A 57,671-nucleotide genomic window follows, 5' to 3' on the forward strand; every position below is an offset into this window, starting at 1 on the left:
CCTAACAGGCCTACGATTTCACCGCCGCCTTTACGTGTGCGTTCCACTATTGCTTCCAAACGCTCTTTTGGAATTAATTTTTCCAATGGAATCCCGCCAGCATAAGAGTAGCGTACCAGCGGAACCATATCATCACCATGTCCGCCCAGAACGAACCCTGTTATGTCTTTGACTGACAGGTTCAATTCCTGGGCAACAAATGTACGGAAACGAGCGGTATCCAGTACACCCGATTGGCCGATGACTCGATTCTTAGGGAATCCCGATTCTTTGAAAACAGTGTAAGTCATCGCATCGACCGGGTTTGTCAAAACGATGATGATACTCTCAGGAGAATACTTAACAATTTCCTGTGTTACAGATTTCATGATCTTTTGATTTGTCTGCACAAGATCATCACGGCTCATGCCCGGTTTACGGGCAATACCCGCTGTAATCACGACGATATCGGATTCCTTTGTATCTTCATAGTTTGAGGTGCCGGTAATTTTCGCATCGAATCCTTGGACAGGGCTGGCTTCTTCCATATCCAAAGCTTTTCCCTTAGTGGGATCTTCCATTTGCGGAATATCGACAAGCACGACATCGCCCAGTTCTTTCTGTGCTGCCATCAATGCTGTTGTAGCACCTGTGAATCCGCCGCCGATAACTGAAATTTTCTTACGTCTGATTGCCATAAGAATCGCCCCCATTTATTAGTTTTTTAACAGAGCCGGCTTGCATAAATGCAAGCCGGCTCGTTTTCATTCAAATGAATGGAATATGATACTACATGTTTTTAATTAATGCTGTACCGAACTCAGAACATTTAACTTCTGTAGCACCATCCATTAGACGTGCGAAATCATATGTTACGACTTTAGACGCAATTGTTTTTTCCATTGATTTTGTAATCATTGCAGCAGCTTCCGTCCAGCCAAGGTGTTCAAGCATCAGTACACCTGAAAGGATAACAGAAGATGGATTGACTTTATCTTGTCCAGCATATTTAGGTGCTGTCCCATGAGTTGCTTCAAAGATCGCATGTCCAGTATCGTAGTTGATATTTGCTCCAGGAGCGATTCCGATTCCTCCTACTTGTGCAGCAAGAGCATCCGAGATATAGTCTCCGTTCAGGTTCATTGTAGCTACTACATCGAACTCAGCCGGGCGCGTAAGAATTTGTTGTAGGAAAATATCAGCGATGGCATCTTTCACGATGATTTTGCCAGCTGCTTCTGCATCAGATTGAGCTTGGTTTGCTGCATCCAAGCCTTTATCATCTTTGATACGGTCATATTCAGCCCATGTGAATACTTTCTCACCGAATTCTTTTTCAGCAAGCTCGTAACCCCAGTTCTTGAAGGCACCTTCAGTGAATTTCATGATGTTGCCTTTATGTACAAGGGTAACAGACTTGCGGCCTTCTGTGATAGCATAGTTGATTGCCGCACGAACAAGGCGTTGTGTACCTTCTTCAGATACAGGCTTGATTCCGAGACCGGATGTTTCAGGGAAACGGATTTTGTTTACGCCCATTTCATTTTGAAGGAAAGAGATCAACTTTTTCACTTCATCAGAACCTTTGGCATATTCAATACCTGCATAGATGTCTTCTGTATTCTCACGGAAGATAACCATGTCAGTATCCTCAGGACGTTTTACAGGAGAAGGTACACCTTCAAAATAACGTACCGGACGAAGACAAGTGAACAAGTCCAGCTCTTGGCGAAGAGCAACGTTCAATGAACGGATTCCGCCTCCGATAGGTGTTGTAAGAGGTCCTTTGATCGCGATGAAATATTCGCGGACTGCGTCAAGGGTTTCGCTTGGAAGCCATTCGCCAGTTTGATTGTAGGCTTTTTCTCCAGCTAATACTTCTTTCCAGACAAGCTTGCGCTCACCATTGTAAGCTTTTTCAACTGCTGCATCTAATACACGGGAAGCCGCAGCCCAGATATCAGGACCAGTTCCGTCACCTTCGATAAAAGGAACGATTGGATTGTTTGGTACATTCAAGCTGCCATTTTCAACAGAAATTTTTTGACCTTCAGACATAATATTACCTCCATATTCATGATTAAAGGGACTGACAAAAGGCATGAATACCTTTGGAATCAGACCCGCTTTATTGTTGACGGAAAAGGCCCGGCTATATAAAAGCAAAAGCCTTTTCCATTGTCATTACACCAGATATTAAGCTTTTTGTAAAATATTAACCGCGCTGTTCTAAAGGTATATACTCCTGCTTTCCAGGACCAATGTAATCCGCACGAGGACGGATCAGGCGGTTATTGCTGTACTGCTCAAGGATATGTGCAAGCCAGCCTGACACCCGGCTCACCGCAAAGATCGGTGTGAACAGGTCATGGTCGATTCCAAGGCTGTGATAGACAGAAGCTGAATAGAAATCAACATTTGGCGGCAATCCTTTTTCAGATGTCACGATGTCTTCAATCTTCGTGGACATTTCATAGTATTTGCTTTCGCCTCTAAGCTCAGTCAGTTTCTTGGACATCTCTTTCAAGTGTTTTGCTCTTGGGTCACCCTGCTGATAAACGCGGTGGCCGAAGCCCATGATTTTTTCTTTGTTATCCAGCTTTTGGCGGATGACAGATTCTACGTTGTCTACTGAATCAATCTCCGTAAGCATTTTCATCACCTGTTCGTTGGCACCGCCATGAAGAGGTCCTTTCAACGCGCCGATAGCGGCAGTTACGCCAGAATATACATCTGACAGTGTCGCCACACATACACGCGCAGTGAAAGTGGATGCATTCAGTTCATGGTCCGCATGAAGAACGAGCGCCTTGTTGAATGCTTCAACTTCGATATCTGCAGGCTCATTGCCTGTTAGCATGTATAAGAAGTTTGCCGCAAAACCAAGGTCAGTCCTTGGAGCGATTGGTTCTTTTCCACTGCGGATCCGAGCAAAGGATGTAACTATAGTAGGGATTTTAGCTTGAAGGCGAACGGCTTTGCGGAAGTTTGCTCCTTCTTCCATTACATCGGCTTCTTCATCATACAAACCAAGTAATGAAACAGCTGACCTTAAGGCAGCCATAGGATGGACCTCTTTGATTGGATACATTTTGAAGTGCTCGATTACTTCCTTAGGCAGGGCAGCATTCTCTGCCAGCTCCTTTTTCAGCTCGTCAAGCTCGGAAGCCGCAGGCAATTTAAGATTCCATAATAGATAGATGATTTCTTCAAAGCTGGCATTGTTTGTTAAATCATCGATATTGTAGCCTACGTATGTAAGGGTATCATCAATGATCGAACTGATTGATGAAGTAGTAGCTACAACACCTTCTAATCCACGAGTTGTTGTCATTAAAAACCTCTCCTTTATCTGAATTTCGCCAGTTGTCCACTATAAGATGAACTAGTTTCCAAGAGAAATATAATCTCTTAAAAAAAGGCTTGTTCCAAAATATAACGATAATTGGTATAAGACCAGCGCTATCGAGCGCTCGCTCAACAAAGTACCACACACTCATCCCGGGGATTCAGAATTTACTCCGGATTCAAATAATGGGATGCGCTTTCATTTTCTATTATAAACAATTATCTGACTTTTGTGAATGAAAACGGATTAATTTCTACAATAATTATTTTAGTAGAAAAATAAACAACTCTATTTCTATCTCTATCTTAACATAGTATTTCCATTTCTTCTAACCATTATTGATTCTCGCCTGACCTGCCGGAAACCCATGGCCGTATAAGGGTTTAAACCTATCCAACCGAGGAGATTATCTTTCTGGCCACTAGTGATCAGAAGGAAAATGATAGTATATGGGGAAACTAATAAGTTTCCATACTTTCTCAATTTATTTTCCGAGCTGCCAACAAGGAATTGAAAGAATATGCAAGTTTTACTCAAGAATTCCTTTATCCCCCCAGAAGTATCTTTCTTTCATAATAGTGCTCATATAAAATAGAATAGTAATATATTGAAAATATCCTGGGGGGACATGAATGAATGTAGAATTTCTTTACCGCTGCTTGCGTTTTTTATTTGTCACAGCGGTAGTAGTTTTAACGGGGATAGCCATCTTTTACATCTCCAAGGTGACCTATCCATTCATCATCGCTTTAGTAATCGCCCTTCTTATTAACCCATTTGTAAACTTCCTGGAGAAGAAAGCTAAAATGCCGCGGGGGCTGGCTGTCGCACTTGCCTTGATTCTGATCATCGCCTTGTTTGTCGGCCTCATCACTTTGCTGATCACGGAAATAGTATCTGGTGCCAATTATCTGTCAGATGTTGTTCCCAGGCATGTAGATACTCTTGTGGAGTACTTCGAAAACTTTGTAGCTGGACAAGTCATACCTTTTTACCATCAAATCAGCGGTCTGTTCAAAGACCTGGAGGCTGGACAGCAGGGAGCCATTCTGGAAAACATTCAAGCAGCTGGCGAAAAAATCGCCTCCTCAGCAGGTGATTTTTTACAAAACTTCTTTCAGAAACTGCCGAATCTGGTTTCCTGGATTCCAAATGCAGCTACAGTCCTGATTTTTTCTGCATTGGCGACTTTTTTTATCAGCAAAGACTGGTACCACCTTTCAGAAAAATTCGCCAAATATGTTCCTGTCAAAGCTGCAGTGAGCAGCAGGAGAGTCTTCACCGACCTAAAAAAAGCACTGCTTGGATTCATTCGTGCCCAGTTTACCTTAGTTTCGATTACAGCAGTGATTGTGCTCATCGGACTTTTGATTCTGCGTGTTGATTATGCGATTACCATTGCCCTGGTCAGCGGACTGGTGGACATCCTCCCATACCTTGGGACCGGTGCCGTGTTTGTACCATGGATCATTTACGAGTTGATCATGGGGAACATCGGCCTGGCTGTCGGACTGGGTGTACTCTATCTGGTAGTTGTGGTCCAAAGGCAGATCATGGAACCAAAAGTCCTATCTTCCAGCATCGGGCTGGACCCTTTAGCGACTTTGATCGCCCTTTTCGTAGGGTTCAAACTCGTAGGCTTCCTCGGCCTTATTCTCGGCCCTGTTACCCTGGTGATTTTATCTACCCTGCGAAATGCAGGTGTGTTCCATGATTTATGGATGTTCATTAAAGGGAAAACTGATATAAAAGAATAAAATTTTGCAGGCTTTTACAGAGAGGTTTTTCATTCATGTTGGGGATCATTTAAGGCTTTTATGGGAGGTTTGTGATTTCTGGCGGCCAGCACCATGTCGGAGGCAAGAGTTTTTTATTGTTTGGCCCGGCTTTGAACTCCAGCTGCCTCCTGGATCTCCTTCCCACCTGGACTCCTCTCTCTTTTGAACTCCTAAGCCTGGACAGATCTCCCTTTCTCCGTCTCTTCACTCTTTTTTGAGCTCTAGTTTCCCTTCATACAAAAAAGCCCCGTTCAAAGAACGGAGCTTTTGTTTGTTTATCGATATATTATAACGTTGCCGTTGTTGATCCACCTTCTGAATAATCTATAGATGAATGGTTTGACCACTTTTCTTGTCTGTGGGAACAACAGAATAAAACCAATGGCATCCGTTATGAATCCGGGTGTAAGAAGCAATACCCCTCCTACCAGGATACACAGCCCATCGACGATGACATCCCCGGGAAGCTGGCCAGTCCTGATTTCTTCCTGAACGTTCCTTATGGCCTGAAGACCCTGCTTTTTTGCCAAATAAGCGCCAAGGACGCCTGTAGCAATAATTAATAGAATTGTCGCGGGTACTCCGAAGGTCTGCCCGGAAAGGATCAAGAGTCCTATTTCAAGTGCAGGCACTACGATTAAGAATAACATCATATATCTCATTATTTTGATTCCCCCATTTTTGTTGGACAACCTGTATTTATTATATCATATGACGTCAAAATGAACTGATGCCAGGATACGGCAATTTTCCAACAATTCGATACTCCCAAAAAAAGAAAAGTGACGTCCCTCTACGGAGACATCACTATCTTCATAAGACCTATTAATTACAGTACACTTGCATGTCCGTCATAAATGACCCCTCTAGAGGAATCCACTGTGATTTCCTGGCCATCTTTCAATAGGGACATTGCATTTTCCACCCCGACAATGACAGGGATTCCGATATTGATTCCAACAACTGCAGCATGGCTTGTCAGCCCGCCTTCTTCTGTAATCAGGGCGGAACATTTCTCAAGTGCCGGTACCATATCTTTGTCGCTTCCCACAGTAACAAGAATGGAACCTGGCTGTACTTTTTCATTGGCTTCGGCAGCATTCTTGGCAATTACCGCTTTTCCGTATGCTGTTTTACGTCCGATTCCCTGCCCTTTTGCAAGGATATCGCCGACAACATGAATCTTCATAAGATTTGTAGTTCCAGACTCGCCAATCGGCACACCAGCAGTGATAATGATTCGGTCACCGTGTGTGATGATACCTGAGTTTACGCTTTCCTCAACGGCCATTTCCAGCATTTCATCTGTAGTGGAAACCTTTCGGCCGCTTTGGGAATACACACCCCAAACCAACGCAAGCTTGCGAGAGACAGAATCACTGGCTGTTACCGCAATGATAGGCGCTTTAGGGCGGTACTTGGAAATCATTCTTGCTGTATGGCCGCTTTCTGTCGGAGCCACAATGGCATTGACAGATAAGTTGATGGCTGTATGGGCAACAGATTGCCCAATGGCATCCGTCATATTATGTCCAGTGTCTTTGCTGCGATTGGAAAGGACCTCTTTATAGTCAAGCGCTGTTTCTGCACGAGAAGCAATATTATGCATCGTTTGAACAGCCTCTGTCGGGTAGGCACCAGCTGCGGTTTCACCTGAAAGCATAATGGCGTCCGTCCCATCAAAGATTGCGTTTGCCACGTCACTCGCTTCCGCCCTTGTCGGACGTGGGTTGCGCTGCATGGAGTCAAGCATTTGCGTTGCCGTGATGACCGGCTTGCCTAATGCATTACATTTTTTAATCAACGCTTTTTGTACAAGAGGCACTTCTTCGGCCGGGATTTCTACTCCCAGATCGCCTCGGGCTACCATCAAACCATCGGAAACTTCCAGTACTTCATCGATATTATCGACACCTTCCTGGTTTTCGATTTTAGGCACGATTTGGATAGTTGCAGCATTATTATCCTCTAGCAGCTGACGGATTTCCAATACATCGGAAGCACGTCGAACGAAAGAGGCTGCGATAAAGTCCACACCCTGTTCGATACCAAAGAGAATATCACTGGCATCCTTATCAGTGATACCAGGCAGGTTCACAGATACACCAGGAACATTGACACCCTTCTTGTTTTTCAGTGTCCCGGAGTTAAGTACTTTCGTCTTAATTTCCCCTGCACCTTTATCAAGGGAGATGACCTCAAGACCAATTAAGCCGTCATCCAAAAGGATTTTGGATCCAACTTCTACATCATCAATCAGACTATCGTAAGTAATGGAGAACTTTTCAGGAGTTCCAAGGACTTCCTGCATGGATACAATGGCTTCAGATCCTCTTTCAAGCTCGATTGCACCATTTTCCATGTTGTTCGTCCGGATTTCCGGCCCTTTCGTATCTAGAAGGATACCAACTGTCTTTCCTGTCTTTTCAGCAGCTGTCCTAATGTTTTGGATCCTCGCTCCATGCTCTTCATGATCTCCATGAGAGAAGTTCAAACGAGCTACATTCATTCCAGCTTCAATTAGTTCTGTTAACTTTTCTACCGATTCACTCGCCGGTCCTATGGTACATACAATTTTTGTTTTTCTCATTCCTACATGCCTCCTGGATATTTCCTGTCATTTTCAATCTTTCTGCAAGTTCTTTTAGATGGACAACTCTTTAGATAGTTTGTACATGTTCAAATCTAGTACATGTTCTTTAGCCAATGCTTCTATGATATCATAATCAATCAGCTGATTTTTCTCGATTCCTACTGCTCTTCCACCTTTACCCTCTGCAAGCAAGTCGACTGCATGGGAACCTAAACGGCTTGCAAGCACACGATCTGATGCTGTCGGTGAGCCCCCACGCTGGATATGCCCCAGTACGGAAACACGGGTTTCCAGATTTGTCGCTTCTTCAAGTCTGGCAGCAAATTCATTCCCGCTCATCACCCCTTCAGCTACAATGATAATACTATGCTTCTTACCGCGCTCCTGGCCTTTTTTCAAGCGGCTCGCAATATCGTCCATATCATGATTGTCTTCAGGGATTAAGATTGTCTCTGCACCACCTGCAAGCCCTGCCCAAAGAGCAAGGTCCCCGGCATTTCGACCCATGACTTCAACAATGAATGTCCTTTCATGCGAAGTAGCTGTATCGCGGATCTTGTCAATTGCATCGATGACTGTATTCAATGCCGTATCAAACCCGATTGTATACTCTGTTCCAGGTATGTCATTGTCGATTGTCCCTGGTACACCTACACAAGGATAACCAAGTTCAGTCAGTGCTTTCGCCCCGCGATAAGAACCGTCTCCTCCGATGACAACCAAGCCTTCAATTCCATGCTTTTTGAGCTGCTCGATGCCCTTCTGCTGCCCTTCTTTTGTCTTGAATTCTTCACAGCGCGCAGTATAGAGCATCGTGCCTCCGCGATGGATGATATCACCAACAGATCCGAGCTCAAGCTTTTTGATGTTTCCGTTGATCAAACCGTTGTAACCTTGGTAAATTCCGTACACTTCGATGCCTTGATAAATAGCCTGTCTGACGACTGCCCGCACAGCTGCGTTCATACCCGGCGAGTCTCCGCCGCTTGTCAATACACCTATTCTTTTCATAGTAAACCACCTCTTAATATGTCTTTATGTATAGTAAATTTGTTATTGAACTTTTTGGAGAGCTGCAAGAAGAGTTTCGGGGATACAATACAACACTTATTATTATAGGCAATACACCTATGGATTATTTCTAAAATAACATGAAGATTGACTGCTAACAACGAATATAGAACCTTTAGACTAAAAGACGGAATGTTCTAATAAATGAAAGCGTTTAACTGTAAAATAATGCGTTTTCAACTACCTGTTCGCTCTCCATCACTGATAAAAAAGCAAAAAAGCGTGGAAAAGGTCCCACGCTTAAGAATTTACCCCCGTATACTCATCTAAAACAGTATATTCACCCATTAATTTATATTTTTCATAACGGCCTTGGATTAACTGTTCTGAGGTCTGAGGCACCAATTGCTCCAGAGAAGCCTTGATGATTTCATCGATGTTTCCGGCTTGCTCCTTGACATCCTTGTGGGCACCGCCTTTTACTTCCGGAATGATTTCATCAATGATTCCCAGTTCCTTTAGATCAGGGGCTGTAATCTTCATTGATTCTGCAGCCCTTTTAGCTTGGGACGAATCCTTCCAAAGAAGCGCTGCTGCACCTTCCGGGGAAATGACAGAGTAGGTGGAGTTCTCAAGCATATGAATATGATTTCCCACACCCAATGCAAGGGCTCCCCCGCTTCCTCCTTCTCCGATTACAATACAGATCACCGGTACACTTAACCCGGCCATTTCAAACAGGTTCCGTGCAATGGCTTCACTCTGCCCGCGTTCTTCGGCAGCTTTTCCAGGATAAGCACCCTTTGTATCAATAAAACAGATGATCGGCCTGCCGAACTTATCGGCCTGTTTCATCAGTCTTAGTGCTTTACGGTATCCTTCCGGGTGAGGCATACCAAAATTGCGCCGGATATTTTCTTTTGTATCCTTTCCCCGCTGGTGGCCGATGACTGTCACAGGAAGACCTTTAAATTTCGCTATCCCTGACACCAGGGCTTCATCGTCCCCATAAAGGCGGTCACCATGCATTTCATGGAAATCAGTAAACAAATGGCTGATATAGTCAAGGGTGGTCGGCCTATTCGGGTGTCTGGCTACTTGCACCCTGTCCCAAGGTTTCATATTTTCATAAAGATCATTTTCCAGTTTATGCAAACGGGCTTCCAGCTTTTCAATCTCTGAGGAGAGATCCACATCGGAATTCTTTGTGAAATCCTTCAACTCTGTAATCTTATTTCTAAGCTGTATCACCGGTTTTTCAAATTCCATTTCATTTACCATGTCAATTCACCGTCCCACTGATGGATCTCCAGGATGTTCGAGATCTTCTCTTTTAAGTCCAATCGTGAAATAACATCATCCAACTGCCCGTGTTTCAGAAGGAATTCAGCAGTTTGGAAGTCTTCAGGGAGATCTTCCCTTATCGTCTGTTCAATAATCCTTCTTCCTGCGAATCCTATCAGCGCCCCAGGTTCAGCAAAATTGTAATCACCAAGTGAAGCGAAGCTCGCTGAAACTCCGCCTGTAGTCGGATGGGTCATGATGGAGATGAACAATCCTCCGTTATCACTGAATCTCCTTAGTGCTACAGACGTTTTTGCCATTTGCATCAGGGATAATACCCCTTCCTGCATACGGGCCCCGCCGGAAGCAGTGAAAATGATGAATGGGCAGTTTCTTCTGTCTGCTTCTTCGACTGCCCGTGTGATTTTTTCACCAACAACCGAACCCATGCTTCCCATACGGAAACGTGAATCCATAATGGCGGTAACAGCATCAAAGCCATTCACTTTTCCGGCACCCGTTACGACGGCTTCGTTAATACTTGTTTTTTCACGGTCCTTTTCCAGTTTTTCTATGTAATCAGGAAAATCAAGCGGGTTTTCTGATATCAAGTCAGCATCCAGCTCTTGAAATGTTCCTTCGTCAAAGAAACTGTCCAAGCGTTCGAATGCGTTCATTTTATGATGATAATCACAATGAAGACAGACGTTCAGATTTTTTTGAAGTTCTTTAGTATACATGATTTTTTTACAATTCGGGCACTTCGTCATGATTCCTTCCGGTACGTCTTGTTTAGCCGCATCGGAGGGGATGGTTGCGTATTTCTTCTTTTTCGTTTTAACAAAAAGATCCTTAAGCAAAAGTGAAACCTCCTTATTTACACTAGTGTCGGTACCTGTCCTTAAGGAAAGGACGAATTCTATTTTCTGATGATAGTAATGTTTGATTACAGGACATGCTCTTATTCACTCTATCTTACTTCAAGCAAAAAGGATGTAGGAACATGTCGGTATTTTCTCGACAAGTTTTGCTATAGGGATGCATCAAGCTTACCCTTTCAATATATAATAAGATTCCCACATTCTATCTTCATCTTTTGCATGAAGAGATTCGATCAGGCACTTGCCGGCATCTTTGTACTTTTTATCCATCGGCACTGCTTTTTCCACCATAGATCCATATTGAGAAAGGATATACCAAATCTTTTCTCCTAACAGATTATTTGATTGATGGATAATTTCCCTTAAGAAACTGTCAACGGTATGAAAGTCTTCTGTAACAAGGCAGCTTTGAAGAGTTGTCAAGCGGATATCCGAATGGAAAATGGTTCTTAAGCTTTCTTTTTCCAGCCATTCCTTTGTCAGCAGGACATCGCCTCTTGCCTTGTCGTCCTTTAAAATAAACGTTCCCAGCAGTTCCACTAGATGGTGGTTTCTGAAATCCTTCAGGAACGTGCCTTCCCCGCGCCTTGTTTCAATCAGCCCCAACAGCTCCAGGGCCCGTAAAGCCTCTCTAATTGAAGAACGCCCTGCTTTCAGGCGTTCTGACAACTCTCTTTCGGAAGGAATCTTGTCACCAGGCTGCAAATCATCATTAGAGATCATATCCCTTATTCTATTAACGATTTCAATAAAAACTTTTGAACTAGGTTTTGTTGGATCCATCGGCCGGATTATTCACCCTTTCCAATGACAGCCAGCTGTTCAGTCTTCTTGCGCACCTCTTCAGGATCGACCTTCTGCCTTGCGACACCTGTCTCCATGGCAGCCTGAGCTACTGCCGCAGCCACTGCAGGTGCTACACGGGCATCAAATGGTGCCGGTATAACATAATCGGCATTCAAATCCTTCTCATCCACCAGCGAAGCAATTGCTTCAACGGCAGCCTGCTTCATCTTTTCGTTGATATGCGTGGCCCTGACGTCCAGTGCCCCTCTGAAGATACCCGGGAACGCCAGTACATTGTTTACCTGGTTTGGGAAATCAGATCGGCCGGTCCCCACCACTTTTGCTCCTGCAGCTTTAGCGTTTTCGGGCATGATTTCCGGAACAGGGTTAGCCATTGCAAATATGACCGGATTTTCTTTCATGGATCGAACCATATCTTCCGTCAATGCTCCTGCAGCTGAAACACCGATGAAAACATCCGCGTCTTTGATGACATCTTCAAGCCCACCTGCGACGCGGTCACGATTGGTATATCTGGCTACTTCGTTCTTGATATCATTCATTCCGTTCGGACGTCCCTCATAAATGGCACCTCTGGTATCGCACATGACGATATCCCTGACTCCGTAATTGTGAAGAAGCTTGATGATGGCAATTCCAGCTGCTCCTGCCCCGTTCGCCACTACTTTGATTTCTGACATCTTTTTTTCGACGATTTTCAGGGCATTTACGAGACCAGCCACAGTGACGATCGCCGTGCCATGCTGATCATCATGGAATATCGGGATATTGGTTTCTTTCTTTAGCCGTTCTTCTATGACAAAACAGTTCGGTGCAGCGATATCTTCTAAGTTCACGCCGCCGAATGTCGGTTCCATCAATTTAACCGTTTCAACAATCTTGTCCACATCCGTAGTGTCGAGACAAATTGGAAATGCGTCTACTCCTGCAAAGCTTTTGAAAAGAACAGCTTTTCCCTCCATAACAGGGAGAGCCGCAGCCGGTCCGATATTGCCGAGTCCAAGTACAGCAGTCCCATCTGATACCACTGCTACCATATTGCCTTTCATCGTATATTCATAGACCGTCTCAGGTTTGTCGTAGATCACTTTACATGGTTCGGCTACACCTGGAGAATAAGCCAGACTAAGGTCTTTGGCATTCTTGACTTCTACCTTTGATTTCGATTCCAGTTTCCCCCGGTTTATTCTATGCATGTGCAACGCTTCTTCACGTAATGACAAGCTTGTTCACTCCTTAAAGTATCTGCAATAGTGCTGTTTTTTTAAATAAAGATCATAATGACTTAAGTGGTCAGACCACCCTTTTCCCTTTAAACAATATAATAAATGGTTAAGTAAGTAAAGGAATTATTATTAATTTTCTTCTTGGGATCGTGTGGTCCAATCATTTTAAAACTGTATTCTTCTCCCCTAGTGTCCCCTTCAGTTCACGGAGGCATTCAGCCGTCGGATTCACCCATTGATTATTCTGAAGCTGTACTGTACGGCGTTCATCTTCAAAGTGGATGATCACCGGAGTCGTTCCTTTATACCTTTGTAAAGTCTGTTTTACTTTGGCAAAAGACTCTCCCGCAGAAGTATCTACCTTCAGATAAAGCCTTCTGTTGATTTCATTTGAAAGATTTTTCACTTCATCTATAGTGAACACTTTATTGACCAAGAGCTGCAGCTTGTCATTCCTCTCCTCCACCGAACCTTCCAGCATAAGGATATTCCCTTCTTTGAGTGAAGCGGAATACTGGCGGAATGCATTTGGGAAAACGACACCTTCCATTTCTCCGCTCGAGTCACTTATTACTATAAAAGCCATTACTTCTCCTTTTTTGGTCCTGATGGTCTTCAGAGCCGCAATATAGACGCCGACCCTGATATGCTTGTTTCCAGGTTCCAACTCAAAAAGGTCTATTGCCGAAATATCTTTAAACAATTCTTCATATGGGGAAACGGGGTGATTGGAAAGGTACAATCCGAGCACCTGTTTCTCGTATTCAAGTTTTTTTTCAAGGGGCATATCTTCCACTTCCGTGTACTTCGGTTTCAAAAAGAAGGCCTCCTCTTCCTCAAACAGATCATAGTCCTGATCCTGCGGGCGCACCAATTCAGAATGCTCCAGTGCGACATCCAGGCTCGCCAGCAGGGTGGCACGGTCCTGGCCGAAATCATCCAGTGCCCCTGAAAAAACCAGGGATTCCAACGTCTTTCTATTCACCGCTTTCAATGATATCCTCAAGCAAAAATCAAATAAGTCGGCAAATGGTTTTTCCTGACGTTCCTGATAGATTTCCTTAAGGGCTGCAGCTCCAACACCCCTGATGGCTCCCAGACTATAACGGATCCCGCCTCTTTCCACTTTAAAGGGAAACTGGCTAAGATTTATGGAAGGAGGAAGGATGTTAATATCATTCTGCTTGGCTTCACGGATGTATTGGGATACCTTTGTATCATTCCCGATCACCGATGTCAGCAGCGCAGCTAGAAAGTAAGTTGGATAATTGGCTTTCAGATAAGCAAGCTGGTAGGCAATCATACTGTAAGCTACGGCATGGGAACGGTTAAAACCGTAATTCGCAAACCGCACAATCAAATCATAAATTTCCTGAGCTGTTTCAAAAGAGTACCCTTTCTTCAAGGCCCCATCGATGAAGTGCTTTCGTTCACTGTCCAGAACATCCCGCTTTTTCTTACTGACTGCCCTCCTCAGCAAATCGGCTTCTCCCAAAGTGAACCCGGCCATCTTAGAGGCTATCTGCATGATTTGTTCTTGATAGACAATGACCCCGTATGTAATTCCGAGGATTTCTTTTAAATCTGGATGAGGAAAATCGATTGTTTCGTCTTCATGCTTCCTTGCGATAAATAACGGAATATTTTCCATAGGACCCGGTCTGAACAAAGCATTTACAGCTACGATATCCTCAAAAGATCCCGGCTTTAATTTCACAAGAACATTTTTCATTCCCTCCGACTCCAGCTGAAAAACTCCATCTGTCCTGCCCTGGCTTAAAAGCTCAAAGGTCTTTTGATCGTTCTGTGGAAGGTCATCCAAAGCGAGCCTTCTGCCTGTCCCTTTCTTTATTGAAGAGACGATCCGGTCAAGAATCGTTAAGTTCCGCAAACCAAGGAAGTCCATCTTCAACAGGCCAATTTCTTCCAGGGTTTCCATAGGATATTGAGTCAGATGAACACTTCCCTGCCCAGACTGAATTGGGATCAAATCAACGAGCGGCCTTTCACTGATGATGACCCCTGCAGCATGTGTGGAAGCATGCCGCGGCAGCCCCTCCAATTTCAGGGCTGTTTGGAATAACCTTTGTTTATGCTGTGATTCATTCATAAAGTTTCTAAATTCAGCTGATTCATCGTAGGCCGCTTTCAAGGACCTGCCATGCCTTGAGGAAACAAACCTTGAAAGCTGCTCCAGTTCTTTGGAATTGAATCCAAAGACTCTTGCCGTATCCCTGAGGGCTGCTTTGGCGGCCAGGGTCCCAAACGTGATGATTTGGGCTACATGCAATTCTCCGTATTTCCGATGTACATATTCAATGACTTCCTCCCGTCGGTAATCAGGAAAATCAATATCGATATCCGGCATGGAAATTCTTTCAGGGTTGAGGAATCGCTCAAATAACAGTCCGTGGCGAATCGGATCAACATCAGTGATCCTGAGTACATACGCGACAAGAGAACCTGCAGCCGATCCCCTTCCCGGTCCGGTCAGGATATGCTGGTCCCTGGCATATTTCATAAAGTCCCAGACTATTAGGAAATAATCACTGAAATTCATTTTTTGAATAACTGATAATTCATATTTCAGCCTGTCGATATATTCTTGCTTATTCTCCAGCCCTCTCTCCTTAAGCCCGTCCATGCAGACCCCCTGAAGGTAATCGTCTGCGGATTCACCGGAAGCAAGAGGATATTTAGGCAGGAGGTTTTGGTTAAAAGCAATCTCTACACTGCATTGCTCCGCGATAATCAACGCATTTTCGAGGGCATCCACATGGCGGCCGAACAAATCGAGCATCTCTTCTCTGCTCTTTAAGTAGTACTGGTCATTCGGCAGTATCTCCCGTTCATCATCAGCCAGCTTCACTCCATCACGGATGGCGAGGAGACACTCATGAGCGAACGCATCTTCTTTTTCTACAAATTGGACATCATTTGTCACAACGTGTTTAACAGAAAAATGCCTGTTCAGCTCTTGAAAACCCTCCTCTATCTTTCTCTCCTCTTGCAGATCATGGTCTTGAAGCGAAAGATAAAAGGAGTCCTCCCCAAAGATTTGCTGCAGCCTGCGGAGGACGTTTCCCGCTTTTTCCAAATTGTCTGCCAGCAAATGTTGTTCTATTTCACCCTTAACCCCAGGGCTGATGCCAATAAGGCCTTCCCCATAGCCTTTCAGCCATTTATAGGGAATGCCTTCCGGAGATTTCGTTCCAATCACGCTTGAAATCTTCAACAGGTTTCGATAACCTGCATTATTTTTGGCAAGCAGAACAAGCGGAAAGCTCTTTTCTTCACTTTCACTTATTACATCTGCGGTCATCCCGATAATGGGCTTTATATTATTTTTAAGGCATTCCTGATAAAACGGAATGACTCCATACATCACATTTCGATCCGTGATCGCCATCGCACGGTAGTTATTCTGTACAGCCTTATGTACAAGCGTTTTGATCGAAGCTGTGCTCGATAATAAACTATAAGCGCTTGACACCTGCAAGTGGACAAACGACATGAGCACCCACACTCCTTTTCTCATACTCCTTCCTTCCATTATAAGAAACTATAAGTAAAAAAGAAAATATGTTCGCTTTTTTCTCAACTTGTATTCCTCATATGTCAACGGCCAGTCCCATATATATAACTAAGAGGATTTGGAGGACAAACGCATACGTTCATGCAGAAAGCGAAGTGTCAAAAAGATTATTAATTTCGGAGTTGATGAGAATGACTGAAGCTTTCTTTCCGGAGCTTTTCAAAAGTTACTTTATTGCAATGGGCGTTCTCCTCGGCGGATGCTTGCTTGGAGGTCTCGCCGCCTTCATGACCGGACAGCCGCTGCTGACAGAAATCTCCCGCTTGTCCAGCATTCTGAGGATCTGGGCGATCATCGCGGCAATCGGCGGGACCTTTGATACGCTTTATAGCTTTGAAAAAGGATTTCTGAACGGTGAAACCAAAGAAGTGTTCAAGCAGTTCCTTCTGATTCTTTCTGCCATGGGAGGAGCCCAGACTGCCGCTCTCTTCATCTACTGGCTGACACAGGAGCATATATCCCCATGAGGATCCCGCCCTACTACAGGCAGCCCGCATGGCAGAGATTCTTTGCCGGAGCACTCATCGGCGGTGTCATCAGCTGGATGATCTTTCTATTTATGTTCGGGGTCCTTCAAGAGGAACAAACGTCATTGATTGAAGAACAGCAAAAAACGATTAAGGACTTAGAACTTGATATCTCGCATTGGCAGGAGGATTTCAAAGAACTGAACAAAGAGAACAGCAAGCTGCTGACCATCCAGGACATCAAACTTGAAATCGTCAATGCCAAAGAATATGGGATCAATGACTCACTCAGTATCTTCCAGGCAGAAGAAGATATCAAAAGCGACCTCAGTCCGCTGCTGGCAAAAGACCTGGACTCTGTTTACAAAAATAAGGACCTTGTAAAAAAAACAATTGAAAATAAGACACTTAAAATCAATGACAAGAGATACAAAGTTATAATTAAAGAAATCTATTTTTATACGGTGATCAAGATCATTCTCGAATTGGAGTATGATGGGTAGTTTTCGGGGCACTCAGGGGGACGGGATGTTTCTCTGGGTGTTTTTATTATGAACTTTGGTGTTATGAATCCTCCATGGGACACCCTGACTTTGAAAGCAGCTCACCTTTGGTCTTATAAACCCTTCATGGAACACTCTAATCTTTGAAAACAGCTCTCTCTTGGTCTTATGAACCTCCCATGAGACACCCTAACCTTTGAAAGCAGCTCTCTTTTAGTCACATGAACCCTTCATGGAACACCCTGACCTTTGAAAGCAGCTCTCTTTTGGGCTCATGAACCCTTTATGGAACACCCTGACCTTTGAAAGCAGCTCTCTTTTGGGCTCATGAACCTCCCATGAGACATCCCACACCAAACGGATCTTATAAAAAAGAGGCAATCCGCCAGGCGAATCCCTCTTTTCCAGTACGCTTACTATTCATTTGCACAAATCTCGATAAGAGCTTTTACTATCTCCTCTTTTTGCTTCCAGTCAAAGATGGAAGCACCGGCTGCAAGCGGATGTCCGCCTCCATTATATTTTTTGGCAAGTGTGTTGATCACCGGTCCTTTTGAACGGAAACGAACACGAATCTGGTCGGGTTCTTCTATGAAAAACACCCACGCTTTGATTCCTTTTACATTTCCGAGTGTACTTACAAGGAGGGAAGCTTCTGCAGGGACGAGGTTGAACTGCTTCAATATCTCATTGGTAATGGTCATGCATCCTGCATTGTTTTCGAGCATTTCAAAGTTTTGAAGTACATACCCTTGAAGCTTAAGGACTTGTGGATCAGATTCATACATCTTGTTGTAAAGCTCATTGCGGTCAAAGTCATAGCGGATGAGTTCTCCCGCCACATCAAATGTTCGCTGGGAGGTGCTTGGATACAAGAAACGCCCGGTATCGCCGACAATTCCGCCGTACAGCAGCCTTGCTGCCTCATCTGTCATTTTCAACCCTTGTTCTTTGCCGTTCTTATAAAGCAGGTAAATCATTTCACTGACTGAGCTGGCATCCGTATCCACCCAAAGCAGATCACCGTATGGGTCCTCATTTGGATGGTGATCGATTTTGATCAGTTTGTCACCGAGCTCGTAGCGTTCGTCGCAAATACGTGCTGAGTTCGCTGTATCACAAACGATGATCAAAGCCCCTTTAAACACACTATCATCAATATGATCCAGCCTTCTTAAATAATGGAGTGTCGGTTCTTCTTTCCCAACTGCATATATATCCTTCTCCGGGAAAGAAGCTTTCAAAATCTCCACGAGACCGCCCTGTGACCCGTATGCATCCGGATCAGGACGGACATGCCGGTGAACAATGATGGTTTGATACTCTTTAATTGTCTCAATAATTTTATCGATCATGACAAACTCCTTTAGACATAAAACGTTCATTTGGAATCCTGCGAAAATACCGTTAAACTATAAGGAGGTTTACAAACGACATTTTTGGAGGATTTAAGATATGCCTGTTCTAGTATTTTTGATCATTCTTTCATTTTCTTTTTATTTTTACTATAAAGTGAAATCGGTAAGAAGCAAACGGTTCATTGAAAAAAAATGGCTTTCCGGTAAATCCAGTATCGCCTTAGGGTTATTTGTCGCCATGTTTGGAATCAATCAGCTGTTTCTTTTTCAAAGCACTTTCACTTACATCATTGCCGCTATTTTTATCATCATCGGTGTTGGGAGTGCCTGGATGGGATGGAAAGTGTACAAGCACTTCCTGCCGCAGGTAATAAAAGAAGCAGAGGAACTGGATAACCGTTAAGATTCTCAAAACCTGCATCCAAAATTGGATGCAGGTTTTTATTAATGTTTATCGATCAGCTGGCAGATCATCATCGCTTTTCCAACAAGCACTGATTCATGAAAAACCTCAACATCGACCTTTCCGAATTTACGCCCTACATCCAGCACATTGGGGCGGATGTCAATAACGCTTTCCATCTGAACCGGCCTGATGAAATAAACCGTCATATTCTCGACTACCAGATCGCCTTTTTTATAGTATTTCAAAGCTCTGTTGGCAGCTTCAGTCACCAGTGTCGTAAAAACCCCGTAGGACATGGTCCCGAGGCCATTCGTCATTTGCGGGGTGACTGGAAATTGATAACTTATTTCACTGGCATCCGTTGTATCCGATGACGTCATATTGCTTGTAATGTTGTCATCTATTGTTTCGCCGACCTGAGGCTGGCGCTGGATCATTTGCATCGCTTTAAGGACATCCTGACGGCTGATGATCCCCTGAAGCTTGTTTTGCTCATCAACTACAGGCAAAACTTCAATCCCTTCCCAAATCATCATGTGTGCTGCCGAGGCTACACTTGTATTCGATCGTACCGCAATCGGCTTTTTGGTCATGATCTTGTCTATTAAAACACTCTTTTCCTGCCCCATTACATCCTTTGAGGTCACCATGCCCTGGACTTTTCTATTTCGGTCGATGACGGGGAAGCGGCTGTGAAAGGTTGATTGATTTTTTTCATACCAATCCTCAAGCGTGTCACCTACATGTAAGTAAACAGTCTGGTCTTCAGTAGTTAGAATATCCTCAACCAGGACAATATCCTTCTTAATGAGTTGATCATAAATGGCACGGTTGATCATAGCCGCCACGGTAAACGTATCATAGCTGGTTGAAATGACCGGAAGCTCCAGTTCATCAGCAATCCTCTTAACACTTTCATCCGTATCGAAGCCGCCTGTTATCAATACAGCCGCTCCCGCTTTCAAAGCCAGTTCATGGGCCTGTGTCCGGTTACCGACAATCAGCAGATTGCCCGCTTCCGTGTAGCGCATCATTGCTTCCAGCTTCATTGCACCGATTACAAACTTATTCAGCATTTTATGTAAACCTGATCTTCCACCGAGCACTTGTCCATCAATAATGTTTACCACTTCTGCAAAAGTCAGCTTTTCAATATTTTCCTTTTTCTTTCGTTCAATTCTGATGGTCCCGACTCTCTCAATTGTACTGACATATCCTTTAGTCTCTGCATCCTTGATGGCTCTGTAAGCCGTTCCTTCACTTACATTGAGAGCCTTCGCAATCTGCCTGACGGATATCTTTTCCCCAATCGGGAGTGTATCGATATATTCAATTATTTGCTCATGTTTGGTCGCCAAGCTTTTCACCCTTCTTTATGCTGCCTAAATATACCTATCATTATAAAGTGAAAAGCCTGGTGTTTCAATTTTCTCCTCAGTGTTCAGCCAAAAGAACGCAGCTTTCTGACCTTTTTCTTCGGTTTCAAACGGCCGCCCTTTGCTTTGACAGTGCGGGGGGTAAAGAGCAGTCCCGTTAAATTGCCAGCGATGACGATGGCCGCAAAGCCAAGCCAGCTGAGGGCAAAAATCTCCTGCAAGCCTCCGGCAAAAATATTCAGGCGGGGAACAGCGTAATAAAGCATCATCCCGGCAAGCAATAAGCAAATTAAATACCTCTGTTTTTTCATATCCTTTCCTCCTTTTTCCTGCTTGTTTTAAATGTATGCGGGACAAACCTATCTCATTAATTATTTCTTTTTAGGGAGATACCGTGGTCTGGAGGGATGAGTGAAGCCTGCCTTAGATCTAGCATGGAATAAAAGCTTTATTCGCACATGAACACTTGATAAAAGAAGAAACAGGCTGAAATAAAGCTTCCGCCCATTTACCAGAATAAAAAAACACTGACCCTTTAACGGATCAGTGTTTCACGGCATCTTTTAAAGCTCGATGACATCTCCTGGATGCATCACTTTTCCTTCCTGGCCTTTCAACATGGATACAAACTTTTCCGGGTCCTGTTTGATCGGCGGGAAGGTGTTATAGTGGACAGGCACCACTGTTTTGGCATTTACAAACTCTGCTGCCAATGCTGCATCATCCGGTCCCATTGTGAAGTTATCACCGATTGGAAGGAATGCCAGGTCAATTGAATGGCGCATACCGATCAGCTTCATATCAGAGAAAAGTCCGGTATCCCCTGCATGGTAGATGGTTTTCCCTTCAACTGTCAGGAGGATTCCTGCAGGCATCCCTGTGTAGATGATTTGTTGATCCTCTGTTTCATACGATGAGCCATGGAACGCCTGCGTCAGCTTCACTCTTCCAAATTCAAAATCGTACCCTCCGCCAATATGCAATGGGTGGGTGTTCACTCCCTGCCAGCTTAAGTATGTAGCCAATTCAAAAGGAGCTACCACCAGGGCATCATTCCGTTTAGCCAGTTCAACCGTATCCCCGACGTGATCATTGTGACCGTGCGTCAACAGTATGACGTCCGGCTTTTCATTTTCGGCTTTCAGGTCAGTAAGCTCGTTCCCGCTGATAAAAGGATCAATCAAAATCGTATGCTTGTCTGTCATAACTTTGACGACTGAATGTCCATGATAAGAAACTTTCATTTTATATGCCCTCCTAAAAAATACTTTTCACTCCTACTTACTTCTTGATTGACAGGAGATATCCTCCCTCAATCAAGCATCCCCTTCTTTTTTACCCCAAAAAGATTCTCTTCAAAAGCCCTAAATGAAGTATCTCTAATCAAACAAAAAGGCTGTTTTCGCATATATTGTTGCTTTCGGAAAAATCCCAGGTGCCGGATTTTTCCCCTGGATTCAGAGGTTTTACTCTCGAAAAAGAACGAGTAGCTCTTTTCTTTCCTGCTCACAGGGGTTTTTAAGACGATTTACCAGGATATATTTGAAATTTATATTGAATAGCAACAAAGTTTACGAAAAGAGCCAACAAAAAAGACTGTTCCACTTCTCCGTGAGGAACAGTCTTTTAAAATTATGCTTGTGCAAGCAGTGTCTTTGTATCAGAGTAATCCAAATCATGCGCTTCAGCTACTGCTTTATACGTCACATAACCGTTCAGTGTGTTGATACCTTTAAGCAAGGCTTCATTATCAAGGCAAGCATCTTTGTAGCCTTTGTTGGCAATCTGGATTGCGTATGGCACCGTTACATTTGTCAATGCAATTGTTGATGTACGCGGAACAGCTCCGGGCATGTTCGCAACGGCATAGTGAACAACACCGTGTTTCACATAAGTTGGGTCATCATGAGTTGTGATGCGGTCTGTTGTTTCGAAAATTCCGCCTTGGTCGATGGCAATGTCCACTACCACTGATCCAGGCATCATGGATTTGATCATATCTTCTGTCACAAGCTTCGGTGCTTTCGCTCCTGGAATCAGTACTGCACCAATCACCAGGTCAGATTCTGCGACAGCTTTCTCGATATTAAGCGGATTGGACATCAATGTTTGTACATCTCCACCGAAAATATCATCAAGCTGGCGGAGGCGTTCAGGGCTCAAGTCCAGGATCGTTACCTGTGCACCCATCCCTACAGCAATCTTAGCTGCATTCGTTCCAGCAACACCGCCTCCGATGATGGTCACGCGGCTGCGGGAAACTCCTGGTACGCCAGATAACAAAATCCCTTTTCCTCCATGGATCTTTTCAAGGAACTGGGCTCCGATTTGAGTCGACATCCTTCCTGCCACTTCACTCATTGGCGTCAGCAGCGGCAATGTACGATTCACTTCTACTGTTTCATAAGCAATGGCTACTACTTTATTCTCTATAAGAGCTTTTGTCAGTTCAGGTTCAGGAGCCAGATGTAAATATGTAAATAGGATTAATCCTTCACGGAAATACTCGTATTCGCTTGGCAGCGGTTCTTTTACTTTCATGACCATGTCCATGGACCATGCTTCAGCTGCGCTTCCAACAATATGTCCTCCGGCAGCGGTATAATCTTCATCTGTAAAACCAGAGCCGAGGCCGGCACCGGATTCAATATATACTTCATGACCAAACAGGGTAAGGTTCACCACTCCTGCCGGTGTCATTGCCACACGGTTTTCATTGTTTTTTATTTCTGTCGGTACTCCGATACGCATTAAAAAAACCTCCTTAGATCATCCATATGTAAAACTTCTTAATCAAATATAACACTATCATTATTAAAATGCTAAACAATTTTCATAAAAATGTAAGCATTTACATTTAGACAGAAAAGCGTGAATTTTCCCTATCAAACAAGGCTTGAAGCTCCTGAAATTTTTCATCTTCTCTTCACTTTTGGCAAACTTCCTATACAATAGGAATAGAATTACTTCGAAGATAGAAATAAGGAGTCCTCCAAATGAAAAATCCAGCAATAGAAAGATTAGGGTTAGAATCAGTTCCGCAAGAATTAAAAACCACTACTTGGTTTGAGTATTTCACCATACAACTTGCCTTCTCAGTCAATGCCGGGAACTTCCTTGTTCCTGCTCTAGCAGTATTGGAAGGCGGACTGCCAATGGGCTGGGCCATCCTCAGCACATTGCTTGGAGCAAGCCTTGCCTTCTTCTTTGTGTCAGTCCTCTCGTTGCCGGGGGCCCGCTACGGACTTCCTGCTCAGTATGTCATCAGATCGATGATCGGAACGAAGCTTTCACGGCTTGTTGCCTCCCCTGTCAGGTCGCTGACGTCCCTCTATTGGTTCAGTGTACAGACGATTGGAGGGACTTTGGTTGTTTTGTCTCTTGTGAATAAAGCTTCAAGAATAGACCTGCCTCTTATCCCGATTGCCGTGTCACTGGCATTGATCATGACCATTTTGGCGCTGATTGGTTTTGAAGCAGTAAAAAAAGCCACTAAGATGTTCATGCCGTTCCTTTTGATTGGGCAGGCTGCCATCCTTTTCATTTTTATAAGCACGGCGGCTGATCGCATGGGAAGCAGTATCTTGTTCTCAGGTGGGGAATTCTCTATAGGTCCCTTTGTGTTTTTTGCCAGCCTTGCATTCGTACAATATGTGTCCGGGGTTAGTGCCTCATCTGATGTAACCCGTTATGCTAGTACAGGGAAGCAGGGGTTCTGGGGACTGTTCGCCGGGAACGTTTTCGGCTTCTTCATGACCGCTCTTCTCGGGACCTTCAGTGCTGCATTATTCCAGAATTCAAATCCCTTTGTGGCAGCAACGGAGCAGACCGGTTCTGTACTTCTGACTATATTGATTGGAATCTGCGCGATGGTTTCGATGATATCGATCAATCTCAGCAACGCCTACACGGGAGGCTTCAGTTTGCTTAATGCAATTCCTGCCCTGGGAAGAGTCAAAAGTGCCCTTGTGTTCGGGGGGACAGGTATTTTCTTAAGCTGCTTTCCTGCACTCGTGGACAATGCCAAGGATTATATCTCACTGCTTGGAGCCTTTGTCATCCCCTTATCCGCCGTGATTGTGGCCGACTATACGTATATTAAGAAAGCGAGAATTTCCGAGGAAGACCTGGCAAGGCTTGCCTCAGGAACATTCAAATATAACCATAAAGCCATTTATGTTATAACCGCTTCTCTTGTAGTCTATTTCCTGATCCCAGAGGGCTGGTCCCCAGGGTTCATCAGCTTTTTGCTGACCTTTATGGTGTATAGTTTTGTTTCGAAACAGGCTGCAAACACAATAAACGATTATAATAAAAGCCGTCATGTTCTTTAGTAACCCATTCGGATGAGGAGGAGAAAAAAGTATTACACATCTAAACTACAATCCTTTTTAACACATCAAATAACATAAAGAACAGCAGACCAAATTATGAAATAGGGGGTCTGCTGTTTTTTATCATTGTAGAGGCCATATCCACAGAAATGTTTTCCCGACGTCTCCATGAGAATATAACTTATGATAAACTTTTGTTATCAGAATTTTCCGAATGAAGCATATTGGATGTTCGATTAAAGGAGCAGGTGAATGGAATATCGGGAAACAAATCCTTAATAGCTTCGTCTAACTATTAAGTGGTTATAAAGATGCTAGTTTTGAACATCAAGGAGGGGATTTTTAATTGGGACTAATAAAATATAACATTCATCTTTTTGTCTTTTTTTTCGCTTTAAGTTTCTTGATATATGGACATAGCTGGACACTCCCGGATCTTTTAAGGCCGATTCTTTTCATAGTGATGATATTTGGTTTTATCTTTTCTTCTGTCGCAGGTGGGCGGTTTAAAAAAGCGATAAGCATTAAAAAAGCTGAAATATGGAAATCTGCTTGGACTGCTGCTTTTAATGCTATCAATTACTATTTCGACTATATTTTATGAACTGATAGAACCATCTCAAATGGTAATTATATTGACGATAGGAGGCTTGTATCTACTCTCATCAATCTTTTCTATACTGAAGAAAGAAGAGGCTTCTTATTCTTAACAATTATTAAGGTGACTCCGAAAATAAAATTCGCTCTAATTCTCTTACCGTTTGCATTCTTAACATTTAGTTTACTGGAACACTCAGGAAACCTGAAAGAGAACACAGGGGTACTAGTTGTTTTACTATCAGCCCTCATTGGAATAGTGTTTGATATAATTAATAAAAAAAATAAAGAAGATTAAATGACTTAATGACGATTCACTTTATCCTTGTTTTTCAATCAGGCGTTTGCTGAATAAGCAGCCGTTTTTTATTCAAGTGAAAGGTGCTTTAATGTAATACCAAAGGACCACCCTAATTGGATGGTCCTGCTTTTATCTTTAGCATTGACTGTTTTTTAAAATTCTGTGGTTTTCCGCCTTTATTTCCCCCTGTATGATTGGAGCGGAAAGCGTTTGACCTCCAGGGAGGCTAGCGTGACGCATCTAGTTCAGCGGCTAGCGACTAGTGGATTTCAGTCTCTCTACTTGCTAATCCAGTTCCATGGCTCCAACGGCTATAGAATTTCAGTCTTTCTCCTTGCGATAAGTCATCATCCGAGAGACCTCCAATCCGTATGTCGCTAAACGGTCACCTAATCTTTAAGTAGGTGTGAGCCCTCCAAAATCGAATGATTTTTCCCAAGACTTAGAGAAAAAAGTCAAACTCATCGTATGTGTACGAAATAATCATTTTAAGGTGTAACCTTTTCGGTCCTCAAGCGATTAATAAATGAAAGGAAAAAGGGGGAAGGCCATGAGGATAGATAATATAGAGAAAATTTATTCTGAATATCATCAAGATGTTTATAAGTTTCTAATCTGCTTTATAGGAAACAAAAGTGATGCAGAAGATTTAACACAAGAGGTTTTTATCCGTGTAATAAAATCGGCTTCAACTTATAACGGCAGCTGCACCTTTACCACCTGGATCTTCTCTATAGCAAAACACACAGCCATTGACCACATCCGAAGAAAAAGGTTCTATTCTATTGTGAAAGATTCTTTCTTTAGAAACATTCCCTCAATCAATTCAGACCCGCAGCACTTATTAATTCATGAAGAAAATAAAAACCGGATTCACCAGGCCATACTCCAACTTAAACCTTCTTACAGAACAGTCATCATTCTTCGAAGCATCAATGAATTCACCGTTGCAGAAACTGCTGATATCTTGAACTGCAGTGCCTCCAAGGTAAAAGTGACTTATCACCGGGCTCTCAAGAAATTGAAAGCCGATATTGAGCTATCTGACATGAAGGAGGTATTAGAGAATGCATAAGGAACAAGAACTTCTAAGTCAGCTAAAACATTCAAAGGAATTCCTGCCTTCAAGTAATTTCACACAAGAGACCATTTCTATGCTGGTGGATGAAGAAAAGGGATATTTAAAAAAGAAAAAAGTCCAGCTGCATTCCTACCTTTCATTTTCACTTTTGACGAGCATAGCTATCATTTTTTGGTTGAGTATGGGGAACGGGGCTTCCAATCTGCAACACTTGATGAATACACTGCCTTCTGCGATTCCTTCAGCTGATAAAGAAACAGAAGTCTACATTTATCACACACATAGCAGAGAATCTTTCATTCCCGAATTGGATGTTGAAAATGCTGAACAGGCACACAGCAAGAAAAAGAACATCCAATTGGTCGGTGAACACCTTGCGAAAGCCTTGAAGGGTAGCGGCATGAAAGTGGAACATGAAAATAAGGATTTTATTTTAGAGCTTGCGGATAAGAACCTGGACTATCAAAGCTCATATGATATGTCACGTCCCTATGTAACCGAGACTGTAAAGCAGAACAGTGACACCTTAGAAATGGTTCTTGATATTCATCGGGACAGCCAGCCAAGAAATGTTACCACTTTGGAGTACAAAGGGGAAAGTTTAGGAAGAGTCGCATTCTTTATTTCTTCAAACATAATGAACTTTGAGGAAGTAAAACAATTTGCTGAAACTGTTCACCAAAAGTTAGAAAGGTACGTTCCCGGACTGTCGAGAGGAATCTTTATTAAAAACAACAGCCCTGTTCAATCAACCTACAATCAGGATTTGTTCGACCGTTCTATATCCATAAATATTGGCGGCGCTGAGAATACGCTGGAAGAGGAATATCGAACCGCAGATATATTGGCAGAAGTCCTTCATGACCTTCACTTAGAAAACTAGATGTGATCCATCAAAAAGCTGTCCGAGCAAAATTTACCGGACAGCTTTCTTCGTTACATCTTCCCGTCCTGATCCGCCAATTCTGACCTAACAGGTCCTGCCTCTCCATCATGCAGGCCTGATTCATAGGAATCCATGATTTGGGACGAAGTCTGTTCTGCTGCTCGTTCATCATAAAAGCTCTGCTGCTTCAATCGATTCTTTTTATCCATGGTTTAATCACCTCCATTTCAGGAAAAATAAATAATAATTAATACTATCTTTTGAAATTCTGTAACAGTTATTATAGGAAATATATAGTAAACTAAAGCTAAGGAGGGATGAGACATGACTTTGAAGTATAAGAATATACTCGTAGCAGTTGATGGATCTAAGGAAGCAGAATGGGCATTTAAGAAATCGATTGATATCGCCTTGCGTAATGATGCAACACTCTCAATCATCCATGTCATTGATTCAAGGTCATTTGCAACCGTTGAATCGTATGACCAATCCGTCGGCGAAAGGGCCAGCCAGTATGCGGATGAAATCATGACATCTTACAAAGAGCAGGCACAGCGTGCAGGAGTTATCGATGTTCACACGTTGATTGAGTATGGATCCCCTAAAGTCGTCATTCCGAAAGATGGAGCGAAAAAAGTAAGTGCAGACCTTATCGTCTGCGGTGCAACCGGGTTGAGTGCAATGGAAAGATTCCTGATTGGAAGTGTGTCAGAACACATCACCCGCTCTGCCGAATGCGATGTCCTAGTGGTTAGGACAGACGATCAGGATTAATTGAAAATGGTTTATCAACTTGCAGAGTTTTCCTCTGCAAGCTTTTTTAGTTATTTCATTTAAACACTTTCAAAATAATAGTAAAATATTTTTTCTGAATACTATCTATACAATCCAAGCGATAACATGCTAGAATATTCAATAAATTTCTCGAGAGGAAGTGTATCTTTGAAAATTGCTTACTTAGGACCTCTGGCTTCTTTTACAGATCTGGCTGTGAAAAGAGCTTTTCCGAAATGCACAGCAATACCCTGCGTAACAATTCCGGATTGTATTGAAGCTGCCATCAAAGAAGAAGTGGACTATGCCGTTGTTCCTATGGAAAATTCCCTTGAGGGGTCTGTACATATTACCGTTGATTACTTATTTCACAAATCCAACTTGAACATCGCGGCAGAACTCACCTCACCCATCCACCAGCATCTCATGATTCATCCAAGCAACAACAGCAATGTTACAGCGTTGGAGAAAATCCTGTCACATTCCCATGCATTGGCACAATGCCATAAGTTCCTAAACAGTGTATATAGGGGCACCGCTTTGGAGCAGACGACTTCAACAGCTGCGGCAGCTAAATATCTGAGTGAACATCCAGAGGAAAAGCTTGGAGCAATAGGAAATGAATTAGCTGCAAACGTATATGGCCTTGAGATTACACATAAAAACATTCATGATTTCGCCTACAACCATACCCGATTCATCGTCCTGCATAAGGACCCTGTCAGACTCGAGCTTCCCAATAAGAAAGTCACAGAAAAAACAACTTTGATGGTGACACTGCCAAAAGACCGCTCCGGGGCGCTTCATCAAGTTCTTTCTGCCTTTGCTTGGCGACAGTTGAACCTCAGCAAAATTGAATCAAGACCGTTGAAAACAGGGTTAGGGGATTATTTTTTCCTGATCGATGTAGAGCAGGAGATGGATGAAGTCCTTCTTCCTGGAGCGATCAGCGAAATGGAGGCCCTCGGATGTAAAGTGAAGGTCATCGGTTCCTATTCATCTTATTTATTAGGTGATTAATCGAAAAGAAGCTGCCGGGTATTCAACGCCCGGCAGCCTTCTTTTTATTCAGTCTCACTTTGCTTACTGGATAAGTATCGGTACTGATAGTATTTCTCAGCGAAATCATTGATTTTTTTCGTGAATTGGTAATTGAAGCCCGCTCCGACTGCCATGCTGATCAAAGGCATGCCCGACATCCGTTTTTTCCGAAACATGGTGATGACCAGCCCTTTCAGCATATGCTTCAGAGGTCCTTCCAGCCATGTATAGTCCGTCAGCTTTTCAGTGCCATTATAGAAATAGTCGTTCTCTTTTCGGTCAAGATCGTCCATCAACTCTCCCCATGCTTCAGCTTTCAAACGAGACGGAAGGGTGGCAGCATGAAACACCTTCAGTGAGGTCATCATTTCAAAAGGGGACTGAACATCAAAACCGTACGAAATCGCGACCAGCTGCACAGAACGCAAATTAATGACACCCAACGCCGGCAAGTCTGCACTTAGAACAGCAGCCCCTCCGCTCCCAGTCATTCCGCCTTGGATGAACGAGTAAAGCTGATGCCTGCCTGTATGCTGTACCGCAATGTAATGAAGCTGGTCGATCGTTAATAAGTGAAGGTCTTGTATAGTGTCGATATCCTGGTTGAATGCACGTGCAGTTTTTAATATACGTTCCCGTGCATCATTCTGAAGCTGCGAACCCTGCAGAAGCGAATGCAGGTGAAACAACCACCCGTCAAGTCTTTGGAAAAACTGTTCCTGTAGTTCTATAGGCAATTTTGAAAAAGCAATGTCCAACCATTTTACATATGTATTCTCAAGGTCATTCGCCTCATAATCATATAAGGCATCCTGCCACTGCCGGATTTCCTCCAGAACCTGTTCATCTCTATTAGACCAATCCATCGATTTCAACCCCTTATCAAGACGTGATTATCTATAATATATCATAACAGCTGGGTTCATCCTATATGATTAATAAGGTTGCCAATTTATTTAATAGAAAAAAACAAAGAAGAGTGAATAGCTTCTTCTGGGGTTGGTTGGAGCGGAAGCTGGTAGACCTCCTGCGGGATTTGCGGGACAGGTGAGACCCCGCAGGCAACGCCGGGGAGGCCAATCCAGCTCCAGCAGCCAGCGACTTGCAGATTTCGATCTCTCTCCTTGCAATAAGTCATCATCGAATCACTCCGTTCTTCGTGATTCCTTTATCACATGCGAAAGCCCTCCAATCTGTACGTCGCTAAACGGCCGCTTCCGCTTTTTATTCACCGCCCGCCACGCGGAGTCGTAAAGCTGGAGGGGAAATCAACTATACTTTTTGTTGAACAACAACCTTAAAGAAAGGAAAACCTCTGGAAAATAAAAAGCCCCCACCGAAGTCAGGTCTCAGACCGTAGACAAACCCCGCTCCAACCAAAAGGTTGGAGCGGGGTTTGCTGATTTTTCCGTAAAAATGGTTGATAATTAGACTGGACAAGGCCCTCGCCATGTCCAGCTTGCTAACGTTTTAAGGTTCATGGCAGCAGACGTAAGCATCGCCTGCAGTGAAACTTTTTTTGACCTCTCAAGGTCGTCCAACGGCATGCCATGCTTCTCGTTCGCATCAGCAAAAACTCTTTCGATTGTTTCTTTTCGCTGTGCGTAAAGTGTTTTATTCAAATCAGTATTCCTCAGATGTTCAACCTCATCCAGGTAATCCTGCCAAAGGTGTCGATGAATCATTTTGGTGTGGTTACAACTTTGGGTGCACTTTTTTAATAACGGGCAGTCTTTACACTTTAAAGGATTAGAAGAACAGATTTTTAGAGTTTAATTGTTGGAAGCTGCATAGTTTACAAAGGGTTGATTGGAGCGGAAGGCGTACGATCTCCTGCGGGATTAGCGGGACAGGTGAGACCCCGCAAGCACAGCGAGGAGGCTCACCGCCCGCCCCGCGGAGTCGTGCGCCTGTAGCGGAAATCAACTTTTCGCTTCCAATCACCCAATTTGAAAGTATTTAACTTAATTAAACAAAAAAAGCTTGTAGACATGGTCCATAAATTGGACTTTGTCTACAAGCTGAGACCCCACCGAAGTGAGGTCTTTCTGATAAAAAATATTATACAGTCAAACGCTGAACGTCACGGGCAATCATGACTTCTTCATTTGTCGGAATGATCATGACTTTGACAGGAGAATGAGGATGATTAAGGAATGTTTCTTCCCCTCTTACTTTGTTTCGTGCCGGATCCCAATAAATCCCCATGAACTCAAGGCCATTCAGGACTTTTTCACGGACGATCTGGGAGTTTTCACCGATACCGGCTGTGAAGATGATTGCATCTACACCATACATGCGGGATGCATAAGATCCGATGTATTTATGAATGCGGTTTGCGAATACTTCCAATGCCAATTCAGCACGTTCGTTACCTTCAGCCGCCTGGCTTTCGATATCGCGCAAATCACTGGATAGGCCGGACACACCGAGCATACCGGATTTTTTGTTGAGTACGTTCAGTACTTCATCCGCTGTCTGGCCTGTTTTTTCCATGATGAACGGAATGAGGGCAGGGTCGATGTTACCAGATCTTGTTCCCATCGCTACACCTGCAAGCGGTGTGAAGCCCATTGATGTATCGATGGATTTTCCGCCTTCAATGGCTGCGATACTTGCACCGTTACCAAGGTGGCAGGAAATCAGGCGCAGCTGCTCTTTTGGACGTCCAAGCATTTCTGCTGCTCTTTCTGATACATATTTATGGGAAGTTCCGTGGAAACCATATTTACGGATGCCATATTTTTCATAGTAATCGTAAGGCAGGCTGTAAAGGAATGAACTTTCCGGCATCGTCTGGTGGAAAGCTGTATCGAACACTGCTACTGCCGGTACATTTGGCAGGACACTTTGGAAAGATTTAATTCCTGTCACATTGGCAGGGTTGTGAAGTGGCGCAAGTTCAGATAGCTCCTCAATCTTTTCAAGCACTTCATCATTGATAACAACAGAGTCATTGAACACTTCACCGCCATGTACCACGCGGTGTCCAATCCCTTCGATTTCATCCAAGGACTTGATGATTCCTGTAGAAGTCAATTTATCCAAAAGCATTTTCACTGCTACTTCGTGGTCAGGGATATCTGTAACTTCTTCCTGCTTCTCACCATTTACAGAAATACTGAAAATAGAATCATTTAAACCGATACGTTCAATTAGACCTTTCGTAATAACCTCTTCTTGAGGCATTTCAAAAAGCTGGAATTTCAACGAAGAACTGCCAGCGTTGATCGCAATCATTTTTGCCATTTCTTTTACCGCTCCTTTTTCAATAACGTTCTATTATAGTTTGTTCATTTAAGCACTTTATATCTCTCAATTTTTCATTTAATCACTGCTTGTATGCCATTTCAAGGGTAAGCTTCCCGCGTAATCGTTTACATGATAAAATAAGTGTTTTCAGAAAAGTAACAAGAAAGCGAAAGCGGGTTTTCACACCTTTGGTCTAAGTAATGTTCATGAGGTAAAGGAATCCGAGGAAATAAGAAAGGCCTCTTTACGTTTTCCATATAAGGTTGATTGGAGCGGAAGATGTGCGGACCCCTGCCGAAGCGGCGGGACTAGTCCGGCTATAGCCGCCTGGCGGATTTCAGCCTCTCTCTCCTGCTATTCCAGCTCCAAGGTCCAATTGCTAGCGGACTCCCCTGCTCTTTCTAGCGATGAGTCAAACATCAACTCACTACGTTCATTATTTCGTTTATCTCATGCAGAGCTGGTCCAGTCCGTACACAGCTGAACGGGCTGGGCTTTCCACTTTTAAAAGATCAGTCATCATCCAATCGCTGTCGCTCTTCGTGATTCCTTTACCTCATGCGAGACCCTTCCATCCATACGGCACTGATCTGCCGCTCTCGCTTTTGGTTGGTGAACTCGACGAGGCTCAACGCCATCCCCGCGGAGTCCCGCACCTGAAGCCGAAATCAATTTTTAACGAAAGGCTGTTTTCGCAAAGTTTGTTGTTTTTAAAGGTGATTGATTAAATTGTGAGAAAGGATTTATAATATTCATATAAACCGGAAATGAAGGAAGAAAATGAAAAATAGTTCATCAATAATTATTGGTTTAGCAATTATAATAGGTTTCACAATATTAGGTTCATTTTTAATGTCTGCATTTGGTAAGGAATCTTCAAATGTGGATAGTAATAGTAATAATAACGAATATAGATATGAATTGGTTCCTGCAAATGAGCATAATATCATCATTCTCGATAAGAAGACTGGTGAATATTGGAACAAATTTGTGCCAAGTGATGAAGGTCCCACAAATTGGGAAAAGGTGATTCTCCAATAAAAAATAGCGGTAAATAGATTAAGAGCATTAACCACCTTTAAGTATTTTGAGGTGGTTTTTATATTGCTTTCAACATCTCCACTGTTATGTCGTTCGATTTTTGACACGCTGAAACAAGCATTTGCTCTACTCGTTTTTCAAATGCTAAGTTCTTTCCCTTATCAAGCCATCGGAACCAATAGAGGTAGTTGTCCAAATATTTTGTTGCAACTCCTTGAAAACGCTCCATCCTCTTTTTCAGGCGATTATGAAAGTTATTAACGTGTTGAATGTGGTAAATTCCCTTCTTTACACGCTGTTTTTGTCGTTCATTAACTGTTTCGTGTTGTAATCCTTTTATCTTGGCGTACTTTTTATAATTCGTTGCTGTATCGGTGCATAGCAAAGCAGACGGGTGAATATACTCGCCTATCACAGTGTTAATTTCTTCGGCTTTAACACGACCTGTTCCTGCTTTTCGAGCAATTACACTGCTATTGCGGTCTTGTGCTACGACAACAGCAATTTTAAGGTTAGAAATACCTCTCTTTTTGTCTTTTTCTCCACGCTTTTTGGCTTTTCTATGGGTGATGTCTCGCCCCTTCATAGACTCACGAAAGAAAGTTTCGTCACTTTCAACGATACCTTGCAATTGATTAAATCCGAGACTGCCTAATGCGTTCAAGATTTTGTGTCTCCAATAAAATGCGGTGGAAATGTGTATTTTAAGGAGTTCAGCGATTTTTGGTAGTGTATAACCCTCAACCATTAGTTCAATGTATTTCACCCATTTTTCAGGGTAACGAGAGCCTGAGAATGGTGTATTGGTCATATCATTGAAGGATTTTCCACAATCAATACATAGATAGCGTTGTCTTGAACGATATTCACCGTTCCGTTTAACAGATGTACTACCGCAATGAACACACCCCAAACCAGAAGCAAATCGGGCTTCACGAATGCTTTGGAATAGTTTCGTAATTTTATCTGGTTCGTCTGGAAACAAGTCCTGTTTCATTGCGTTAAACAAGGCTAATTGTTCTGATTTGGTTAAATCACTGAACTCTTCATAATCATTTTCCCACATACTTGAACGCCTCCTAAACCCCATTATATCGACCTGACAGTATGGTCAAGAAAGCAACAGTCTATACGAAAACAGCCTAACGAAAAAAGGGCAAAGCCCCAAAACCTTTGTGACTTTACCCTAATCGTTGCTTTCCCTTATTTGTTTTGTTTAAACCACTGCTCCATCTTCGCAAGCAAATTTTCCATTGCTTTCTGATTCGACAGTGACGGCATATTCGCCATGAGCACTTCTTTAGGCGGTTTCACATCCGCTTTTTTCTTTTGCAGGACCAGGATGCTTTTCGCTGAATTCTCATTTTTGAAAAGAGACATCGGCAGCTGAAGCAGACCCTGGATGTACACTTGCTCTTTAAAAAAGGCATGCAGCTTCTTCGCCTCATCCGATTCGAACAAATGGTTCGGCACAAGGAAGAACAGATAGCCGCCCGGCTTAGTATGTTTAAGGCTCTGTTCAATGAAAAGATGATGAGAATAAGAATGGCCTTCATCACTTTTCAGTTGATAGTCCGCAGCTCTCAAATCGTTTGGATAATAACCGACAGGCAGATCACTGATGACAACATCAACTGGATCAATGAATAGCGGCTCAAGGGCATCCTGGTTGAACAATTGCAGGGGATGCTTTTGCAGATTGGCTCCAATATACGAAAGCTTGATCAAAAGATCATCTATATCGACTCCAACTGATTCCACTTTTTTATCACCAAGGCCATTCAAGACCGTGGTCAGCAAGTTCCCTGTCCCTACGGCCGGGTCCAATACCCGCAGTTCCTGGCTGCCTTTCGTGAATTTACCTGCCAAATAACTGATGAACATTCCGATTGCATCGGGTGTCATCTGATGGTTTGGCTGCGAGCTTTGCTTCATGCCTTTTAGAATGGCCAGCTGCAGGGCTTTCCGGATATGTTCTTTGCTGATCTGGTCCAAACCGGCATCAGCGTATTTCTTCTTCAGCCTTTTCTTGGTCAGTTCATTCAATTCATCTTGCAGGACATCTTGGTGAAAAAGATTTTCCCCCGTCTCGGCAACTGCTTCTAAATATGTACAAGATAATTCTTCTTGCAGAATTAAGGCTGTATCATCTAAAACGTTAAACAAATTTTCCGTTGGAGAAACCGTCATGTGTTCTCTATCTCCTTTACTATTGATTCTTTTCTCTATTTTACCCTTGTCAGAACAAGTGTCAAAGAAGTTGTGCTTCAAATAAAAACTGACCCTGTCGGATTGCTCCCGGGTCAGCCTCATCATGCTGTTCAAGAATTCACTTTACTTTGCGTTTTTCACCGCATCGATTGCTGCATCATAATCAGGGTGGTTGGTTGCTTCGCTGACATATTCAGCATATGTCACTTTATCGCTGCTGTCGACAACAAATACGGCGCGGGTAAGCAGACGAAGTTCTTTAATGTACACACCAAACGCTTCGCCGAAAGACAGGTCGCGATGGTCGGATAACGTTTGGACGTTTTCAATTCCGTTCGCCCCGCACCAACGTTTTTGAGCAAATGGCAGGTCCACGGAAATAGTAAGAACTTGCACATTATCAAGCTTTCCGGCTTCTTCGTTGAATTTGCGTGTCTGTGCGTCACATACTCCTGTATCAAGAGATGGTACAACACTGATCAACCGGACTTTTCCTTTTGTGTCGCTAAGTGATACTTCCGAAAGGTCGTTAGCCAAAACTGTAAAATCAGGAGCTGTGTCCCCGGGTCTTACTTCGTTTCCTACAAGTGTTACAGGATTATTTTTAAAAGTGATCTCAGCCATATTGATTTACCTCCTCTATAAGTATCAATCTCTGTAATCGTACCTAAGGGCATCACCGGAAAGCAACTAATTTGATTGTATAAGCCTCCCGGAGCAGAAGAAATCTTTTGTACTCAAAAAGAATAAGGACTGACCAGTTCCTGATCAGTCCCCAGCTTATCAGTATTAGAAATCAAATGATTGGTTATTTTGACCTTGGTTTTGGCTCTGCTGTTGACCCTGCCCACTGTTTTGGGTGTTCTTTTTCATCATGCCCTGTATCTTCTCCATGACGCCTGGTGCTAAATCAACAATCTTTTCTAATAGATGCGTATTTTCATCAAGATGGAGCATTTTGATTCCTTTAGATCCCACAATCAGAAAGGCAATCGGCGTAATGGAGACACCGCCTCCGCTACCTCCGCCAAAGGGCTGCTTTTTCTCACCTTGCTTGTCATCCTGGCCGTCTTTACTGCCTTTGCCTTTTATGACAAACTCGCTTCCTCCGGCCGCAAATCCGAAACCGACCTTTGAAACCGTTAGGATCACACTTCCATCAGGCGTTTCAACTGGATCTCCGATAATCGTATTCACATCGATCATTTCTTTAAGATTTTCCATTGCTGTCGTCATAAGTCCTTCGATAGGATGATCAGACATTAGATTACCTCCTAAAATGTTATGTACAGACCCTTTAACACTCTAAAGCGGTGAGGGACAGTCCCCCGGTGCGTTAGTGCGGTAAAGTGTTGTCTTTGACTGTTTGATTCTTTTCTGACACCGAGGAAAGAGGCTTTGATTGAAAGTTCGGCTTGCCGCCTTTCCAGAGTTTGATCATTTTGATTCCTGCTAATATAGCATGCCCGACCCGAAAAGTTATAATACATGAAAAATCTGTTTGAATGATTGCTTTTTGGAATGAAGGCACCACCATCATTTGCGGCATTGTTTGCAGATTCATATAGCTGCTCAAGACTCCCATCATGCTTCCCTTTGCCCCCCAGATCAGCCCAGTCATCGTCCCCGTGGAGGAGGCATCCCCAGTTCCAAAAAGAGTCTGCCATTGTATATCGAAAATCTTCACTTTGCTTAAAAAATGGCTGATTATACTATGAAGCCCTGCTACATGCTGCAGCAGCTCCCGGAAATCCTTTATAGAGGTAAGGATATCTTCAGGGGTTTCCTTTTTCAGCTTATCTTTTTCCTCTCCTTTTCCTTCCTTGCCTTTCTCGGTTTTTTCTTCGAAAACAATATTCGGTCCCTCATCACCCAGCTTTACCATCGGCACTTCTACCTTGTATTTGATCAAGCCGAACCATGCCCTGAATCTGATTAAGAAATGGTCATTATCATTTCCATGATAAAGTGAAATCGTTATCGTCAGCTTTGTAATGATGATGAGTAATAATAAGAATACTATAAGGCCTAAAATCACGATCAGTGTTATGATCCACCCATTCACTTTGTTCACAACCCTTCAATTAGAAAGTATTGGCTATTTCCTTTCTAAATAAACCCTTTAAGGAATGAAGGAAATGCTTTTTTAGCGAAAAAAAGAAGCAGCTATTTTCAAGCTGCTTCCTTATCCGATAAATTACACACTTGCTGTCTTGAACACCGCAGCGCGTTTTTCGCGCACCACAGTAGTATCGGCAAACAAATCGTGAATTCCCTGCTTCTTATTTGTAAATGCGGCAACGATATATAACACCAAAATCGTGGCAGAAATGAACCTGCCTACCAATTCCCTGAAGAGGACTGTGCTCCAATCCAAAGGCTTTCCACTCATTCTTATAACTTTTAATCCGAACGCCATTTTTCCAAGTGTCTGTCCCATATATTTTGTCATCAAAACAAAATACCCGTAAAAGATGATCGCACTCAAGATGGAGATCGGGGCGAACATATTATCTTTTATTAGTGAGAGGTCCATTGCTCTGAAGATCGGATAGACAATGAGCCTGCCTATGCTGGAAATGACGATCAGGTCCAGGAGATAGGCCCAAAATCTCATCCAGAAGCCTCCAAGTTCAAATATTTTCTCTGCCTTCACTTGTTCAGTTGCCGTAAGTTCTTCTTGATTATTGACTTCACTCATGAACGGTACCCCCTTCTAAATTATTCTGCATAGAGATACATCAGCCTCGGCGAATTAGGCTGGGATAATATTTTCATCAGTGCAGCCGCCTCGATGTCGCCGCCGGCCAGCCTTTTTGCACCCATATTCAATAGAGAGGCAAAGCCGCCATCATTTGTATACTCGATGACTTGGGCATCCCCAAGTTTAAGGTCTTTCTTCATTTGCGCGATAACATCCTCAACATAACCGAAATCGTCAATCAGGTTATTTTCCTTAGCCTGGATACCATCGTATACCCGTCCATCTGCTATCTTCTTCACTTGTTCCTCTGACATTCCACGGCCTTCCGCAATGACATCGACAAACCCTTCATAAGAGTTATTGACCATGGTTTGAAGGATTTGTCTTTCTTCTTCCGTCATTTCCCTTGTAGGGCTCATGATGTCTTTATGAGGACCGCTTTTGATGGTGACAAAATCAACGCCGTATTTATCCGCCAGCTCAGAGTAATTGATGCTTTGCATGATGACACCCAAAGAACCGGTGAGTGTTTCCTTGCTTGCGAAGATTTTCTTTGCCGGTGCTGAAATATAGTAACCGCCGGAAGCCGCCATTGACCCCATTGAGACATAGATCGGCTTCTTGGACTTTTCTTGTATTTCCACAAGCTTTTCATGAATCTGGGCACTCTCCACTACACCGCCGCCTGGTGAATTCACCTTTAAAACAACCGCTTTAATGCTGTCATCTTCTTGAACAGCCTTCAGCTGTTCCATGAACACTTCATGATTATACCCTGGACTTTCAAATATAGATGCAGCTGTGTTCACATCCTGGATGACACCATCCACTTCCAAAACAGCAATTCTTTTCGCTGCACTTCCATCTTCAAGGACTTCTTCCGTAAAAGGATTTTCAGTAGTTGCGAACATCTCTTCAAACGCCTGGTTAAAATCGCCTGACATAGCTGAGCTCGCAAAGTTTGCCACAACGGAAAAGATGAATAAGCCTGCAGCAATCCCGAGTGCTGTCCAACGTTTTCCACTCATTAATTTATTCCTCCTCTTTTTCTCTTCATGATGAATACGTACATCGCTATCATAAAGTTTCATTATCATGATAAAATAATGGTGCATGCAAATTGCCATGACCTCTCTCAGAATATACCTCATGAAACTCACCAAGAGCAGCTGCAGATTGCATATAATCATTATTCTAGCAAAATCTAACGTGATTGGAAAAATTTCATCCTATTTTTTGAGGAGGCATAACCATGAATGAAAGACGCAACCTGTATTTCTACACACTAAAAGACAATAAAACCCTTGAACAAGCAGAAGAACTGGCACACCTTGCGGATCAGTACGGCTTCAATGTAATCAAAAATGCAAAAGAGGCAAATATCATTGTAAGTATCGGAGGAGATGGAGCATTCCTTCAAGCTGTCCGAAATACGGGCTTTCGCCAGGATTGCCTCTATGCAGGAATCTCAACCACCGGAAGCTTGAGTATGTATTGCGATTTCCATATTGATGATAAGGAAAAGATGATCAAAGCCATGACAGAAGAACAAATAGAAGTCAGGCGCTACCCGACCATCAATGTAACAGTCGATGATCAAACAACCTTTAAGTGCTTAAACGAATTCAGCATCCGCTCCGGTATCATCAAGACATTTGTAATCGAGGTTCATATCGACGACCTGCACTTCGAGACATTCCGTGGAGACGGCATGGTGATCGCCACCCCGACAGGAAGCACAGCCTACAATAAATCAGTCAACGGGGCAGTCGTCGACCCGATGCTTCCATGCCTGCAGGTAAGCGAACTCGCTTCATTGAACAATAACCGTTACCGCACCCTCGGCTCCTCCTTTATCCTGAGCGGAGAACGCAAATTGAAACTCGAGGTGGTACAGGATGGCAATGACTACCCATCCATGGGAATGGATAACGAAGCCTTGGGCATTCAACATGTTAAGCAAGTGGTCATTGGATTGAGCGGGGAGAAAATCAAAACAGTCAAACTAAAAGATAACTCCTTCTGGGAGAAAGTGAAGAGGACATTTTTATAAAAAAGAAGAAGAGAAGCCTTAGAGTACGGGCTTCTCTTTGCTTGTTTTAATTATATTATCGGCGATTCGCGGCGGGTTTTCGGCGGTTTTTCGATTTTATCGGCGGTTCCAGGTAAGTTATCGGCGATTCAGAGCGGTTTATCGGCGAATTCCCCATTTTATCGACCTTACGACACAATACGACAAATCACTCACAGAAAAAGCGGGTCACCTGACTAAGGGACCCGCTCCTTTAATTCACTTCTATGCACATTTTTCCTCTGTCTTCGTTTTCCATTTTACTCTTTTCATTCTTGAAACGGAGAAAATCGTCAACGCTGACCAAATGAACGTAAAGGCAACCAAATGTGTATGTGTGAATGGTTCTCCATACAAAAAGACACCCAGAATCAATGTCAGTGTCGGAGCGATGTATTGCAGGAATCCTACCATATAAAGCGGGATCCTCTGAGCTCCTTTTGCAAAGTAAAGCAGCGGCACAGCCGTTACGGCACCTGCTGCAATCAATAATAAATCAGTGCCGGCTGATAGATGAAACAGCGAAATGTCTCCTTTAGTAGACAAATAGATTAGGTAGATAAGAGCAAATGGGGCTGTTGTCATGGTTTCCAATGTCAATCCTACATCTGAATCCACTTTGATCAGTTTTTTTGCCAATCCATACAGACCAAAGGAAACGGCCAGACCAATGGCAATCCAAGGAAACCTTCCATAGGAAGCAGTCAATAGGATGACACCGATGGCTGCCAAGATGAACGACACCACCTGAGCCTTCGTCATTGTTTCTCGTAAAATAAATACGCCAAGCAGAACACTGACGAGTGGATTAATATAATAACCAAGACTGGCTTCGACCATCTGATCGGTATTGACTGCCCAGATGTAAATGAACCAGTTTGCACTGACTAACAGCGAGGCCACCGCTAATGCAGCCAGCTTCTTCTTTGTATTCATCATTCCTTTTATCATACCCCAGAAGGCTGGGAACTTCTTAATGGCGATCAAAAAGACAATCATGAACCAGAATGACCAGAATATCCTATTTGCTAATATTTCATCCGCCGAGACATGATTCAGCCATTTCCAGTAAATCGGCAGGAGCCCCCAAAGAAAATAGGAAAATGCCGTATATAGAATACCAGTTTGTTCTTCTGTTTTAATATCGGCCACCCCTTTCAAAAATTATTTCCATTCTCGAAATATTATCATTATATATCGGTTAATCCTAAAGGGCAATCTGAAAGTTTGATCATGGAATAAAATAGGCCAGAGGATACGGCAGGTGATCGTTGGTTCGGGGGATTGTAGATTTATAACTTAAATGAAAAGGGAGACAATAGTACGGATTCCCGCAGCTTTTTTTGTAATATGTTCTGTTTATCCTATACCGCTGTTCTCACGACTCGAGTCCTCTTTTACTCACTACTCCTGTCCGATTCCTACCCTTTCGCGACTCTTTTTCCCGACCATACAGGCTTTCTGTCCCATTTCTGCTGTTTTCGAATCTCGAGTCCTCTATTACGTTCTGCTACTGTCCCAATTCCTACCTTTTCGCGACTCTTTTTTCCGACCACACAGGCTTTCTGTCCCGTTTCTGCCGTTTTCGAGACTCGAGTCCTCTATTACGTTCTGCTCCTGTCCTGATTCCTACCTTTTCGCGACTCCAAGTCCATACACCAGGCTGCTCCAATCCTGATTCCAACCGTTTGTGACTCCAGACCAGAAGAATATACAATTTGTGTCCCTGAGTCACCCCTCATAACCTGAACAAAAAACCCCCTGCTTAATCCAGATAACCCGTTCAGTTCAGAGGGAGAAACCAATAAATTGAAAGGTAATTTGCGGTACAATTTGCATAGCATTTTGTATCGGCTTTTTTATCGGCATACCAATGGTTTTGAAGTTTTTTCGCTTATTGTTGCATACTGACTTGCAGGCCAATTTGCACTACCGCAAAAATTTATGTGGTGTTGCAAACTGGTCTGCATTTTATGTTACAAATTTTTCCGCGATTCGTTATTGCCAGATACAATAGATGGGAAGATGAAGGGGAATAACTCAGTGGGAGAAAAATAAGGGGAGATTTTACCGTTAGATGTAGAGTAGACGTGGTTTTTGCGGAAAATAAGGGGAGTTTTTCCCTTTATTCAAAGCAAAGCTGCCTATTTTCACGTTTTTTGAGTCAAATAAGGGGAATTTCTCCCTCTATTTAAGCTGTTTTCAATACTATTTGCTAATTAAGGGGAATTTTTCCCTCTATAAACCTCAATTAGCAGAGAACCTGGTTTCATTGCTGAAGAATGCAAAGTTTAACGGGAGACCCGCTGTTCAACCGATCTGGGGCTTAATTGAATAACGCATAATAGAAGTGAGGAGCTGCAAGGTCGTTGGCAGCTCCTCTTTTTGTGCAATTTTCATTCATAATACACTTCAAAACAGCCTGCAAAAGTCTTTGTATTTTAACCGGCAAAACCACCAGCAAATAGGCATTTTCTCTCTCTCATCCGAACGGGTTATTAATCCAGACAGGGAGTGTTCATAAGAGGTTATGCTTTTTTTCTATAAACAACCGTCTCATCCACAATTGTCATATCTACTTCCATATCAAGCAGTTCATCTGCTTCAATTTGGAATAGGTCTTTGGGAAGGACAGTGAAATCCGCCCTGTACCCTTCTTTGATCATCCCGTGGTCATGTTCATGGTGACAGGCATAGGCACTTCCTTTGGTGAACAATGAAACAGCTTCATACATCGATAGTTTCTGTTCTTCCATATAGACCGTTCTTTCCACGTCTGACGGATTCGTTCTCGTAACAGCCGCATGAATGCCAAGCAGTGGATCGACAGGCTCGATCGGAGCATCAGATCCCCCTGCACAAGGGATTCCTTCGTCCAGTAAAGTCTTCCATGCATAATTGTATTCCATATTTTCTTCTCCGACACGGTCGATCACCCACGGAAAATCGGATGGAACGAATCTGGGCTGGATATCAAGTATCAGCGGAAGGCCCTTGATTCTGTCGATCAGTTCTCTCCGCAGTAGCTGTGCATGGATGAAGCGGTCCCTTCGGCCATTGTACGTTGGATTTGCCTCTACCACTTCCAACACATTTTCAAATGCCTGATCACCGATGGTATGGACGGCGATCGGCAGTTTATATTCTCTGGCTTTCTTGACAAGCGCAGTCAGATTCTCCTGTGTATGTATGGCAACTCCGTTCGTGGAAGGATCATCATTATATGGATGGCTCAATAATGCGGTCCTTCCTCCAAGGGCACCATCGGCAAAAATTTTCATGGCTCCGAATTCAACCAGTTCTGTTCCTCCCATAAAAGTGAACCCTGCTTCCTTCCAGTCATCAATGACCGCTTGATGGACAAGCAAGTGAGAACGAAACTTCCTGCCGCCCTCTTCTATGACATTCAGGAACGTTTGATAGGTTTTGTTAAAATTCCCGTAGTAACTCAGGTCCTCTGTGTGGCCTCCGACAAGTCCAAGTCTCCAGCAGTTTTCAATGGCTTTTGACAAAGCGTCTTCCAGATACTCCCCGGTTGGTGATGGAAGGGCATCAACAAGCAGATCCTGGGCTGTGTCTTTTAAAACCCCATTTAATTTGCCTGTCTCCGCTCTTTCAATGACACCGCCAGCTGGATTTTCGGAATCCTCGTCAATCCCTGCGAGCTCCAAAGCCTTTGAATTGGCGACCATTGCATGGCGGCAAATCCGTTTCAGCAGAACCGGCTGGTCAAGAACCACTTCATCAATTTCCTGCCTTGTTACGACTTCACTATTTTCCCACAGGTTTTCATTAAAGCCTTCCCCGATCACCCAGTTTCCTGCCGGTGTGTTTTGAGCTTTTTCTTTTACTGCTTGCAAAACCTGTTCCTTCGTAGTCATTTTTGAAAGATCCAAGCGAATCAATGTCTCTCCATGACCGATAAGATGCATATGACTGTCGACAAATCCTGGAAAAGCTATTTTTCCCTGTAGATCGATCCTCTCAGAAATCGAATCGGCAAAGCTTGATTCCATTTCCTGCAGAGCTCCTGCCCCTCTGATAAATCCATCCTTTGTAAAAACAGCCTCCACCGCTGCTCCTTCTTCAGTCATTGTATAAAATGTTCCGTTATGCCATAAAGTCCCCATGTTAAAACTCCTTGTCCTGATCTTTATCTATACAAAAAAAGGACTGGCTCACTGCCCTGATAGAGGTAGTTCTTTGAATGAGCATCAAATGCAGCATCTCTGTCAGGACGGGAGCCACTCCCGTCATTTTTTGTCTATTTTATTTTACTACATCGCTTTACTACTTTAAAGCGTTTCGTATTCTGAAATGTCAGGCAACACTATTCGTTTTGAAACGCCTTTCTTTCATTTTGCCTAAGCTCGATCCTTCTGATCTTACCTGAAGTGGTCTTCGGCAGTTCTTCAAGAAATTCGACCTTCCTTGGATATTTATAAGGGGCTGTCAGCTCTTTTACATGCTCCTGTAGATTTTTGATCAATTCAGGGTCTTCTGGATTCACACCGTCTCGGAGGACGATGAACGCCTTGACGATATTTCCTCTGACTTCATCAGGGCTTGCCACAACTGCACACTCTTTCACTGACGGATGCTTGACGAGTGCATCTTCCACTTCAAACGGTCCAATCGTGTAACCGGAACTGATGATGATATCATCTCCCCTGCCTTCAAACCAGAAATAACCTTCCTCATCCTTTTTCGCTTTATCCCCGGTGATATAATACTCTCCACGGAACTGCATTGCTGTTCTTTCAGGATCTTTATAATAATTCTTGAACAAAGCCGGCGTCTCGGTATGGACGGCAATATCCCCGACTTCTCCAGGAGCGCACGGCCTGCCCTCTTCATCAATGATTTCCACCCGGTTTCCAGGTGTAGGTTTCCCCATTGAGCCCGGTTTCAACTCCATTCCTTTCATGATACCGACAAGAAGTGTGTTCTCCGTCTGCCCATATCCGTCCCTGACTTCTACATTGAAATTCTTCTGGAATGCATCGATGACTTCCCTGTTCAATGGTTCTCCAGCGGACACAGCACTATGAAGGTGTTCCAGATTATATTCGCCTAAATCATCGACTTTGGCCATCAAACGGTACTCGGTCGGTGTGCAGCATAAAACGTTGACCTGATAGTCCTGCAGCATTTGCAGGTAGGTATCGGGTTCAAACTTCCCTTGATAAACCAGGCCTGCAGCCCCTGAACCCAGGACAGAGAGGAATGGACTCCAGATCCACTTCTGCCATCCCGGACCCGCGGTTGCCCATACTGTGTCTCCTTCTTCAATGCTGAGCCATTTTTTTGCCGCAGTGCGCAAATGGGCAAAAGCCCAGCCATGGGTATGGACGACACCCTTAGGATTTCCTGTCGTTCCGGAAGTGTACGAAAGGAATGCCATGTCTTCGCGGCTTGTATCGGCAAGCTCAAGCTCATCGGATAACTCATTTTTCAATTGGTCCAAAGAAAGCCAGCCTTCCTTTTCTGCCCCAATCACAAACTTCTTCAACCCTGAACTTTCTTCCACCTGATCGAATTGATCCGTATATGGTGCATAGGAAACAATCGCCTTAACGTCTCCATGTTCAATCCGGTATTTAAGATCTTTGGAACGAAGCATTTCTGAACTTGGGATGACAACCATCCCAGCCTTCAATGCAGCCACATAGGTTTCATACGCTTCGATGAGGCGCGGAATCATGACGAGGATGACATCGCCTTTCTCCAAGCCATTTTCCAGGAATGCGTTCCCAATTTTGTTCGCATTTTTCATTAAATTGCGATATGTAATTTCTTTTTCTTCCCCTTGTTCACTTTTCCACAAAATCGCCTTATTGGCAGGGTCAGCAGCAAATTTCTCGACTTCACTGATCAGGTTGTACCTTTCTGGCGAAAGTAAATCTTCTCTTCTCATTCATTCTCCCCCTTTGATGTAGTCATTCTATTATACAAAATTTTTATAATATTTTAAATTATTTAGCAAAGGGTATTTAGTCTTGATTACAGAATAATGTTCAATGTGTTTATAAACATTAAAAAGGAGCGGGGTGTCCCGCTCCTTGTAGCCATTGTATTTAGTTGATTACTGTTGGTAGCCTCCGCCGATTTGTTGTTCAGCCATTTGAACTAAACGTTTAGTGATTTCACCACCGACAGAACCGTTAGCGCGTGCAGTTGTATCTGCACCAAGTTGTACACCGAATTCAGAAGCGATTTCGTATTTCATTTGGTCGATCGCTTGTTGAGCTCCAGGAGCTACTAGTTGGTTTGAGTTATTGTTGTTTGCCATGTGTTTTCACCTCCTTGTGAGTATAGAATGTGCGAAAACACATGACTTCATTCTGTTTATCTATTGGTAATTCTTCCTAAAAAATTTCACAGCAGATCATCAAGATCATCTGCTTTTGTTTGAAGAGCCCCACCTTCAATAATAAGCATTTCCGTTTCAGCAACTGCCTTATTGACTAAGGCCTCGAAATCCACAAAGCTTTCATAGTATTGGATTTTTTCCCTCTTGGGCTTTGTTTTCGGTGCCGGCGGAGTGAAAATTGTACAGCAGTCTTCATATGGAAGAATCGATATGTCATGTGTGCCGATTTTTTTGGCAATATCAATGATTTCAAGCTTGTCCATGGAGATCAAAGGTCTGAGTACAGGCGTATTGGTTACTTCATTAATGGCCAGCATACTTTCTAATGTCTGGCTGGCAACCTGTCCCAGGCTTTCACCAGTGACAATTCCCAAGCCGTTTTGTTTTTCCCTAAGCTTTTCGGTAATCCTCAGCATCATTCTTCTTGTTGAAGTCATCGTATAGTTTTCCGGAACCTGATTATGGACGGTCTGCTGGACTTCAGTAAACGGCACTATATGAAGATTGATCCGTCCACTGAAAACGGATAATTCTTTTGCGAGATCAATGACTTTCTGCTTTGCTCTTTCGCTTGTAAATGGAGGGCTGTGAAAGTGCACTGCCTCTATTTCAACACCTCGCTTCATGATCATGTATCCGGCAACAGGGCTATCGAGACCTCCGGATAGCATCAGCATCGCTTTCCCGCTTGCACCAGCTGGCATTCCGCCGGCTCCCTGATAAATTTCACTTGAAAGATAAGCGCCTTCTTTCCTGATTTCTACATTCAGCTTAATATCCGGTTTTTTAACATTCACCGTCAAGCCTTCTGTGTTTTTCAGGACATGTGATCCTACAGCATAATTGATTTCATTCGTATCAAGTTCAAATGTTTTATCAGCTCTTCTCGCTGATACTTTAAACGTTTGTCCATCTGTGTTCGTTTTTTGAACAAGATGAAGGGAAGCCTCTTTTATTTGTTCGATTTCCTTTTCGGTCTTCATAACCGGGCTGTAGGACTGGATTCCAAATACATTTTCCAGTTTCTTCAATGCCTCTTCCCCATTTTCTCCATTAAGATAGATATGGAGCCTGTCACGGGTAGCACTGATTTTGATAGCCGGAAAGTCTTTGAGTACCATGAGGATATTCTCTCTCAGTTTTTTCGTAAAAGCCTTCCGGTTGCGCCCTTTAGTTGAGATTTCACCATAACGGACTAATATTTGATCATAAATCATTTTCTTCTCCTCGTCGTTTCTTCTAAATTTTTCTTCACTTGCAGTATCGCCTTACAAAATTGATCTGCTTCCTCTTTCGTATTTTCAAATGAAAAACTGACCCTGATGGAGGTATCAAGGAGGTTTTCATTCACACCCATCCCAAGAAGTGTCCTTGAAGGGACATTCTTCTTGGATGAACATGCGCTCGTGGTCGAGACAACTATTCCAAATCCTTCCAAAGCGTGAACGAAAATTTCACCGCGGATATCATGGACTGAGAAATTGAGAATATGAGGGGCAGATCCATAGGCAGGAGAATGGATGGTGATGCCTTCAATTTCGTCCAGCCTTTCGCGCAGGTAACGATTCAGTTCCTTAATACCTTCAAGTTCTTCCCGGCTTTTTTCAAAATGCATCCGCAGTGCTCTCGCAAAGGAGACGATCCCGCCCGTGTTTTCTGTTCCGCTCCGGATTTTTCTTTCTTGTTCCCCACCTGAAAGCAGAGGTGAAATTTCCAATCCTTCCTTAATATACAGCAGGCCTGTGCCTTTCAATCCGTGTACTTTATGTCCGGAAATGGAACAAAGATCGATTCCCGATTCATGAAAGGACAGTGGCACCTTCCCGATACCCTGGATGTGATCGACATGAAAGATGATTTTGGAATAAGGCTGAAGCGCCTTTCCAATCTCTTCAACCGGCTGAATGGTTCCTACTTCGTTATTCACATGCATGATCGACACCAGAATCGTTTCATCTGTTATAGCACTTACTACATCCTTTACATGGACCCGTCCCTCGTTATCGACAGGGAGGTATGTGATGTCAAAACCAAATGTCTTTAATTGTTCACATGTTTCAATGATGGATGGATGCTCAACCCCGGAAGTGATGATATGCCTTCCCCGCTTACGGTATTGAAGTGCCGTACCTTTTAAAGCAAGGTTATTTGATTCAGTCCCTCCAGAAGTAAAGAAAACTTCTGTTTCCTTTACCCCAAGGAGACCGGCGACTTGTTTCCTTGATTTTCCGATCAGTGTCTCGACTCTGCCACCAAGGGCATGAATCGAGGATGGATTGGCAAAATACTCTTGATTCACCTTCAAATAGGTATCCAGTACTTCTTTATATGGTTTTGTTGTTGCACTGTTATCAAAATAAATCATTACATTTTACACCTTCTGATTACTTCAGTTTAAAATCGCTTATCACTAGTGTTTACAAAAGATTATACTATCACAAATCCGTTATTAAAAAAATTCCGCCTGGCAGGATCGGATTTCAATTGTCACTTTCCATTACAATCTTTACATTCCTTCCTAAGCTCTTGACTTGAAGGGAAATTTCTATTAATTTGGTTAAGCGTTAAACGAAAAGGACGAGTACTTTTCGTTTAATATACAGAATTTTTTAACTTTTAATTATTTCGACAATTTTTGCGATTTCTGTGTTACTATAAAACCGCTTCGTTCACCTTAGCCTTTTAGGAGGTATTATCCATGAGAGAGAAAGCGCTATCATATAATTTAATTTTTACTGTCGGACTCATGCTGTTCGCATTGTTTCTGGGAGCAGGCAACATGATTTTCCCTCCTTTTCTTGGCCAGCAGGCCGGGGAAAATATCTGGACCGGGATCTTTGGTTTCCTTATAACGGGTGTCGGCTTGCCTTTACTTGGAATCATTGCCATCGCCAAAACAGGCGGAGACCTTCAAACCTTGGCAAACCGAGTCCACCCCGTATATGGGGTCATTTTTACAGTCATCATGTATCTCGCCATCGGGCCGTTCTTTGGGATTCCAAGAACAGGGACGGTCGCTTATGAAATTGGAGTCACCCCTTTTCTTGGAGAAGGGATGACTAAGTACGGCCTTCCATTATTCATTTATACGATCATCTTTTTTGGACTGACCACCTGGCTGGCTATGAACCCGGCTAAGCTTGTTGACCGGATTGGAAAAGTCCTTACTCCTGCACTACTGGTGATTCTAACAGTACTCGTGATTAAAAGCATCCTTTCACCGATGGGCAGTTTTCATGAACCGTCGGGGGCTTATATTAACGGGCCTTTTTTCAAGGGATTCCTTGAGGGTTATCTGACCATGGATACCATTGCAGCTCTGGTCTTTGGAATTGTTGTCATTAATTCTGTCCGCGAGAAAGGAATTACGTCCAAGGCAGCCATTACAAAAGCTTGCATTTTGGCTGGAATCATTGCAGCCGCCGGCTTGGCACTTGTCTATCTTTCCTTGGGATTCATCGGAGCGACCAGTACAGAAGCCATCGGCTTGAAAGATAACGGAGGAGCTGTCCTGGCTGGATCAGCCAATTATCTGTATGGTCAGATTGGAACGGTAATTTTAGGGCTGGCGATCACCTTTGCCTGCCTGACGACTTCCATTGGGCTGGTTTCGGCCTGCGCCCAATATTTCGCCAAACTTTTGCCGGTATCTTATCGCGCTTTGGTCATTATCATCAGTATATTCAGTATGATTATTGCCAATATTGGATTGACACAGCTTATTTCCGTTTCGCTGCCTGTCCTGATCGTGATTTATCCGTTGGCGATTGTTCTGATTATGCTCTCATTCATGCATAACTGGTTCCATGGCTATTCAGGAGTATATATCGGGGCATTGATTCCGACATTCCTCATTAGTTTCGTTGACGGCATAAAAACAGCCGGCATGGAATTTAGTAGCTTGAACGATCTATTAAGTGTTTTACCTTTATTCAATGAAGGAATCGGCTGGCTGCTGCCGGCACTACTCGGCGCCATCATCGGTTTCCTGCTCTCCGTGGGTATGGGAGCTTCCAAGAAACCAGCTTAAAAGAAAATCCCGGTCTGGAAATTACCAGCCGGGATTTTTCTTATTCCGCATTTAATTCTTCATTAACAATGTTTTCAATTCTCTGGATGGCGCCGGGTTCAACTTCCTCAATGGCCGTTGCTGCTTGTTCGAGTGCCTCTCTGTAATCAAAACTTCTAAAGGCAGATTCTGCTCTTTGCAACTTTTGAGATACCTCACCATTTCGGCTTCTGTACCGGTTTCCGTATTGAATGACCTTTTCTGCCAGCATGACCGTTTCAATCAAATCTGTTGTCTTCTTATGGAAATGTTCGACTGTGTCTACTGCTTTTTCAAGGTATTTCTGAACAACAGGCATATTGAGCGGCTTTTCTTCAAGAGCCCGAACAACATCAGTGATATTTTTATATGCTTCTTCGAGAAGAGCATTATAATCAGTAGGCAACCCCGGGATATTGCTCTTGGAAATCATCCGGCTTGCTTCACCGATTTTTTTCTTTAGCTCGGATACCTTTTCCTTTGCTTCAATTTCCTCTTTCCTTAAGGTATGAAGCTGCTCGGAAAAAGTATTCTGCTCACTCCTGATTGCATCAAGCTGCTGGTTGATATCCTGCAATTCTTCACTCAGGAATGAATAAGCGGATTCATTTTCCTGAACTTTTTCCTGTAGCTGCTGGAAACGCTTGAAAAGTGTGTTGATTTTCTTTTCCAGCTGAACGGGGATCTCCAGGTCCTCATCATTCAGGTGATACCCCTGCTGAACAAACTCGGTTTCCTGTTTGATTTCCTTGTTGGCGGACTTGATCATTTCAAGCAGTGCTGATGACTTTTCTTCATTATGAAGGACGAAATGTTTGGCAAGTACTTCTTTTTCAAGTAAGTCGTACAGATGCTCAACGCTTTCCTTTAATCCTTTAACATCCTCTGCCGCTTTACTTGTTTCCAATTTTTCCAGCGACACAAGGCATGCAGCCAGTTCTTCCCGGAGTCTGGAGAGTTCCGTGCTGATACCAAGGTGCTTCAGGACATACCCTTGAGCCTCCATTTCATTAAAACCGGCTTCCACTTCATTCAGTTGATTAGGAAGGGAATTCTGGCATTCTGTAAGCAATTCCGGAATCACTTCCATCTTTTCCATAATGTCCTGGGTGTCTTGTGTCAATCCCAAAACAATTTCCCTCGCCTCCAGGTAATTTCCTTCTTCCGTAAGTTTAGTGAAGTCTTCGATTTCCTCCGACATTTCATCCAATTTCGCTTCAAGGCCGTATGCTGCTTTACCATAGGTATGTCGGTGGGCAAGCAGGGTCTTTTTGCTTTTGCGGAAGTCTTCTTTCAATTCTTCAATCTCCAGCCGGTTCTTCTCTTCGCTTCCGACCAGTTCTTCCACCTCAGAATGAATCCTCTCCATCTTATCTTCTGTTTTATTCAGGATTTCCTCTATTCTTGCCTGAACATCCTTGGCGGAACCAAAACGGAACTTATCAATATATTCTTCAGCGGTGAATAACAGCTCTTCCACTTCAGGAAGGTCAGCGGTGACAATGTCATCCCACTCTTTACGCCACTTTTCGAAAAGTTCCTCTGTCTGGCCGGTCATGTTAAGCTGCTTGACTCTGGAAAGCTCATCCAAAATGGGCCTGTTCATGATATCGACCTTCCACGATTCAAGACGGTCGATATGGTGGTAGTATTTTCTTCTTATAAAAAAACCGATAATAAATAGGATAATTAAAAGTATAATTCCTCCGATGATAAATTCCATCGTAAGCCCCCTGCTTCTATAACTTGATCTGTTCTATGTAAAAACTGTAAAATCTCATATCATAGCTTTTATTATGATACCATGATAACGACATTTTTTGACGATTTATTTGCAATTTTTCCTCTATAAATAGAAGATTTGTTATAAATGTATACCTCTCCAGCTAAAATATTGATATTTTACTATTATAGATGAATATGACAGTAAAAGGAAACGAGGGATTGGATGAAAATCGACGGCCACATTCACAGCCCTTATTGCCCCCACGGGACTAAGGACTCATTTCATGAATATATCGAGCGAGCCATAATTCTTGGGTATGAAGAAATCACTTTCACGGAACACGCCCCCTTGCCGGCAGGATTTGACGACCCTGTGCCCGATTCAGACAGCGGCATGAATCCAGATTTTCTTGAAGCGTATATTAGGGATTTGGAAATACTCAAAAAGGAATATAAAGGAAACATCATCATTAAAACAGGCTTGGAAGTTGATTATATAGAAGGATATGAAGAGGGGACGACACAGTTCCTGGACACATTCGGCCCTCACCTCGAGGACAGCGTGCTTTCCGTTCATTTTTTATTTAAAAAGGGGAGGTACGACTGCCTGGATTTCAGCAAAGAAAATTTCGGAAGGATGATTGATTTCTACGGATCGGTGGACACTATCCATCACTCCTATTACCAAACCGTCTTAAAATCAGTAACAGCCAACCTCGGTAAATACAAACCGAATCGAATCGGCCACATCACCCTTGCGGATAAATTCAAGAAGGATTTCCCACCTGCAGGCTTATTCAGGCAAGAAATAGAAACGGTACTGGAAGAAGTGGCAAAGCGGAATATGGAGCTTGATTATAATGGAGCGGGCTATTTTAAAAAAGGCTGCGGTGTTTCGTATCCGCCGCCTGAGATTGCAATGATGGCCATTGAACTGGGAATCCCGCTTGTGTATGGATCAGATGCGCATCAAGCAAAAGACCTGAATCAAGGCAGAGACCGCATGATCCTGTAAAACTACTGAGGGATTGCAGCCTGTCTCGTTAACAGGCATTGGTCGACCCACTGTTCCAGGGAAGTAAAATAGCGATCGACAAAAAATGGTTCTTGCGGGTACACATGCCACACTTCCCTTAAGTATTGGCTGTTAAGGAACGGCATTGACAGCATGGACTTCAATTGGATGATAAAAATACTCACCGGCATGGAAGTGAAGCGATTTTGCTCTTCTCCCCTCTCAAAAAAACGCTTAAACAAGTAACGCTCCTTCATCAGATAAGAGGAAATGATCTCACGGACAATTTGCGAGTCAATCGATATCTCCCTCCAGACAAAACGGGCAAGGAGATGATTCTCACTCTGATACTGAAGGATGTTCAAGACAGCTCTTTTTAAGCATTCATCCGCAGGAGTGAATGCTAATTTATCTGCTTCAGCCTCAAGGCACTCTAAATAAGCTTCAAAGAAACGGGTGAAACAGGATTCAAGGAGTCCCTGCTTTCCGTGAAAATGATAAGAGATATTTGCGGCGTTCACCGACGCTTTTTTGGCAATATCCCTAACAGAAGTTCCGTCATAGCCTTTCGTATTGAAAAGTGAAACAGCCGATAAGAGAATATTTTCTTTTGTCATACCTGGTGCAGCAGCTGGTTTAGCCATGATCTCACTACCTTCAAATTTTATTAGTTGAATCACCCAAGGAAATGTGCTAAAAATGGTTCATTAGGATTGCCGTTAATCATAGAGCTGTCAATGAGGAATAAATCCGATTACTACATAAAATTCGGGGGATCACCTGAGATTCCTTTATGTATTTCTCGACAGTTTCCGGCCGAACTTGTTGGAAACCGATGAATCTATGGTTTTGACATCATATCCTGTAGAAATGGGGGAGTTCGATGTTTCAATCAGCCATGTACCAAGGTACACGCGAAGAAAATTATGACTTGGTCATCAAGCAATTGCACGCTCTTTTGGAAGGAGAAAGCAATCGCATTGCCAATTTAAGTAATGCTTCTGCATTGCTCAATCAATTCTTAGACCGCATTAACTGGGTCGGATTTTATCTTATGGAAGATGAAGAGCTTGTGCTCGGCCCGTTCCAAGGACTTCCTGCCTGTGTACGAATTTCAGTCGGAAGAGGCGTATGCGGCTCTGCTGTAAAAGAGAAGAAAACCTATCTTGTAGAAGATGTCCATGCCTTTCCCGGCCATATCGCCTGTGATGCAGCATCTCAATCCGAGATTGTCGTTCCGATGGTCAAGGACGGCGAGGTCATTGGCGTTTTGGATATCGACAGCCCTGAGAAGAGCAGATTCGATGAAACCGATAGAGAAAAACTTGAATTATTTGTTCAAGCGTTACTTCAATATGTTTGATTTTAAAGCCGGGGTGGTTATCCCGGCTTTTTTTGTTGCACTGGATGTGAAGACCGGGCATGAAGCTGGGGTGAATGCATGCACTGATCGGTTTCACGTTTTAATGCCTCCAATGCGCTGGCCTGAGGACATGTTACTGACTGTTATCCCGAATGGATGTCCCCAGATTTTCGATTGAACGGCATCGATTAGGAAACCAACGAATCCCCTTCCGCGATAATATTTCATCCGGGCAAATCCCTAAACCACAAGTTTACCCCTGCTGTGACAAGGGAAATCCTACTCATATAAAAACAAAGGAGGATGTAACATGCAAAGCAATGATGTGAAGTCTCTGTACTTTGAGGAGAGTGCTTCAATTCCCAATAATCCTGACTTGCCAGTTCTTTTATATGAGGGGATTTTTAAAGACAAACCAGATCAGGCGGAGAGTATTTTTAACAAGCACAATTGGAGTAACAGCTGGCAGGGCGGCGTTTTTGATTACCATCACTTCCATAGCAATACCCACGAGGTTCTCGGAGTGGTGAGTGGAACCGCTGAGTTAATCATTGGCGGCGAAAGCGGAAAGAAAATGAAGGTCCATCCAGGAGATGTAGTGGTGCTGCCTGCCGGGACCGGGCATAAAAGATTAACGGCCAGCCAAGATTTCAAAGTAGCCGGCGCATATCCTGATGGGAAGGATCACAACTTAAAAACAGATGAGGGCAGCGAACGCACCCAGCTGTTGATTGAAATCAAGGAAGTCGCCCTCCCTGCTCAGGATCCAGTGTACGGGGCAGACGGCCCTTTACTTTCTCTTTGGGAAAAAGAAGAGTAAAAAAAAACAAGCCCGGGAAGGATCCTTCCCGGGGTTGGGTTATTCATAAATTTTTTTCAAAGGTTTGACTGCCGGGCCTTCAATGACATCCCCAGATGTTGAGAAGCGGCTTCCATGACATGGACAATCCCATGATTTTTCAGCATTGTTCCAGCCGAGTTCACAGCCCATGTGGGTACAGGTTGTATCAACCACTGTTACCTCTCCGCTTTCGTTACGGTAAGCACCAGCCCGTTTTCCATCCACCGTCACTACAGCTCCCTCACCGTTTTCCAGTTCCTCCAGCTTCCTGTCATGCTTATCGAGTTTGCCTTTGACAAATTCCTTGGCTACATCCGCATTTTCTTTGACAAAGTTTTTGATGCCCGGATTCGCATTGAAACGGGAAGGTGAAAACAGATTCGTGAACTGATTTTCTTTTCCAAGCACTCGATCTGTTAATAATAATGCCGCAGCAGTACCGTTGGTCATCCCCCATTTTGCATAGCCTGTGGCAACCAAAATATTTGGCTGGTCATCGGTGGCTGTTCCTATATATGGGACTTTATCCAATGTTGTCAGATCTTGCGCAGACCAGCGATATGGATAATTTTTTATGGAATAATGTTTTTCAGCAAAGTGTCTGAGATTTTGATAGTGCTCTTCGGTATCTCCGCCTTGTCCTGTTTTGTGGCTGTCCCCGCCAACTAGAATCATTTTATCGCCGTTGGAATCGGTACTGTAGCGGACGGATCTTTTAGGCTGATCCGCACTCAGGTACATTCCATCCGGGATCTGGTTCTCTGTTCTAGCAGCAAGGGTATACGACCGTTCAATATCCAATCTGGAAAAATACAGTCCCTTGAAATCATTGATTGGAAAATGGGTGCTGACAATCACTTTAGGAGAAAAAAGTTTGCCTCCATCTTCCGTGAACACTTCAACAGGATCTTCCCCACTTAGCTTTGTTATCCTCGTATTTTCGTAAACGGTTCCGCCATTGGCTTTGATTTCATCCAAAAGTGGAATGAGGAATTTCACCGGATGGAATTGTGCCTGATCCGGCATTTTCAGGGCGGAGGCTACTTGGAATGGCAGGTCCGTATCTGTAGTAAGTTCTCCCGGTATATTCAATTTAGCATAGGCTTGGGCTTCTTTTTCTAGTTCCTTGGTACCTTTATCGGTTTCAGTGTAAATATAAGATGGCAGTTTTGTAAATTCACAATCTATGTTTAATTCACCGATTATTTTTTCTATGAATTGTAATGCTGCCGTGTTTGCCTGGTAATATAGAGACGCTTTTTCTGCCCCATGATGCCCCATCAACTGGTCATAAATCACCCCGTGCTGAGCAGAAACCTTCGCAGTAGTATAACCGGTGGTTCCATTTATGACTCTTCCTGCTTCCACAAGGGCAATTTTTTTCCCTTCGCGTGAAAGCA

At 43.4% G+C, this 57,671-nt stretch carries 51 protein-coding genes and 1 pseudogene (2 of these 52 running past the window's edge); 15 read left to right on the forward strand and 37 right to left on the reverse strand.

The genetic code is table 11. The annotated features are described in order from the left end of the window. From mdh to citZ, 3 genes are all read right to left on the reverse strand, one after another. A protein-coding gene (gene mdh / locus AC4E8A_RS17800; protein ID WP_490194934.1) for a malate dehydrogenase crosses the window boundary here: on the reverse strand, positions 1–677 show its 5' portion. 262 nt of this gene lie to the left of the window's left edge; the window shows 677 of its 939 coding nt (coding positions 1–677); the start codon lies at positions 675–677; its stop codon lies beyond the left edge, outside the window. Between the two features lie 91 nt (positions 678–768). Beyond that, entirely contained in the window at positions 769–2,037 is a 1,269-nt protein-coding gene (icd, locus tag AC4E8A_RS17805; protein ID WP_490194936.1) for an NADP-dependent isocitrate dehydrogenase, read from the reverse strand. Positions 2,038–2,194: 157 nt separating this feature from the next. Further along, positions 2,195–3,313 carry a citrate synthase gene (gene citZ / locus AC4E8A_RS17810; RefSeq protein ID WP_490194938.1) on the reverse strand — a complete coding sequence of 373 codons (1,119 nt, stop codon included), beginning with the start codon at positions 3,311–3,313 and terminating at the stop codon, positions 2,195–2,197. Positions 3,314–3,960: 647 nt separating this feature from the next. Here citZ and ytvI point away from each other — a divergent pair. Next, on the forward strand, positions 3,961–5,085 hold the full coding sequence (ytvI, locus tag AC4E8A_RS17815) for a sporulation integral membrane protein YtvI (RefSeq protein WP_490194940.1): 1,125 nt from the start codon (positions 3,961–3,963) through the stop codon (positions 5,083–5,085). Between the two features lie 296 nt (positions 5,086–5,381). Here the strand turns inward: ytvI and AC4E8A_RS17820 are convergent, their stop codons facing one another. From AC4E8A_RS17820 to dnaE, 8 genes are all read right to left on the reverse strand, one after another. Next, the gene (locus AC4E8A_RS17820; RefSeq protein WP_490194941.1) at positions 5,382–5,768 is read right to left on the reverse strand and encodes an FxsA family protein; all 387 of its coding nucleotides are present in this window, start codon (positions 5,766–5,768) and stop codon (positions 5,382–5,384) included. A gap of 167 nt (positions 5,769–5,935) precedes the next feature. Next, positions 5,936–7,696 carry a pyruvate kinase gene (gene pyk, locus AC4E8A_RS17825; protein WP_490194943.1) on the reverse strand — a complete coding sequence of 587 codons (1,761 nt, stop codon included), beginning with the start codon at positions 7,694–7,696 and terminating at the stop codon, positions 5,936–5,938. Positions 7,697–7,750: 54 nt separating this feature from the next. Continuing rightward, positions 7,751–8,710: a 6-phosphofructokinase gene (gene pfkA, locus AC4E8A_RS17830; protein WP_490194945.1), complete on the reverse strand. Its 960-nt coding sequence runs from the start codon at positions 8,708–8,710 to the stop codon at positions 7,751–7,753. A gap of 300 nt (positions 8,711–9,010) precedes the next feature. Continuing rightward, entirely contained in the window at positions 9,011–9,991 is a 981-nt protein-coding gene (accA, locus tag AC4E8A_RS17835; protein ID WP_490194947.1) for an acetyl-CoA carboxylase carboxyl transferase subunit alpha, read from the reverse strand. Then, the gene (gene accD, locus AC4E8A_RS17840; protein ID WP_490194949.1) at positions 9,985–10,854 is read right to left on the reverse strand and encodes an acetyl-CoA carboxylase, carboxyltransferase subunit beta; all 870 of its coding nucleotides are present in this window, start codon (positions 10,852–10,854) and stop codon (positions 9,985–9,987) included. Before accD ends, accA begins: the two co-directional genes overlap by 7 nt. 189 nt (positions 10,855–11,043) lie before the next feature. Continuing rightward, the gene (locus tag AC4E8A_RS17845; protein WP_490194951.1) at positions 11,044–11,658 is read right to left on the reverse strand and encodes a FadR/GntR family transcriptional regulator; all 615 of its coding nucleotides are present in this window, start codon (positions 11,656–11,658) and stop codon (positions 11,044–11,046) included. 8 nt (positions 11,659–11,666) lie between these two features. After that, positions 11,667–12,905, reverse strand: coding sequence for an NADP-dependent malic enzyme (gene ystJ / locus AC4E8A_RS17850; RefSeq protein ID WP_490194953.1), 1,239 nt, complete (start codon positions 12,903–12,905; stop codon positions 11,667–11,669). A 163-nt stretch (positions 12,906–13,068) separates the two neighbouring features. Then, a complete protein-coding gene (gene dnaE, locus AC4E8A_RS17855; RefSeq protein WP_490198928.1) occupies positions 13,069–16,422 on the reverse strand; it encodes a DNA polymerase III subunit alpha in 3,354 nt (1,117 codons plus the stop codon). A gap of 212 nt (positions 16,423–16,634) precedes the next feature. Here dnaE and ytrH point away from each other — a divergent pair, with 212 nt between their 5' ends. Continuing rightward, a complete protein-coding gene (gene ytrH, locus AC4E8A_RS17860; protein ID WP_490194955.1) occupies positions 16,635–16,970 on the forward strand; it encodes a sporulation membrane protein YtrH in 336 nt (111 codons plus the stop codon). After that, the gene (ytrI, locus tag AC4E8A_RS17865; RefSeq protein ID WP_490194956.1) at positions 16,967–17,473 is read left to right on the forward strand and encodes a sporulation membrane protein YtrI; all 507 of its coding nucleotides are present in this window, start codon (positions 16,967–16,969) and stop codon (positions 17,471–17,473) included. The genes ytrH and ytrI overlap by 4 nt, the downstream gene beginning before the upstream one ends. 416 nt (positions 17,474–17,889) lie before the next feature. Here ytrI and AC4E8A_RS17870 read toward each other — a convergent pair whose 3' ends face one another. Next, positions 17,890–18,828: a DHH family phosphoesterase gene (locus tag AC4E8A_RS17870; RefSeq protein ID WP_490194958.1), complete on the reverse strand. Its 939-nt coding sequence runs from the start codon at positions 18,826–18,828 to the stop codon at positions 17,890–17,892. A gap of 100 nt (positions 18,829–18,928) precedes the next feature. Here AC4E8A_RS17870 and AC4E8A_RS17875 point away from each other — a divergent pair, with 100 nt between their 5' ends. Continuing rightward, positions 18,929–19,234: a YtpI family protein gene (locus AC4E8A_RS17875; RefSeq protein WP_490194960.1), complete on the forward strand. Its 306-nt coding sequence runs from the start codon at positions 18,929–18,931 to the stop codon at positions 19,232–19,234. Between the two features lie 41 nt (positions 19,235–19,275). Here AC4E8A_RS17875 and AC4E8A_RS17880 read toward each other — a convergent pair whose 3' ends face one another. The 4 genes from AC4E8A_RS17880 to ald form a co-directional block, all read right to left on the reverse strand. Beyond that, a complete protein-coding gene (locus AC4E8A_RS17880) occupies positions 19,276–20,595 on the reverse strand; it encodes a DRTGG domain-containing protein (protein ID WP_490194962.1) in 1,320 nt (439 codons plus the stop codon). 83 nt (positions 20,596–20,678) lie between these two features. Continuing rightward, positions 20,679–20,924 (reverse strand): hypothetical protein, encoded by a 246-nt coding sequence (locus AC4E8A_RS17885; RefSeq protein WP_490194964.1) that lies wholly within the window; start codon positions 20,922–20,924, stop codon positions 20,679–20,681. 252 nt (positions 20,925–21,176) lie between these two features. Continuing rightward, a complete protein-coding gene (locus AC4E8A_RS17890; RefSeq protein ID WP_490194966.1) occupies positions 21,177–21,857 on the reverse strand; it encodes a metal-dependent hydrolase in 681 nt (226 codons plus the stop codon). 388 nt (positions 21,858–22,245) lie between these two features. Next, the gene (ald, locus tag AC4E8A_RS17895) at positions 22,246–23,364 is read right to left on the reverse strand and encodes an alanine dehydrogenase (RefSeq protein ID WP_490194968.1); all 1,119 of its coding nucleotides are present in this window, start codon (positions 23,362–23,364) and stop codon (positions 22,246–22,248) included. 245 nt (positions 23,365–23,609) lie between these two features. On the opposite strand from ald, the gene AC4E8A_RS17900 reads away from it, so the two are divergent. From AC4E8A_RS17900 to spoIIP, 3 genes are all read left to right on the forward strand, one after another. Beyond that, positions 23,610–24,947, forward strand: coding sequence for a purine-cytosine permease family protein (locus AC4E8A_RS17900; RefSeq protein ID WP_490194970.1), 1,338 nt, complete (start codon positions 23,610–23,612; stop codon positions 24,945–24,947). Positions 24,948–26,395: 1,448 nt separating this feature from the next. Continuing rightward, complete coding sequence (locus AC4E8A_RS17905; protein ID WP_490194972.1) at positions 26,396–26,920, forward strand: RNA polymerase sigma factor; 525 nt, start codon at positions 26,396–26,398, stop codon at positions 26,918–26,920. Then, complete coding sequence (spoIIP, locus tag AC4E8A_RS17910; protein WP_490194973.1) at positions 26,913–27,809, forward strand: stage II sporulation protein P; 897 nt, start codon at positions 26,913–26,915, stop codon at positions 27,807–27,809. The genes AC4E8A_RS17905 and spoIIP overlap by 8 nt, the downstream gene beginning before the upstream one ends. Before the next feature lie 53 nt (positions 27,810–27,862). On the opposite strand, the gene AC4E8A_RS17915 is transcribed toward spoIIP, so the two are convergent. Then, positions 27,863–28,021 carry a hypothetical protein gene (locus AC4E8A_RS17915; RefSeq protein ID WP_490194975.1) on the reverse strand — a complete coding sequence of 53 codons (159 nt, stop codon included), beginning with the start codon at positions 28,019–28,021 and terminating at the stop codon, positions 27,863–27,865. A gap of 115 nt (positions 28,022–28,136) precedes the next feature. Here AC4E8A_RS17915 and AC4E8A_RS17920 point away from each other — a divergent pair, with 115 nt between their 5' ends. Together AC4E8A_RS17920 and pheA are read left to right on the forward strand one after the other, a co-directional pair. After that, the gene (locus AC4E8A_RS17920; protein ID WP_490194977.1) at positions 28,137–28,586 is read left to right on the forward strand and encodes a universal stress protein; all 450 of its coding nucleotides are present in this window, start codon (positions 28,137–28,139) and stop codon (positions 28,584–28,586) included. 168 nt (positions 28,587–28,754) lie between these two features. Further along, on the forward strand, positions 28,755–29,606 hold the full coding sequence (gene pheA / locus AC4E8A_RS17925) for a prephenate dehydratase (RefSeq protein ID WP_490194979.1): 852 nt from the start codon (positions 28,755–28,757) through the stop codon (positions 29,604–29,606). A 44-nt stretch (positions 29,607–29,650) separates the two neighbouring features. Here the strand turns inward: pheA and AC4E8A_RS17930 are convergent, their stop codons facing one another. The 3 genes and pseudogenes from AC4E8A_RS17930 to AC4E8A_RS17940 form a co-directional block, all read right to left on the reverse strand. Then, a complete protein-coding gene (locus AC4E8A_RS17930) occupies positions 29,651–30,493 on the reverse strand; it encodes an EcsC family protein (RefSeq protein ID WP_490194981.1) in 843 nt (280 codons plus the stop codon). Positions 30,494–31,054: 561 nt separating this feature from the next. Beyond that, positions 31,055–31,366: pseudogene (locus tag AC4E8A_RS17935) on the reverse strand (transposase); the annotation flags it as partial. 322 nt (positions 31,367–31,688) lie between these two features. Beyond that, entirely contained in the window at positions 31,689–32,876 is a 1,188-nt protein-coding gene (locus AC4E8A_RS17940) for an acetate kinase (RefSeq protein ID WP_490194983.1), read from the reverse strand. 783 nt (positions 32,877–33,659) lie between these two features. Between AC4E8A_RS17940 and AC4E8A_RS17945 the strand changes: the two genes are divergently transcribed. Then, positions 33,660–33,920, forward strand: coding sequence for a hypothetical protein (locus tag AC4E8A_RS17945; RefSeq protein ID WP_490194985.1), 261 nt, complete (start codon positions 33,660–33,662; stop codon positions 33,918–33,920). A 58-nt stretch (positions 33,921–33,978) separates the two neighbouring features. On the opposite strand, the gene AC4E8A_RS17950 is transcribed toward AC4E8A_RS17945, so the two are convergent. From AC4E8A_RS17950 to sppA, 7 genes are all read right to left on the reverse strand, one after another. Further along, positions 33,979–34,986, reverse strand: coding sequence for an IS1595 family transposase (locus tag AC4E8A_RS17950; RefSeq protein ID WP_490194987.1), 1,008 nt, complete (start codon positions 34,984–34,986; stop codon positions 33,979–33,981). A 137-nt stretch (positions 34,987–35,123) separates the two neighbouring features. Then, positions 35,124–36,110: a class I SAM-dependent methyltransferase gene (locus AC4E8A_RS17955; protein ID WP_490194989.1), complete on the reverse strand. Its 987-nt coding sequence runs from the start codon at positions 36,108–36,110 to the stop codon at positions 35,124–35,126. Positions 36,111–36,254: 144 nt separating this feature from the next. Further along, positions 36,255–36,755, reverse strand: coding sequence for a thiol peroxidase (gene tpx, locus AC4E8A_RS17960; protein ID WP_490194991.1), 501 nt, complete (start codon positions 36,753–36,755; stop codon positions 36,255–36,257). A 165-nt stretch (positions 36,756–36,920) separates the two neighbouring features. Next, entirely contained in the window at positions 36,921–37,394 is a 474-nt protein-coding gene (gene ytfJ, locus AC4E8A_RS17965) for a GerW family sporulation protein (protein WP_490194993.1), read from the reverse strand. Between the two features lie 73 nt (positions 37,395–37,467). Beyond that, complete coding sequence (locus tag AC4E8A_RS17970; RefSeq protein WP_490194995.1) at positions 37,468–38,196, reverse strand: DUF2953 domain-containing protein; 729 nt, start codon at positions 38,194–38,196, stop codon at positions 37,468–37,470. 132 nt (positions 38,197–38,328) lie between these two features. Beyond that, the gene (locus tag AC4E8A_RS17975; protein ID WP_490194997.1) at positions 38,329–38,832 is read right to left on the reverse strand and encodes an RDD family protein; all 504 of its coding nucleotides are present in this window, start codon (positions 38,830–38,832) and stop codon (positions 38,329–38,331) included. Positions 38,833–38,852: 20 nt separating this feature from the next. Next, positions 38,853–39,863, reverse strand: coding sequence for a signal peptide peptidase SppA (gene sppA / locus AC4E8A_RS17980; RefSeq protein ID WP_490194999.1), 1,011 nt, complete (start codon positions 39,861–39,863; stop codon positions 38,853–38,855). 224 nt (positions 39,864–40,087) lie between these two features. On the opposite strand from sppA, the gene AC4E8A_RS17985 reads away from it, so the two are divergent. After that, positions 40,088–40,888 carry an NAD kinase gene (locus AC4E8A_RS17985; protein ID WP_490195001.1) on the forward strand — a complete coding sequence of 267 codons (801 nt, stop codon included), beginning with the start codon at positions 40,088–40,090 and terminating at the stop codon, positions 40,886–40,888. A gap of 243 nt (positions 40,889–41,131) precedes the next feature. Here AC4E8A_RS17985 and rarD read toward each other — a convergent pair whose 3' ends face one another. The 7 genes from rarD to AC4E8A_RS18020 form a co-directional block, all read right to left on the reverse strand. After that, positions 41,132–42,067: an EamA family transporter RarD gene (rarD, locus tag AC4E8A_RS17990; protein WP_490195003.1), complete on the reverse strand. Its 936-nt coding sequence runs from the start codon at positions 42,065–42,067 to the stop codon at positions 41,132–41,134. Positions 42,068–42,431: 364 nt separating this feature from the next. Further along, positions 42,432–42,590 carry a hypothetical protein gene (locus tag AC4E8A_RS17995; protein WP_490195005.1) on the reverse strand — a complete coding sequence of 53 codons (159 nt, stop codon included), beginning with the start codon at positions 42,588–42,590 and terminating at the stop codon, positions 42,432–42,434. A gap of 844 nt (positions 42,591–43,434) precedes the next feature. Then, entirely contained in the window at positions 43,435–45,036 is a 1,602-nt protein-coding gene (locus AC4E8A_RS18000; RefSeq protein WP_490195007.1) for an amidohydrolase, read from the reverse strand. A 200-nt stretch (positions 45,037–45,236) separates the two neighbouring features. Further along, positions 45,237–46,823 (reverse strand): acyl-CoA synthetase MbcS, encoded by a 1,587-nt coding sequence (gene mbcS / locus AC4E8A_RS18005; RefSeq protein WP_490195009.1) that lies wholly within the window; start codon positions 46,821–46,823, stop codon positions 45,237–45,239. Between the two features lie 168 nt (positions 46,824–46,991). Then, entirely contained in the window at positions 46,992–47,198 is a 207-nt protein-coding gene (locus AC4E8A_RS18010) for an alpha/beta-type small acid-soluble spore protein (protein ID WP_490195011.1), read from the reverse strand. A gap of 86 nt (positions 47,199–47,284) precedes the next feature. Next, positions 47,285–48,496: a tRNA uracil 4-sulfurtransferase ThiI gene (thiI, locus tag AC4E8A_RS18015; RefSeq protein WP_490195013.1), complete on the reverse strand. Its 1,212-nt coding sequence runs from the start codon at positions 48,494–48,496 to the stop codon at positions 47,285–47,287. Beyond that, the gene (locus AC4E8A_RS18020) at positions 48,493–49,644 is read right to left on the reverse strand and encodes a cysteine desulfurase family protein (protein ID WP_490195015.1); all 1,152 of its coding nucleotides are present in this window, start codon (positions 49,642–49,644) and stop codon (positions 48,493–48,495) included. Before AC4E8A_RS18020 ends, thiI begins: the two co-directional genes overlap by 4 nt. 333 nt (positions 49,645–49,977) lie before the next feature. On the opposite strand from AC4E8A_RS18020, the gene brnQ reads away from it, so the two are divergent. Further along, entirely contained in the window at positions 49,978–51,309 is a 1,332-nt protein-coding gene (gene brnQ / locus AC4E8A_RS18025) for a branched-chain amino acid transport system II carrier protein (protein ID WP_490195016.1), read from the forward strand. Positions 51,310–51,349: 40 nt separating this feature from the next. Here brnQ and ezrA read toward each other — a convergent pair whose 3' ends face one another. Continuing rightward, positions 51,350–53,050 carry a septation ring formation regulator EzrA gene (gene ezrA / locus AC4E8A_RS18030; protein WP_490195018.1) on the reverse strand — a complete coding sequence of 567 codons (1,701 nt, stop codon included), beginning with the start codon at positions 53,048–53,050 and terminating at the stop codon, positions 51,350–51,352. Between the two features lie 225 nt (positions 53,051–53,275). Here ezrA and hisJ point away from each other — a divergent pair, with 225 nt between their 5' ends. Beyond that, positions 53,276–54,067 carry a histidinol-phosphatase HisJ gene (gene hisJ / locus AC4E8A_RS18035; protein ID WP_490195020.1) on the forward strand — a complete coding sequence of 264 codons (792 nt, stop codon included), beginning with the start codon at positions 53,276–53,278 and terminating at the stop codon, positions 54,065–54,067. A 2-nt stretch (positions 54,068–54,069) separates the two neighbouring features. On the opposite strand, the gene refZ is transcribed toward hisJ, so the two are convergent. Then, complete coding sequence (gene refZ, locus AC4E8A_RS18040) at positions 54,070–54,711, reverse strand: forespore capture DNA-binding protein RefZ (protein ID WP_490195022.1); 642 nt, start codon at positions 54,709–54,711, stop codon at positions 54,070–54,072. Between the two features lie 239 nt (positions 54,712–54,950). Here refZ and AC4E8A_RS18045 point away from each other — a divergent pair, with 239 nt between their 5' ends. Then, positions 54,951–55,430 (forward strand): GAF domain-containing protein, encoded by a 480-nt coding sequence (locus tag AC4E8A_RS18045; RefSeq protein ID WP_490195024.1) that lies wholly within the window; start codon positions 54,951–54,953, stop codon positions 55,428–55,430. A 310-nt stretch (positions 55,431–55,740) separates the two neighbouring features. Then, positions 55,741–56,250: a cupin domain-containing protein gene (locus tag AC4E8A_RS18050; RefSeq protein WP_490195026.1), complete on the forward strand. Its 510-nt coding sequence runs from the start codon at positions 55,741–55,743 to the stop codon at positions 56,248–56,250. Between the two features lie 39 nt (positions 56,251–56,289). Here AC4E8A_RS18050 and AC4E8A_RS18055 read toward each other — a convergent pair whose 3' ends face one another. Beyond that, positions 56,290–57,671: the 3' portion of an FAD-dependent oxidoreductase gene (locus AC4E8A_RS18055; RefSeq protein WP_490195028.1), read on the reverse strand. It continues 154 nt past the right edge of the window; the window shows 1,382 of its 1,536 coding nt (coding positions 155–1,536); its start codon lies beyond the right edge, outside the window; the stop codon is at positions 56,290–56,292.

Source organism: Bacillus sp. SRL337, from assembly GCF_984799155.1.

Excerpts from the sequence above, each read along its gene's own strand:
- icd (WP_490194936.1), bottom strand. The coding sequence starts at position 2,037 with ATGTCTGAAGGTCAAAAAATTTCTGTTGAAAATGGCAGCTTGAATGTA.
- citZ (WP_490194938.1), bottom strand. The coding sequence starts at position 3,313 with ATGACAACAACTCGTGGATTAGAAGGTGTTGTAGCTACTACTTCATCA.
- ytvI (WP_490194940.1), top strand. The coding sequence starts at position 3,961 with ATGAATGTAGAATTTCTTTACCGCTGCTTGCGTTTTTTATTTGTCACA.
- AC4E8A_RS17820 (WP_490194941.1), bottom strand. The coding sequence starts at position 5,768 with ATGAGATATATGATGTTATTCTTAATCGTAGTGCCTGCACTTGAAATA.
- pyk (WP_490194943.1), bottom strand. The coding sequence starts at position 7,696 with ATGAGAAAAACAAAAATTGTATGTACCATAGGACCGGCGAGTGAATCG.
- pfkA (WP_490194945.1), bottom strand. The coding sequence starts at position 8,710 with ATGAAAAGAATAGGTGTATTGACAAGCGGCGGAGACTCGCCGGGTATG.
- accA (WP_490194947.1), bottom strand. The coding sequence starts at position 9,991 with ATGGTAAATGAAATGGAATTTGAAAAACCGGTGATACAGCTTAGAAAT.
- AC4E8A_RS17845 (WP_490194951.1), bottom strand. The coding sequence starts at position 11,658 with ATGGATCCAACAAAACCTAGTTCAAAAGTTTTTATTGAAATCGTTAAT.
- dnaE (WP_490198928.1), bottom strand. The coding sequence starts at position 16,422 with ATGTCGTTTGTCCACTTGCAGGTGTCAAGCGCTTATAGTTTATTATCG.
- ytrH (WP_490194955.1), top strand. The coding sequence starts at position 16,635 with ATGACTGAAGCTTTCTTTCCGGAGCTTTTCAAAAGTTACTTTATTGCA.
- ytrI (WP_490194956.1), top strand. The coding sequence starts at position 16,967 with ATGAGGATCCCGCCCTACTACAGGCAGCCCGCATGGCAGAGATTCTTT.
- AC4E8A_RS17870 (WP_490194958.1), bottom strand. The coding sequence starts at position 18,828 with ATGATCGATAAAATTATTGAGACAATTAAAGAGTATCAAACCATCATT.
- AC4E8A_RS17875 (WP_490194960.1), top strand. The coding sequence starts at position 18,929 with ATGCCTGTTCTAGTATTTTTGATCATTCTTTCATTTTCTTTTTATTTT.
- AC4E8A_RS17885 (WP_490194964.1), bottom strand. The coding sequence starts at position 20,924 with ATGAAAAAACAGAGGTATTTAATTTGCTTATTGCTTGCCGGGATGATG.
- AC4E8A_RS17890 (WP_490194966.1), bottom strand. The coding sequence starts at position 21,857 with ATGAAAGTTTCTTATCATGGACATTCAGTCGTCAAAGTTATGACAGAC.
- ald (WP_490194968.1), bottom strand. The coding sequence starts at position 23,364 with ATGCGTATCGGAGTACCGACAGAAATAAAAAACAATGAAAACCGTGTG.
- AC4E8A_RS17900 (WP_490194970.1), top strand. The coding sequence starts at position 23,610 with ATGAAAAATCCAGCAATAGAAAGATTAGGGTTAGAATCAGTTCCGCAA.
- AC4E8A_RS17905 (WP_490194972.1), top strand. The coding sequence starts at position 26,396 with ATGAGGATAGATAATATAGAGAAAATTTATTCTGAATATCATCAAGAT.
- spoIIP (WP_490194973.1), top strand. The coding sequence starts at position 26,913 with ATGCATAAGGAACAAGAACTTCTAAGTCAGCTAAAACATTCAAAGGAA.
- AC4E8A_RS17915 (WP_490194975.1), bottom strand. The coding sequence starts at position 28,021 with ATGGATAAAAAGAATCGATTGAAGCAGCAGAGCTTTTATGATGAACGA.
- AC4E8A_RS17920 (WP_490194977.1), top strand. The coding sequence starts at position 28,137 with ATGACTTTGAAGTATAAGAATATACTCGTAGCAGTTGATGGATCTAAG.
- AC4E8A_RS17930 (WP_490194981.1), bottom strand. The coding sequence starts at position 30,493 with ATGGATTGGTCTAATAGAGATGAACAGGTTCTGGAGGAAATCCGGCAG.
- AC4E8A_RS17940 (WP_490194983.1), bottom strand. The coding sequence starts at position 32,876 with ATGGCAAAAATGATTGCGATCAACGCTGGCAGTTCTTCGTTGAAATTC.
- AC4E8A_RS17945 (WP_490194985.1), top strand. The coding sequence starts at position 33,660 with ATGAAAAATAGTTCATCAATAATTATTGGTTTAGCAATTATAATAGGT.
- AC4E8A_RS17950 (WP_490194987.1), bottom strand. The coding sequence starts at position 34,986 with ATGTGGGAAAATGATTATGAAGAGTTCAGTGATTTAACCAAATCAGAA.
- AC4E8A_RS17955 (WP_490194989.1), bottom strand. The coding sequence starts at position 36,110 with ATGACGGTTTCTCCAACGGAAAATTTGTTTAACGTTTTAGATGATACA.
- tpx (WP_490194991.1), bottom strand. The coding sequence starts at position 36,755 with ATGGCTGAGATCACTTTTAAAAATAATCCTGTAACACTTGTAGGAAAC.
- ytfJ (WP_490194993.1), bottom strand. The coding sequence starts at position 37,394 with ATGTCTGATCATCCTATCGAAGGACTTATGACGACAGCAATGGAAAAT.
- AC4E8A_RS17975 (WP_490194997.1), bottom strand. The coding sequence starts at position 38,832 with ATGAGTGAAGTCAATAATCAAGAAGAACTTACGGCAACTGAACAAGTG.
- sppA (WP_490194999.1), bottom strand. The coding sequence starts at position 39,863 with ATGAGTGGAAAACGTTGGACAGCACTCGGGATTGCTGCAGGCTTATTC.
- AC4E8A_RS17985 (WP_490195001.1), top strand. The coding sequence starts at position 40,088 with ATGAATGAAAGACGCAACCTGTATTTCTACACACTAAAAGACAATAAA.
- AC4E8A_RS18000 (WP_490195007.1), bottom strand. The coding sequence starts at position 45,036 with ATGGGGACTTTATGGCATAACGGAACATTTTATACAATGACTGAAGAA.
- mbcS (WP_490195009.1), bottom strand. The coding sequence starts at position 46,823 with ATGAGAAGAGAAGATTTACTTTCGCCAGAAAGGTACAACCTGATCAGT.
- AC4E8A_RS18010 (WP_490195011.1), bottom strand. The coding sequence starts at position 47,198 with ATGGCAAACAACAATAACTCAAACCAACTAGTAGCTCCTGGAGCTCAA.
- thiI (WP_490195013.1), bottom strand. The coding sequence starts at position 48,496 with ATGATTTATGATCAAATATTAGTCCGTTATGGTGAAATCTCAACTAAA.
- AC4E8A_RS18020 (WP_490195015.1), bottom strand. The coding sequence starts at position 49,644 with ATGATTTATTTTGATAACAGTGCAACAACAAAACCATATAAAGAAGTA.
- brnQ (WP_490195016.1), top strand. The coding sequence starts at position 49,978 with ATGAGAGAGAAAGCGCTATCATATAATTTAATTTTTACTGTCGGACTC.
- ezrA (WP_490195018.1), bottom strand. The coding sequence starts at position 53,050 with ATGGAATTTATCATCGGAGGAATTATACTTTTAATTATCCTATTTATT.
- hisJ (WP_490195020.1), top strand. The coding sequence starts at position 53,276 with ATGAAAATCGACGGCCACATTCACAGCCCTTATTGCCCCCACGGGACT.
- refZ (WP_490195022.1), bottom strand. The coding sequence starts at position 54,711 with ATGGCTAAACCAGCTGCTGCACCAGGTATGACAAAAGAAAATATTCTC.
- AC4E8A_RS18045 (WP_490195024.1), top strand. The coding sequence starts at position 54,951 with ATGTTTCAATCAGCCATGTACCAAGGTACACGCGAAGAAAATTATGAC.
- AC4E8A_RS18050 (WP_490195026.1), top strand. The coding sequence starts at position 55,741 with ATGCAAAGCAATGATGTGAAGTCTCTGTACTTTGAGGAGAGTGCTTCA.